This is a genomic window from Rania fehmarnensis (assembly GCF_056494185.1).
Genome location: NZ_CM151398.1, coordinates 1,326,446 through 1,384,116, shown reverse-complemented (window position 1 = coordinate 1,384,116; position 57,671 = coordinate 1,326,446). Strand labels below are relative to the sequence as shown.

Here is a 57,671-nt window from a genome sequence, read left to right as displayed (position 1 = left end):
ACGCCTGGGACTAGCTCCGGCCATGGGAGCCACTGGGGCGCAGCGACGAAGTACCAACAGTGGCAGCAGCATCTTGACGGCACCCGATGGCCTTACACTTGAAGGGGGTTTGTCGGGCAGTGGTGCTGGTAACCTCGGGTCGGGCAGTCCCATGGGTCGGCGCGGAGTTCCAGATGGCGCGGCCATGGGTGCGGGGAACTCGCAAGGCGCATTCGCGTTGCCCCGTGGCGAACTGGGTACTGGCTCCGGCCCGCCGGGCACGGGCCGCATCGAAGTCCCTGATACACTCTCTACCGGCGCCGGCCTGGCTGGCAATGCCAGTATCGGGCTTGGCCCGAGCAGCGATTCTGGCGGTCGACGTAGTAGCGATGGCGAGGGTGGTGGGCAAATTCGTTTGGACATCGATGCCGATCGTGGACTGGGCGGTATCTCGCTGGATGCGGGTACAGGCCCGATGGTCGCGCGCAACGTCCCCAATGCGCCGGCGATTGAACTGCCTTCAATCGATCTGGGAAGATTTTCTCGCGAATCGAGCGGCGGGCCGCTGGGTGGTGGCGTTACGGGCGCAGTGCCCGCACCTGCCTTTCAACAACGCATCGATCGCCTGAAAGAAGATGGCGAGGGCGATGACGGACCAATCGGTCCTCAAACCGAAGCAGCCATCGAGCGCGGCTTGGAGTTCTTGGCTAAACATCAACGTCCCGACGGTTCGTGGAAGTTGCAGGACTTGGATAAAGATGTCCTGATTCACAGCGACACAGCCGCCACTGGCTTATGTCTGTTGGCTTTCCAAGGCGCAGGTTATACGCACAAGCAATACAAGTACTCAACGATCAACGACAAGGCACTCAAGTTCTTGATCGAGCGGCAAAAGAAGAATGGCGATTTGTACATACCGCAAGATCCGGCTTCCGATCAGAATGCCTGGCTATATAGCCACGGTATCGCAGCCCTGGCGCTATGCGAAGCCTATGGTATGACGCAAGACCCTGAGCTAAAGGCGCCAGCGCAACAAGCCGTTAACTTCATGGTTGATAGTCAAGAACCACTCCGCGGCGGTTGGCGTTATCGACCCGGTATCGGATCCGATACGAGCGTCACCGGTTGGTTTATGATGGCGCTCAAGAGTGCGCAGCTAGCTGGCCTGGAAGTGCCCCGCGTCACATTCGATCGCATGGGCAAATATGTAGAAGCCAGCAAAGCTTCGGCCACAGAACCTCACCTGTTTCGTTACAACCCATTTGCACCAGACACCGTCGAGCAACGTCACGGCCTCAAGCCTACGCATGTGATGACCAGTGTCGGTTTGCTAATGCGACTATATCTGGGTTGGCAGCGTGACTTGCCCGAGATGCAAGCCGGCACCGATTACCTGCTGGGCACCTTGCCAGAAGCAGGCACACCACAAGCCACCAAACGCGATACCTACTACTGGTACTACGCGACTCAAGTTCTGTTTCACATGGGTGGCGACCGTTGGAAAAAGTGGAACGATAAACTGCGCCCACTGCTATTGGACTCGCAAGTGCTCGAAGGCGACCTGGCAGGCAGTTGGGATCCCTACTTGCCCAGTTCCGATCTGTGGGCGCGATACGGTGGCCGCCTGTACGTGACTACGCTGAACCTCCTATCGCTGGAAGTTCACTATCGCCATCTACCGCTGTATGAAGCCACTGCCAAATAGGCTTCTCTTCTAAAATTTTATAAACGCAGAGACGCGGAGAATCGCAGAGAAGACCAAGTTGTGCGATTGCATGGCGTCAAGAGTTCGGGTCTCAAAACGAAAAGAGCCTGCTTGGAGTGACTCTTCCCAAGCAGGCTCTCTCCCGGCCGTGAAAGTGAGCCTAGGCTGATTTCAGCCCTAAGTGCTGCCATACTGCGGCAGCTGTGCTACTAAGATCACGGATCGTCCCTGAGAAAAGAAACCTCCATTCTCCGGGATAGCACAAAGTTGTTGGCTTTGTACCGGTATGTAAATGCATGGAGCGTGCCAAAGTCTAGGATTTTTCAGTTCAAGCGAAATCGACCCTCTTCACCCTCCGAATACCCGCAAAAAAGCGAAGTTGGGCAAGCTGGGTTTACCTTGACTGACGCTCGCCGGGGATCTTTGTACGGAAGTTTTTTCCGCGCGCGGTAAAAATTACAAAGCTACTCTTCGCCCGGCCCTAAATTTTCCAAATCGTAGTCCTTCAACTTCTTGTGCAAGGTATTGCGATTGATGCCCAGTCGAGCCGCGGCTTTGGTTTGGATGAAATTGCAGCCGGTTAGCACCTGCGCGATGAGTTCTTTTTCCACGCGATCGACGACCAACTGGTGCAGATTGGTAGCCTCGTCGCTGGCCCCCTTTACTCCACGCTGGACGACAATCTTGGCCAAAGCGTCAAAGTCTAGCTGACTGGTATCGACCGCGGCGGGGCTATCGGGTTTGCCCAGCATTTTCTCGGTCTTGGCCCCGGTGACGGCTGGTGGCAATAACTCCAGTGACAGTTCGTCTCCTTCGGCCATGACGACAGCTCGTTCGACGTAGTTCTGCAGTTCGCGAACGTTGCCCGGCCATTCATAACTTTGCATGGCATCGAGGGCTTGTTTTTGAATGTGCACGACATAGCGATCGTTGGCTTCGCTGTAGTGATTCAAAAAGAAAGCTACCAGTTCGGGAATATCTTCGCGACGTTTGCGGAGCGGCGGAATCTGTACGGGCACGACATTCAATCGCCAATACAAATCTTCGCGAAACTTTTCAGCGGCGACTTCGTCGGCCAAATCGCGGTTGCTGGCTGCAATTACGCGCGTATCCACGGTGATGGTCGTCACATCACCGACGCGTTCGAACTCACGTTCCTGCAACACTCGCAGCAGTTTTACTTGCAGGATGAGCGACGTACTATTGATCTCGTCCAGAAAGATCGTGCCAGTATGAGCTGCTTCGAAGCGGCCGGCGCGATTGGCCACGGCTCCCGTGTAGGCCCCGCGGACATGCCCAAACAGCTCACTCTCCAACAAGCTCTCGCTCAAGGCGCCGCAGTTGACCTTCACAAACGGACCATTGGCTCGCAGGCTCAGTCGATGGATCGCGTTGGCGATTAGTTCTTTGCCAGTACCAGTTTCGCCTAAGAGCAGAACAGAAGCGTTGGTGCGGGCCACGCGGCGAGTGATGCGATAGACCTCCTCCATGGCGGCACTGGAGCCGATGATGCCCGCGATGGGCGGGCCAGTATCAGATGAAATCGGTGCTTGGAATCCATACCGTCCGGTCATTTATTTTTTAACCGTTCCTAACTGCCCTTGCCAATCTTCGATTCAATCGCGTCGAGCACTTTACCCAGTGCAGTTACGGCCACCGGATCGGTCGGTCCTTGCGAATTGTACGTTTCATACACTTGCTTGATCGAACTGCCACTGAGCAGCAAGCCATAGTTCATGATTGAGCGTTCAAACGCTTCAGCTGCTTGATGCCGCGTGCCCTGTTCAAGCCCGCTGTCGGAGACCAGGACCAAGAGCTGCTGTTGACTGGCGGCTGTGCCCAGTCCACCTAACAAGGTCACGTAGGTCTCGGTGGGCAGACTGCTCGAGACGTCTGCCAACTGCTTCTCCCAGCGGGCCAGCGGATAAAAACTGTACTGTTGACGATCACCGGCAATGGTATTGAGCATGCCTGTGGCTGACTCAGCCAAGGCAGCGCGTTGATCTTGGGTTAGCGGACGAGTATCCAAGCGACGTTCCATCTCTGCGATTACGCGCGTCATATGGTCCGGCGATTCGGATAACACCGACAGGATGACACCCGGCATACGCGACAATTCGTTGCGCTCGAGTGTATCGACGTCTTCGGTCAAGACCGCCATGGGCAACGAACCACCTCGCTGACTGTGACGCAAGCGATCGACGCAGGTCAAGATACTATTTCGAGGCAGGCGATCGACGACCATGATCAGTTCGATAGGGTACGGTTGATCCAGGATCTGCAAAGCATCCGCCGTGGTACCAGCCGTGACGGCACTCGCACCTAGCTTGGCCAACTGTTGTTCTGCAAACGAACGTAGATCGCTCGAGAGTCCTACGACCAGGACCATTGGCCCGCGGCCCAGGCGACTCATTTCAATGGCAATCTCCAGAGCCGTGGCCGATCCGTTGTACGGTGATTGGATATTGGCCTTGGCCAAGGCATCAACGGCGATATAACGCATCACTGGCCGCGAATCTCGCAAGCAACTAGCAATCACGTCGAACACCGGATCGCCCACGACCGCTTGTTTCAAGTCACGACCAAGTTTTTCGGCCGCCAGAATCGAAGCCCCGTGCATTTGCCAGTGCTGGCTCTGCTCGAGGACATGTTTCCAGAACGCTGTATCTTGCGTGGCCTGCTGTCCGGCACTCAGCGTGGACAGAGGCAAGGCCGTGTTGGCCTGGTATGCGTGTTGGGCCAGCACGGTGGCACATTCAACCCAATCAGCACTTGTCGCTCCGACCAGCGCTGCCCGCAGTTTAGCCAAATGAGCCAAGCCTTCGAGCGCATGGTCGGGCACCGGTGCCTCAATGGCACTAACGCTTAAGCCATCGGCAGCCGCGCGCCACAACCATTTGGGCAACCGCGCAGGACGCGAGCGCAAGAGTTGATATTCATCGAGTTGCCGCTTGAAGCGACCAGCGACGTACTGGCGAACAGCATCGACTTCCGGAAGTTTACCGTGTTTCTTGAGCACCGCGTCGCTGATGGCATGTCGCGCTTGCCGCGCTACTAGATCGCTGTGGAGCGCGGTCCCCAGCTCGGCCCCGAACTGCGTGGCCGTCGATTGAGCAACCGCCAGCAGGACGCGACTTCGCGAAGCAGCGTCAGGCGAACTACACGCGGCTCGCAGAGCCTCCAGTCCATCTTCGTCAAACTTCAACAGTGCTTCGACCAGGTAAGCACCTGGAACGCGACTCTTACCTGACAGCAAGTGTAGCGCTAGACGCTCGACCGCAGCCCGACCGGCCCGCACCAAGCGCACGTGGGCCAGCTTGCGTTGCGGCTCGCTATCGTTGGCCAGACGATCAATCCAACTATCGATCCAGCGTGGATCGCGCGCCAGTTTGGCTGGTATGGCGGAGATCTCGCGCACGAATTCGCGTTGTGGTTCCGAAAGTTCGTCGGTCGCATCGCGCAGCTTGTACCACAGTGCGGCTCCACCAGCTAGCGATAGTTCGGCCATTTGCTCGGTAGTCCAACGACCTCGCTTGATCAAATCAAGATAGCGATTGACTTCATCCCAACGCGCCACCCGCGTCATCCATTCCAAGCGCTCGGCATATTCAGCGGGACTCTTGGGTGGATTGGATCGCAGCATGCGAACCAGTGGGTCAGGATCTTCTGCCGGCGCACTGCCACCGTTGGCTGCGGGCGTGGCGGGTTCATCGAAATCCGTATCCGTGGCTGGTGATGGGTCATCGCCACCGGTGCCAAAGGGATCGCCAACACCGGCATTGCTGTCGGCAGCGTTGAACGGATCGCCCTCCGCGTCTTGGGCCATCACCTGGCAGTAACCAGTGAGCGCCAGGCTCAGCGTGAGCATCAGAGTCTTAGCCAGTTTGATCATGTAGGACTCACTGTTGTCTATCCAAGCCACAGGCCAGCTGGGGGAATAATCCGTTTATTGTAATTGGACTGTCCAGCGGGCAACCTGGTCGGCGACCTGTTCTGGGTTACTCGAGCCATAGCTCTGGTACGACTTTACCGCTTGTTCCACTCCCAACAGGCTGGTCAGCGACCCGTCCAGATCCGGATGGACCGTTTTTAGTTGCTCCGGCGTCAGCTCGGCCAAGGTTATTTCCTGCTGGTTGGCTAAAGCCACCAAACTGCCTACCAGGTGGTGAGCCGTTCGTTGGGGAAAACCGCGTTTGATGAGGTGCTCCATCAGGGTGGTGGCGTCCAAATGGCCGCGCTGCAGCCGTGAAGCGATCGAAGTTCGATTTAGCTGAGCCCCCTCGACAATCGGTACCGCCAGGTCCACCGTGGCCTGCACCGTATCAAAAGCATCGAACAGTGCCGGCTTGTCTTCTTGTAGATCGCGGTTGTAGGCCAGTGGCAATCCCTTGACCAATACAAACAGTGTCTGCAAATCGCCGATCACTCGCGCTGCCTTGCCGCGCGTCAACTCCAGCGTATCGGGGTTGATCTTCTGCGGCATGATGGATGAACCGGTGCAGAACTGCTGGGGCAACTTGATGAACGCAAACTCCACGGTCGACCACAGTATCCACTCCTCAGCCCAACCGCTTAAGTGCGTGGCAATCAGCGACAGCACAAATGCCGCTTCGAGGGCAAAGTCGCGATCGCTACTGATGTCGATGCTGTTGGCAGCGACCTCTTCAAAGCCTAACTCCTGGGCCGTCCAGTGACGATCGATCGGTATGCTCGTACCGGCACAGGCGGCAGCTCCCAAACTGCTAATATTGACGCGCCGGCGGCAATCGGCCAGCCGCGCGCGATCGCGTGCAAATTTTTCGATGTACGCCAACCAGTAATGCGGGGCCAGCACCGGTTGAGCACGTTGCATATGCGTATAAGCTGGCAGAATCACATCCATATCGGCTGCACAGCGCGACAAGAATGCGCGTTGCAAGGCCAACAGCGACTGGTCCAAGCGATCCAGCGCATCGCGTGTCCACAAACGCAAGTCGGTCGAGACTTGATCATTGCGACTGCGGCCGGTGTGCAGTTTGCGCCCCACATCGCCCAAGCGATCGATCAACGCTTGTTCAATGTGCATGTGAATATCTTCAAGTTCCGGGCGGAGCGGCAACTGGCCGTTGTCGAGCAGCACCTCAATTTCGCTTAAGCCACTTTCGATCTGCTGGAGTTCGTCGGAGGTCAACACACCTTGACGGGTCAACATGCGAGCGTGCGCGATCGAACCACGAATGTCTTGTCGGTACAGCCGATGGTCGAAGCTGATGCTCTCGCTAAAGGCTTCTAATCGTTTATCCGTGGCGGCTTGAAACACGCCGCTGCGCGACGGCGACTGCGTCATGAAGATCTTTTCGATTCGTTGGGTTATCAATCCCAGCGCTTCCCAGCGCCGGCCTGCATGAGCGGCTGATCGTAAACCGACAATCCATGGTCGTCAATTATCTATGCAAAGTATTGCCCAAAAAGGGCGCAAACCCTGAAACACGGGGGAATCGCTTGCCCATAATGTATGCAAGACATGTAGAGCGGCTGTCCCCAGCCGCTCAGAACCCTCTAACTAATTCGTCTACCGACCGAGTGACCCGAGAAAGGGAAGGGGCGAAGGCCCTGCTGAGCCAACATCGTCATTATGAATGGACATCGATCCAGGGAAAGCCTTCTCCCTCCCGGCCTGCGCGGTCGGTCGGTCGGTCGGTCGGTCGGTCGAGAATTTGGTTAGAGGGTTCTGAGCGGCTGGGGACAGCCGCTCTACACCGTCTCGCGCAGGTTACACTATGGAGACGCCTGCCCCGAAAACCCCTTCAAACCCATTGCACATCATGAAGCTCACTTGCACACTACTGGCTCTTGTGGCCATGCTGACCCACTTTCTGCCTGCACTGGCGCAGGAAACCACATACAACCTCAAGGCTGACATCGTTTACGGCCACAAAGATGGTATGGCGCTGACCTACGATGTCTTTGAACCGAAAGCTAATGCGAAAGGCGTCGGACTGATCTTCATGGTCAGCGGTGGCTGGGTATCGACTTGGGTACCGCCTGAAAATGCCGTGGCATTCTTCAATCCGTTTCTGCAAGCCGGATATACAGTCATCACTGTGCGACATGGCAGCAGTCCGCGCTACGTTATCCCCGAGATCGCGGTCGATGTCCGCTCGGCGTTGAAACACATTTACCAGCATGCCGATGAACTGAAGGTCGATCGCAATCGGTTAGGTGTTTTCGGATTTAGCGCCGGCGGTCATCTCTCGTTACTTTTAGGCACGCGTCCCGATGCCAGCAAAGACAACGGTGAACAAAAATCAGTTGCGCATGTCGCGGCGGTCGCAGCCATTTTTCCACCGACTGACTTGGCGCCGTATGTCGATCCCAAGAACCCGCTGCGCGAGCAGTTCCCGGCCTTGAAGTTTGACCCGGCTAAAGCTGCCGACTATTCACCGCTGGCTCAAGTCTCGGCCGATGATCCACCTACGTTGTTGGTGCATGGTGATAAAGATGAACTGGTTCCGATTTGGCATAGCGAAAAGATTGATGCGGCGTTTAGCGAAGTCAAAGTGCCGCATAAGTTAGTGGTGATCCCAGGCGCTGCCCATGGCTTCGACGCTGAAGGCAACAAGACCATGTTCACCAACATGGTCGCGTGGTTCGACGAATATTTGAAATGAGGCGGCGGGTAATGGACGCAAGCACCAAGATTGTTCCATCGGTTTGTCCTTTGGATTGCCCAGACACTTGCGCTCTGCAATTGACGATAACCGACGGTCGACTGGTCAAGCTGGAAGGACAGCGCGAGCATCCTATCACGCGCGGGTTTGCATGCGTGAAGATGGCTCAGTATCCCAAGCGGCAACACCATCCCGAGCGGTTGCATACGCCGCTGAAACGCAGCGGGCCCAAGGGTCAAGGCAAATTTGTCGAAACCAGTTGGGATGAAGCGCTCGATGATATTGCCAGTCGGCTAACGCGGATCATTGAGCAGTTTGGGCCGCGCTCGATTTTGCCCTATCACTATGCCGGCACAATGGGCTGGGTGGAACGCGATTACCCGATGTGCTTCTTTCGAGCCCTGGGGGCCTGCGAACTGGATCAAACCATTTGCGCCACTACGGGTGCGGCCGCCTGGGAAGCCAACTATGGACCGATGCGCGTTTCGACGCCACTAGAAGCGTTGCCTCAAGCGCGAACGATCATCCTGTGGGGCGTCAATGCCTTGCGGTCCAATAGTCATTCGGCACCTTGGCTGAACGAAGCTCGACGCCGCGGCGCCTGGATTCTGCATATCGATCCTTATCGCAACGAAACCAGCCGCCTGGCCGATGACCATTGGCAAATCAAAGTTGGTACCGACGCCGCCATGGCCCTGGCACTGGGCAACGAAATCATCCGCCTGGATGGCGAGGATCATGAGTACACGAGCACGTGCAGCAGCGGCGTGGACGAGTATCGACTGGCATGCGCTCAGTGGCCTATCGAGCGCGCCGCGGAAGTGTGTGGAATCGATGCCGAACAAATTCGCAGCCTGGCACGCCGCATCTGTCACGAGAGGCCCCTGCAGATTCGCGCCGGTTATGGCTTGACTCGCAATGAAGGTGGTGGCAATGCGATGCGCGCCATAACACTGCTGCCCGCACTCGTTGGAGCCTGGCGACAACCTGGCGGCGGCGCGGGACTGACGACCAGCGGCGCATTTGCATTAAACAAATCTCGCTACAACGGGGCCCATTTGCTACAGCCCAACGCGCGGCACGTAAATCAAAATCAACTGGGCCGCGCGCTTCATGACTCTGCCGATCCGATCCAAGCGCTGTTCGTCTTCAACAGCAACCCGATGGCCGTCTCGCCCGATACAGCCAGTGTGTCGCGCGGATTGAAACGCGAGGATCTGCTCACGGTCGTGCTCGATCATTTTCAAACCGACACCGCCGACTATGCCGATTACGTCTTGCCGGCCACCACGTTTCTGGAGCATGCCGACCTTTATTCAGCGTATGGCCACTACTATCTGCAATGGGCCGAACCGGTCATGCCAGCCTTTGGTGAGTGTCGACCCAATAGTTGGATCTTCCAACAGTTGGCACAGCGACTCGGGCTCAATGACGAAGTGTTCTCGTGGAGCGCAGAAGATATCGCGCGCGATCTGCTTAACAGCGATCATCCTTGGGCTAAGGGCATCAGTTTTGAACGACTCCGACAAGAGCGCTCGGTGCGGATGAACATACCGACGGATTTCCAGCCGTATGCCAATGGATCTCATCATGCCGATGGTAAAGTGCATTTCAGCCCCGCGCCGCAGCAGCTCGATTTCGCGGAACAGCCCGATGCTGAGTATCCATATCGTTTGATCTCTCCACCGGGTGCCTTTGTGCTCAACAGTAGCATGGGCAACATTGAACAGTTGCTGAAGGCAGCTGGAGGCGAACCTCATGTTCTCTTGCATCCTGCGGACGCTGCCCAGCACGGTATTCATCAAGGTGACTATGCGCGCCTGAGCAGTCGCCAAGGCTCTATTCGGCGCAAGGTCAATGTCACGAGCGATGCCCGCCAGGGTACGGTCATCGCTGTCGGCCTTTGGTGGCCCAAATTGGCCCCCGATGGCAAGGGACTGAACGAACTGACTAGTCAGAACCTGACCGATTTAGGCGAAGGCAGTTTGTTTGGCAACACGACGGTCTCGGTGGAAAAGAGTTGAAGTTTCAAACTTCCAACTGATCAGCGCGGTTGAATCTCATTCAACCACCGTCACGCGTTTCACGTTATCGTCCGGCACGCGATCGATCAGCAAGCAGAACGGATCGATGCCAACTGTATCCGGCAGGCTGGGAACAACAAACGTAAACTTCTGCTCTCCGTCTTTAACCTGCACGCGTTGGCGGGCGAGCGTCGCGCCGAACTTCTTGCCTGGCTCCGGGCGGCCGAACGCGCCGATCTCGATCAGTTCGTTCAATTCGACTGGGCTCTCTTTGCCGTCGTCCTGCGCGCGGAACTTCTGGCAGTTGACCGTTAACGTGACTTCGTACTGGCCGCTGCTCAACTTTTTAGCCGTCGTCTCGAGCGTACGGTTAGAGTAGAGCGTGATCGATTCAAACAAATCACTTAGCACATAATGCAGTTCCGGTGGCGTATGTTTCTTAAGCGTGTCGACTAGATCATAAGCGTTGGGATAGGGCGGGTCTTTGTATGCAAAGCGATCGACGATCTCCTTCAGGGCTGCATTGACTCGCTCTTCACCGATTAACTCCCGCAGGTAGTAGAGGGCCACGCTGCCTTTGCGATAATGCACATAACCTTGATCAGGCGTGACGGTCAGCAATGGTTGTTCCTTGACGATCTCACTGCCTCGGGAACGCAAATACAGATCCATTTCGTAACGCAAGAACTTGCGCATCATATCGCGACCATACTCATGCTCCATCACCATCAGAGCCGAATACTGGGCGAGCGTTTCCGACAACAACGTAGCGCCTTGCATGCGTGCACCGATGACCTGGTGCGCCCACCATTGATGGGCCATCTCGTGGGCCACGACATAGAACACCATGTCAATGTCTTCGGGGTCTTCCAGATTGGCGATAAAGCCTATGCTCTCCGAGTACGGCATCGTGCCTGGAAAAGCTTGTGCAAAGGTGGCCACGCGGGGAAACTCGATGATGCGAGCTTGTTTGTGTTGATAGGGGCCGAAGTTCTGGCTGCAGTACGCCAATGACTGCCGCATGCCCTTCATCATCTTGGGTACGTTCCAGTGATGTTCGGGTTCGTAGTAGACCTCCAAGTCGACATCGCCCAACTTGTCTCGCTCGACGGCATAACGGGCGGAGATAAACGAATAGAAGTTCAGTGAACGATGGTCCAAGCGATAACGATAGAAATGCCGTCCATCTTTGTCCCACTTTTCGACCAGTGAACCTGGAGCGACTGCGATTTGATCGCCGCTGGTGCTGATGACCGTCTCGACTTCGACCCAATCCGAGTTCCCGCTGACGTAGTGTTGCATGCAACGATCAGTACACTCGCGCGTTAACTCTGGGTAGGGCTCTACCATCGGCAGACCATATTTGCGACGCTTGTTAGGATCGCGGATGCCGGCGTCGCTCATATAACCAATTTGCGGCGCGATAACGTTATTGAAGAAGGTGCCGTTTTGTACGATCTGCATATTGGTAACACTGTTCTCGATGCCACGTGTATCAGCGGTGACGGTATATTCCATTTCGCGTTCTTGACCGGGTGCCATGGGTGGTACCAGCCGGTACTTTTGCGTCGCTAACTGACGATCGTCTTCGACCAAGGATGAATCCTGAATCGCAATGGTGTAGTTGAAATCCGGATCGAGGGTCACGTAAACATCTTCGATGGCCTCGTTGGATTTGTTGACAATCGTTTGCTTGCCAACCAGGCGGATATCGCGTTTTTCGGGATAGATGTCGATCTGGTAGTTGACCTTGGTAACGCGAGGTTGAGGCTGGCCAGCCAGGCTGGAGTATTTCTTCTCATAAGCCACTTGATCTTTCTCGCGTTGCTCAGTGCCCACGATCTTGTTGATGACCATCGTGTTGTAGGCCAGGTAGCTTCCGATACCAATCCAAATTCCAGCCACGCTCGCTAGCACACCCCACTGGGCGTTCGACATGCCCTGTGGCACCAATTTCAAGCGTTTCCAGATCGATTGATGTGGACCGCGCTGCCAAAGGCGCGTGGTTAACCAAGCCAGCAACACAGCGAATGCAATCCAATACGCGGCGAACCACAATACGCCCGATACATACGGTGCGAATCCATACATGTCCGAGTAAATGTAGGCTTGCAAACGTCCGTATTTAAACAACAACGAATCAACCTGCAAAAATTGCCAGGCAAAGTTATTGAACACCAGCAAGATGATAAACAGAAAGTACCCTAGATATTTATTGGGCGCGAGCGTATGAGCCAACAGGGACAGCACGACCAAAAATGTCATGCGCAACAGGTCGAGCACCAAGATCTCGGTGACGTACAGCGACAGCTGAAAGCGAGTGTAGCCAGATGCCCATTGCGACGCGATTGAAACAGCGATACCCAAAGTCATGATGACGGCTACTACCAGCACGATCGATAGTAGCTTGGACAGATAACTGGTCCAGTTGCGAGTTGGTAAGGCCCCGAAGATTTCATGTAAGCGATGATCTCTCTGACGCCATACCAGCACACCACTAAAGAAAGTGATAATAGCGATCAGGAAAATGTACAGTGAACCACGGATATCATCGATCTGCTGGTAGGTTACTGGAAAAGTCGAAAGACCATACAACTTGCCCAAGTGAAACCAGACGCTAGGAATCATGTTGATTAAAGCCGCGATCAAGACCACCACAAACGTGGTGCTGCGCATGACGGCGCGCAAGTCTTCGGATAGTTGACTGCGGAATTGCGCCAGCGACGTGGCCCAACCTGGCTTCTGACCGCTGACCGTTACCGGGTCAATGCTCAGCTGCGGAATCGACTCCGCCGCCGCTGCTCGCAACCGAGTACGACGTGTACGTTCTGAGAAATCGAATCGCCAGGCAGCCACTGCGTAGCACACCACCGCCAGGGCTAACCATAACAGTCGATTCAATATCAGATACCCAGTTAGCGGCATGGTGAGCGTATTTTTCTCCTCGACCGTCCAGTACTTGGTCGCGATCGAGTACGCATTACCGCCCAGCGGGTCGAGCAGAGAGGCAATCCACTCGTTCTCCAACGATCCCAACAAGCTGGATGAAATCGCAAAGCCGACCAACATCAATAGAGTGCCGAGAAAACTGTAGAGCGTGCTGCGAGTTAGAACAGCCAACGCAAAAATCGCTGCGCCAAAAAAAAGCGTATTGGGAATCGAGAATACTAGAATCGCTTGCAGATGCGCCCACCAATTTTCAGGTCCCCAACGTTCGGGAACTACCCAAGGTGATATACCGCCCAAGAGAATCCCCAGCGATACACCTAGCGATGGCACCAGGGCCACCATCGAGGCACCCAGATAACGCCCCGCCAGGTAATGGCTCTTGCGGATCGGTTTGCTGAACAGGAGCGCGCTGCTGTTGGTGGTAAAGTCGCGTGAGGCAGCTGAGTCCACAAAAGCAGTGGTCATCAGCACAGTCAGCAAGCCAACTGCGGCGTAGAAATTCTGTACAACGAAGGGGGCATTGCGATGCGTATTGCCTAATGCCTCACCAACCTGTACGTTGTCGGACACACTGGCCGCAAAAAACAGCAACGTCATGATGGCCAAGAACACATAGACCATCATGCCGCGAAACCAGTATCGCAGTTCGAAACGCAAGAATTCAAAGAACATTGATTATCATCCGTTTACACAACACGTTGATTCGTGCGTCTTGTTCGTAGCATCAAAAAGGTTGTTGTAGCGGCACGCGTCAAGCGTGTCGAAAGCCTTGACGGCTTCCACTACAGAAATGATCGAAAGCCTTGACGGCTTCCGCTACAGAGGTGCCTTTTACCGCACCTCTCCTCGTTCATAGCTGAGAGAAGAATACGTCTTCCAGATCGGGCTCTGCGGGCGTGAAGCCTTCGCCGGGATGTTCTGAACTGTAAACGTGAACCAACGGGCGACCAGCAATCAGCTTGGTTGAAATCACTTTCAGACGCGACTGCGTATCGGCCAACTCCTGCTTGCTGAGCGATTTGGCCCAGACCTTACCGGCCAGCTGTTCTTCCGCTTGGGCCGGAGAACAATGCAGCAAGAGGCGACCGTGGTCGATGATGGCCATTTGCGTGCACAGCTCTTTGACGTCTTGCACGATGTGGGTCGAAAGAATAACGATGATGTTCTCGCCGACTTCGCTCAGCAAATAGTAGAAGCGGTTGCGTTCGCCTGGATCGAGCCCGGCAGTGGGTTCGTCGACGATCAACAAGCGTGGATTGCCGAGCAACGCCTGAGCGATGCCAAAGCGTTGACGCATCCCGCCCGAATAGCTGGCCACGGCCTTCTTGCGATGTTCGTACAAGTTAACGCGCACCAGCATGGCCTCGACAACCTCGCGTCGCTGCTTTCGATCAACCAGACCTTTGAGCACAGCCAGGTGGTCCAGGAGTTCCAGCGCCGAAACGCGGGGATAGACGCCAAACTCTTGCGGCAGATAACCAAGCAACCTTCGCACCTGGTCTTTTTGCTTGAGGACATCCAGGTCACCCAAATGCACCGATCCAGAATCGGCCTCCTGTAAGGTGGCCACCGTGCGCATCAAAGTCGACTTACCGGCACCATTGCGCCCCAGCAGCCCAAACATGCCCGGTTTGATCGACAGCGACACGCCATCGAGAGCCTTGACGCCGTTGCCATACTGTTTGGAAAGATTATCGATGACGAGCTGCATGTTTGAAGTTTGAAGTTTGAAGTTTGAAGTCTGAAGTCTGAAGCCTGAAGTCTGAAGTCTGAAGTCTGAAGTCTGGCGCATAGTAACGTTGCCGCCTGGCACTTGATGTTTCGCTTCGATATCGGGGATCTTGGCTAGGATTTTGGCAGGGGCTTCCAAATTGTAGCCATGATTGAGCGATCTCCGGCCAAGGTTTGGTGAAAGTAGTAAATGGTTACCAAGCGTCCGTCGGAGCGCTCAACGGTGCGCGGGTAGCCCACATCGCGGCCTCCTCCGTCGTCGCGGAGGTGAATCTCTGTTTGCCAAGATTGCCCACCATCGTTGCTCAAGCGGGCCCGCATGCCAAAGGGTGGAGCGCGATAGCCGTAGGTCAAACACACGCGACCATCTCGCATGCGAATCATACTGGCTGGATTGCCCTCGCCAGTGTCGGGCACGGGCGTTGAACGCAGCTTCCAGGTTGCACCATTGTCGGCAGAGTGATAACACTCAATCCAGCTCCGCTTGCCTTGGCGACAACGGATGGCGGAGAGTAGTTCCTGGGAGTCAAGTCGAATGGTCGAAGGCATGATCGAGTAGCCGGTTGGTTCGGGACCAATCCAAGAAACGAACTGGAACGACTTGGCACCATCGCTAGTGCGCATACAGAAGGGACGGCCCTCGCGCTGATTGGACTTGCCGGCGGTCATAAACAGCAGCATCTCATCGCGACTGTTGACAATGTAGTCAGTGCGCGCCGAAATACCGGGTGTGCCGACATCGGGCAAGCGATAGGGGCCCAACCAGTTGTGTCCTCGGTCCAGTGAGTAGTAGAAACGCGAAGGTCCGATGTGATTGTCGGTCATGCGCAGAGTCATCGCAAAATCGGGATGCGTGAAATCAATACCACCCGGCGGATCCAACCATGGCTTTTCCTGTTGCCCTGGCGGCGTAATGCCATGCAGCGACTGACCGACTGGTATAAGTGCGCCTTTCTCCGCTGGATCTTCGATCTTCCACGTTTGCCCACCATCGAGACTGCGAGCCAGCAGGTGCCGTTCGGGCTTTTCGCGATCAATGTTATGGCGGTCGGCACCCAAGTCTTTCATGCTGCCCGCGCTGAAGCCTACCAAGATCTCGTCACCCCATGACCAGATGCCATGGTTGGCTGGCCAGCCACCAAACTTGCCAGGCTCAGCATAAACCTGCACATGCTCGACGCTGGCAGGCTCCGAAGCCAAGAGACTTGTCCGATTGAACAAGACCGCAATCACCAGGACTAACCATCTCATGTTGATTCCTTTACAGTCATTGTAGCTAACGCTCAATTCGACTTTCCCCGGGCGAAGAGATCGTCCAGCTTTTAAGTTGTTGCAGTGAAACAATTTGTGTGGTGCATTCTGCGGCAAACACTTCCACTTCGGTAACGAGCCCCCTCCCAGAGCCTAGCTTAACGCTGTCTCCGACCTCCCCCAAGCAAAGCTTGACAGAGGTGACATCACTTCGCCTGCACTTCGAGCTATGATAGGTCGATCAAACTTATTGCATTGTATAAGGACTTTGTCTATGCGATTGCGTGGTGCCGAATTGTGCCTGATGTTGTTGAGCTGGTCTACTGTTATAGCTCAAGAGCCGACTGAGAAAACATTGCCGAGGTTTGAAGACGGGCAAGCCCAAGTGGTCGAAGGCTTTGCTGAGTCAAATGAGTGGATACGACATGATTTGTGGGTTGAAACCGAGTTTGATTCCGACGGCAATGGTCGCTCCGACCGTATGTATGTAGCAGTAACACGCCCCAAACAGACCGACACTGAAAATTTAAAAGTGCCGGTCATCTATGAATCCAGTCCGTATTACTCTCGAGCCGGTGATCTACAGGGCCCGTTCTTTTGGGACCCGAAACATGAACTTGGTTCGACGCCGCCGAAACACGAACACTTGAGCACTTCGCTACGCGAATTCGAGCGGCCAGTTTTGTCTCGATCGCATGAACGCAATTGGGTACCGCGCGGCTTTGCCGTGGTTCATTCTGCCTCGCCGGGTACAGGTCTGTCCGAAGGTTGCCCTACGGTCGGAGGTGACAATGAATCGTTGGCGCCCAAAGCCGTCATCGACTGGCTGTGTGGACGAGCCAAAGGTTTCACCAGCGTCGATGGGACCGAAGAAGTGAAGTGCACGTGGTGCACAGGTAAAGTCGGTATGACAGGCACTTCGTACAACGGCACTTTACCACTAGCGGCAGCCACCACCGGAGTCGAAGGCCTGGAAGCGATCATACCGATCGCGCCCAACACTTCGTATTACCACTACTATCGCTCCAACGGCCTGGTGCGTCATCCGTTTGGTTACATGGGCGAAGACATCGATGTGTTGTACGATTTTATCCACAGCGGTAACGAAGAGTTCCGCGACCATTGCGATTGTAAGGTGCGCGACGAAGAGATGGGCAAGAATCAAGATCGCGTGACGGGAGACTACAACGACTTTTGGGCTGGACGCGATTACTTGAACGATATGGGACCGATGCGGGCAGCGCTGCTGATGGCTCATGGTTGGAACGACTGGAATGTCGTCCCCGAACATAGCGTGCGCATTTACCTGGCTGCCAAGGCCAAAGGGTTACCTGTCCAATTCTACTGCCATCAAAATGGACACGGTGGTGAACCACCACTGGAGATGATGAATCGCTGGTTCACTCGCTTTTTGTACGGTATCGAGAATGGTGTCGAGAAAGAACCGCGCGCGAGAATTGTACGCGAAGATGACGATCCACAAACACCCACCAGCTATCCAGATTATCCGCATCCCGATGCCCAATCGGTTATATTTCAACTCAGCCCAGGCGGTCGCCAGCAAGGCACACTCGCCCCACTTGTCGCTGGCAGCGGCAGCAGCGATGTTAAAGAAATGTTGGTCGATGATGCCCAGTATCGCGGACCAGTGTTAGCCCAAGCCCAGCAGTCTGAGAATCGTTTGTTGTATGTGACTGCGGAACTGAAAGAACCGATCCACATCTCAGGCTTTGCCAGGATCAAGATTCGGCTCGCCTCCAACAAACCAGCCGCCAATTTGACCGTGTGGTTGATCAATCTACCCTGGAGTACCGATCCGGCGCGCAAGTCGACGGACAACTTAATCACGCGGGCTTGGGCGGATCCACAGAACTACAAGTCGCTGACTGAGAGCGAGCCACTGGTGCCAGGCAAGTTCTACGATATGGAGTTTGCTTTGCAACCTGATGATCAAATCATTCCAGCCGGCAAGAAGATTGGCCTGATGATTTTCTCGAGCGATCCCGACTTTACGTTGCAACCGGAAGCAGGCACCGAACTAACGATCGACCTGAGCCAGACCAGTCTCGAACTACCCATCGTGGGTGGCGCGGACAGTTGGTCAAAGGCTCAAAGTTCTGTCGCTCAATAAACTAATGGATTTTGTAGCTCAGGGGTAAATTCGCCATAACACAAGGAGTGCTCTAATCCCGAATTGGACGTGTCCAAGCGCTTATTGCACTTCCAGCACAATTTCTTCGCCGTCTTTAACGTTGGCTTTCAGCGCACCGGCTACCGCGTATCTGGCATCCAGACGCGGTGGCTTGGTGGCTTGCTTGCCCTGTTCGACACGTTCTTCTTCCAGATCCGCCAGAACCACGCGATGCGGGCCAGGCACTGCCCCGGGTTTATTGTCGGTGGTCATCAGCTCGAAAGTGCCATCTTCTTTAGAGATGGCTGTCGAACTAGGAAATGCTCCGTCAGTTCCTTCCTTGACATCGGGCAGAAATTGAATCGAAATATTTCCAGCTGGCTTGCCGTTGATCTTGATCGTACCTTTGGCCGGTACTAAGACCGGCGCCGCCGGACCACAACCACTCAGCAGCGTTAGCCCACACAGAGTGCATAGGCAGATACTAGCTTGAACGTATCGAGCGATGGAACTATTGATCATTGCTAATTACTTCACCATCATTGCGTCGGCAGTAGAGTGACAGGATGGTCTGGGCAGTGGATTCGCTGAAGAACCGCACCGAACCATCACACAGCGAGACGTTGGCACCACCTGGATGCAAACTGCTCAAGGAGTTCAAACGCATATCCTGAAAGACGAACCACGCCGAGTTGGAACCTGGAGCGCCCGGGGTTCCATGAGCCCAGGGAATTCGATAGTTGATTGGCGCAAAAGCACCAAACATCAAATTACCCAGACCAGCATCACCCCCAGCTGGATACCAACGACTCCAACCGACCATCGTGCTACCGCTGTTCCAACCGGCTGTGGTGAAGGTATCGAAGTTTTTGTCTAAGTGAGCACGTTCGCCGAACATGAACGTATTGCTCAAGCCATCGGTAATATCGCCGAAACGAACTGCGACACCCAGTGGTGCGCTCGAGGTTTTGCGGGCTGCAGAACCGGTGGCCATAAAGACACCGTCGTTGGTGGAACTGGTGGCAAAGATCGGTCGTGAACCACCGTTGGCTTTGTAGCTAGTTCCGCCGTAGTACTGAGTTGCGGTTCCAGTCGAAGGGAAGGGGATTGGGCCAGGGAGTAATTGGTCACTGGGGCACAGCAGAGTTGGGATGCCAACATCCGCCAGGCCAGTGGTAGGCGACAGGCCACGATTGTTCAGTGGTACCTTGTCGTCGAACCTGGCATACAGGTTATTTTGCTCAAAGTAGGGCAACAAGTAATAGAAGACAGAGTGACCTTGAAATGCTCCACTGGGAGCTGGAATACGATCTTGCGTGAATCCAGGTGGCAGCTTCTTGCGAGCGCTCTCGAAGTTATGACCGGCCAGCGCCAGTTGCTTGATGTTGTTGCTGCAGCTCATGCGACGAGCTGCTTCGCGCGCGGCTTGAACCGCGGGCAATAATAAGCCGACTAGAATTCCAATGATGGCGATGACCACCAACAACTCGACCAGCGTAAACGCCGCACGCCGGTGCTGTCGCCGGCCCTTCCTGAACGTGGACTTGGTCATACAGTTACATCTCGACTTTAAAGAAGAATGAAAGCGAACGGAAACGTCCCGCAATCCCCCGCGCGCATCTAAGAAATCCATCCACAGGCGGAAAGATTGCGGGAAGCTTCGCATCCAAGCGCAAGCTGAAATATGCCAATAGATTACCGTTACTGGGTTTCTTGGCAATGGAATACCGACCGCCCCAGGTCGATTTCAGGGCGACTAATTTACTAGGTTGCCTTAAGCCACCAATGGTGCGCAGTCGCTAAAAATTAACATTGCTGTTCCACTGGAATGTGCGTCCAGGTGATCACCGCGTAATGAGAAAGAGCGATCCCTAACCTCCCTGGTAGCGGAAGCCGTCAAGGCTTTCGAGGTCCAACGTTTTGCGGCGTCCAAAAACACCGTTTCTGTTTAGGGTTCTCGGGGGTGAGGCAGGCTGGATGCAGACCAAGTGAATGCGGCGCCCCAGGACTGTCCCTTTGGGGCGGCACATTGGCTCAGTTGGAGTTTCTTGCGCTGAGCGAGGTGGGTGCGGCCGCTCAGCCAGTTACTGATAGTTACTTTAGGGCGGCCCTTAGAACTGGCTCGAAGATGGTGGCTTGTCGCATGAAACCCAGATCGTTGGCGTGCGATGCGTCGGTCGCTCCCTCGGTATCGTCCCCATACAGATTGTCACCCGGGATGTAGTAAAGATGTTTGACGCCAGCGGTTTGCAGCGAATCAAAAGCGGCCTTGAGGGCAGCATGGTTCTCCGTATGAAACTGGTGTTTCGCAGGCGTGATCCAATCGTTAGTGAAGCGGCGGTCTTCGACCAAGATGATCGGCGTCTCGGGCTTGGACTTGCGCAGTTGTTGGACCAGTGGTTCGCATTTAGCAGATACATCGGCCGGCTGCATATTGGGTAAACAGTCAATCACATAGGCGGCAGCATCGATCTGTACCAGGTAGTCACCCACCGCCTGATCCATGCGGCCGTTACCTGAGAAACCCAGATTGACCACGGGCTGGTCCAGCCAGCGCCCGAGAATGGCGGTGTGTACCATACCGGGTCGGCTGGCGCATGCGCCGTGCGTAATGCTCGTCCCGTAAAACACAATCGGCTTATCACGCGGAGGCAGTGGTTCAAATTGTTTGCCCGGTTCAATGCCGATATTCATGAACTGAACGCCATTGTAGAGCGGCAGATAGGCTGCATACTCGCGCATGCCAGGAGCCAAGCCTTTGATGATTTCGGCTTTGACCTCTTGAGCAGCCGGGCGGGTTACCTGAACCCATTTCCATTTGCCTTGATCATCGCGCGCGTACAGATCCACGCCGCTAACACCCGTGGCCGGCATGTGGGGCATGGCGAGGTTCGCCTTGTGAAGCGCGTAGTGCACATGAATCGACGGTGAATCGGTTTTGAATCGCACCATCATGCCTGCACTGTCGCGGCTGAGGTTCCAAACCGCATCGGTCACTTTACCCTTAGCGGAAACGGGCAGGCGATCAAACCAGCGTTGCCGCCGCTGATCAGGCAAGATACGACCTTCAACACCCCAGCTGGTAACACCGAACCACTGCACATTGTCGGCAGCTTGTTTATTGACCGCCAAGGCTGGATCCAGCTTGGTGATGTCGGGCGACTTCTGCGCCCAGAGTTGCGTCGTTTGGATGCTCAGCCAGAAGAACACGCAGCAAAGTTGTCGTTGGATCATGTTAGTGTCTTGTCAAGATAAACTAGGGGGTTGATTAAACAGTTGACATAGCGCCGGATGCGTTGATCACTTCAAGACTTCATCCACAAATTGCAGTAACGCCTGGGTGTTCGGGTCGTCGCTCTTGCCTAGGTTATCATTCAACTTTACATGATTGGTATCGGTAGCACCCACTAGCTTAAATGGAACTTCGGAGGCTTTCATCACTGAGGCCAAGCGTTTGGCTTGGGCCGTGGTGTCGGGATGCTCCGCTACATACAGAATCAAGAATGGTGGGATACCTTTATTTTTCGCCACGTGTGTCACTGGTGAAAAGTTCTTGTGCTTCTCTGGCAAGTGACCAAACTTTTGACGATGGCCCATATTGGATTGCTCCTCCCCATGAGCCCGGCGCCGGGTTTCGGCCGTTTCGATGATCGCAGGAATGTCAAAGGTATCGCCGTCGACTGGAACACAACCTTTGAGACTGCTGAAGTCGACGCCTTCGGCCTTTAGCAAGCGCTCATCAATGCACACCAGGGCAGCCAACTGCGCACCGGCCGAATGACCGCCAACGAGAATGCGTTTCGGATCGCCGCCATACTCGGCGATATGCTGGTGAACCCAAGCCAGCGACTTGGCCACGTCGGCCACGATCGACTCCATCGCTACCTGAGGCAGCAAGCGATAGTTGGTCGATACGAAAATAATGTTCTTGTCGACAAACAGTTGAGGCTTCAAGTCGACAGCCGTCTTGTCGCCACCCTGCCAACCGCCGCCATGGACCCAGAACATAACTGGCAGATCCTTGCCGCCTTTGGGGACATAAATGTCGAGCACCTGTCGCTCGTGCGGATTCTCTGCGTAGGGAATATTGCTTGTCAGCACATATTCTCTTGCCGATAGTCCAGAACTGGACAGTTGAAAACAAAGAGCGCATAAGATCCCGACACACAACATACGGAGCAACATAGCCAGAACTCCTGGAGGAAAGGGGAGGCCGCTATTATAACCCCGCTCACCCGTCGAGCGGATGTGGTGGGGGACAGACACCGTAGCGTAGAGCAGCTGTCCTCAGCTGCTCGAAACCCTCTAACCAAAGTATCGTCCGACCGAGCGACCGATGTTTCAGCCGAGCGACTTGCCGGGTGCTGAGCGGCTGAGGACAGCCGCTCTACGTGGCGCTAAGCAAAGAGTTGTTGGATCACCTTTCCGTCGCGTACCAGGGTAATGGGGCGGCCGGTTTCGGTGTCGAATTCTTGCTGGGGATCGATACCGAGATTGTGATAGAAAGATGCTGCGACATCGTCAGGCGTAATCGGCTCGCCTGCCGGCCCCGCAGCCGTCGCGTCGCTGGCTCCAATTACCTGGCCGCCGCGGAACTTGCCGCCCGCGGCCAGCATGAACATGCAACGTGGATAGTGATCGCGGCCGCCTTCGGCCGATCGATCGTTGATCTTTGGCGTACGCCCAAACTCACCTGTGGTCAGCACAGCCGTGCTCGACAATAAACCCTTCTGCTCCAGCCCACCATACAAGGCTGACAGACCTGCATCCAACTCGGGCAATAGTTTGCTGCTCAAACGTGTAAAGTTATCGGTATGCGTATCCCAACCACCCAGCGAAAGCGACACAAAGCGTACACCGGCTTCGATCAAACGAATGGCCAATAGACAACTCTGGGCAAACGGTTGAGCCGCGAACTGCTGGGCAAAAGCCGGTGATTCAAGACTAATGTCAAAGGCAGCCCGCGCCTTGGGGCTGGTGATCATCGCAAATGCCTTTTGTTGAAAACGATCCAGCCCCATGACCAGTTGGTTCTCTTGTTCGATAGAACGAAATGTTCGATCGAGATCCTTCAGCAGGGTCTGTCTGCGCTGGATCTGGTCGACGGTCATACCGGCCCCCAGCGAGATACCGCGCACGCTGAAGGGCTGACCAGCGGTGGGCGTGGCACCGGTATTCAGCGGCGCATATTGAATGCCCAAAAAGCCGGCTCGCTGATTGCCGCGTGGGATAGCGACGAATGGCGGAATATCAGGATCCGTAGACAATTCCTTACTGACTACGGCTCCGTAGCCTGGATACTCAAGCGATGCCAAAGGGCGACTGCCGGTGTTGATGTATTCACTGCCCAAGCGATGCGCGGCCAAGGTGTGGCTCACACCTCGCAATATGGTGTATTTGTCTGCACAGGCCGCCAGCTTAGGCAAGTGTTCGCAGATTTGTATTCCGGTGATGTTGGTATCGATTGGTTTGAACTTGCCTCGAATCTCGCTAGGCGCATCGGGTTTGAGGTCAAACGTATCCAAGTGCGAAGGCCCGCCGGCCAGATCGATAAAGATGCCCGCTTGAACATCGCGCTTGGTGGACAACTTGCCCGCATCTTCAGCTCGCAGAAAATCGGCCAGCGTAAAGCTGCCCGCGGCCAGCGCACCTACGCGCAGGAAGTCGCGGCGGACAGTACCTTCGCAGTTGCGGAAGATCGACATGGTTGCCTCAAGGTCGCGTGTGCGTTGTTAGTGATTGAGAATGAATTCTTTGGTGTTAACGATACCCCAGATCAGACTTTCGACGGCCGAAGCTGGATCAGCCTGACTGCACAAGAAGTCGACGGAGATATTCATTTCATCGGCGTTGGGATGACGGCACAGTGCACGCAGATAGGCTCGTTGCGTTATCTGTCGGGCTTGCTCGGCAGTCATGGCACCGCTGCTGGTAACCACCTGAGGTGTATCGCTCGCGGGCGTAGCGGACTGGTCGACTTGATCACCAACGCTTGTGGCCCGCTTTTGGGCAACAGCGAGTTGAGTCTCAAGTGCTTTCTTACGTTTGGTCAGCGTCTCGATCTGCTCTGGTTGATCAGCAGCGATGGCTTCCTCCAAGCGTTGCGAAACTCGCTTGAGCTGCTTTTCCAATTGCGTTTGAACTTGAGCGGCTCGCTCGACATTGACGATCATTGGCTCGCGTTTGTTTCCATCTTTGCCAGTGACCTCGGCGGCAGGCTGGTATGCCCAACCATATTCTTTCGCAATCGATGCCACCCAGCTCTGTTTAGGATCGGTCAGCCAGGTTTGCACCGCAGCATCATTCAGCAGGAAAACTGTCTGCAACAAACTTGGCTCATTCGATCGATCGCAATCGCAATTGGACTCGCGCACACTGCGGCCAAAGACACTCAGCGCGTAATTGGTGTCACCACCACGGACTTGAGCACTAGCGCCGCCAACTGCCAAGGCCCGCGAACGTGAAGTCTTGACGACTTCCGCTGCACGCTGATCATTGGCCAGCGCCATCAGCACTGCATCATGAGCCGCTTCGGCTGGCAAGCGTCGCAACAAACTATGGCTGAAGTTGCGTTTGTCGAGATGATTGGTCGCGTTAGATATCCAACTACGCTGATAAGCCTGGCTGTTGAGAATCTCCCGATGCAACCACTTCAGGTCAAAGTCATGTTCGATAAAACCACTAGACAAGTAGTCCAGCAGAGGTGCATTGCAGGGAGCATTAGCCAGGTTCAAATCGTCCGATGGATTGACGATGCCCACCGCGAAGTAGTGAGCCCAGATCCGATTGACCAGCGCTTTGGCAAAGTATGGATTGTCAGCCGAGCGCAACCACTCCATCAACTTGCCGCGTATGTCTGCTTGATCCAGCGTAACCCAATCGGCACCCAGCAGCCGGGCTTGAGGCGCTGGCGTAGAAACAGCCTTCTTCTTTTCCTTGGCTTTCTTGTCTTTATCTTTTGCAGCTGTGCCGGCTTTCGAGTTGACCAGCAACTCTGGAAAGGGCACCGTCTGGCCAGCCGCCAGCTTCTGAGCCAACTCTTTGCGCAGCTGGTTGCCTTTCAAGCTCTTGTCGACACCTAACTGGCTGACCATCTGCGCAGCTTGCTTCTTTGCATCGCCTGCCATGGAATTCTGATTACCTTGTATGCCACCAAATAAGCGCTCGAAGTTTTCGAAATCGGATTTGGTCCATTGATCGAACGGGTGTTTATGGCACTGGGCACATTGAATGCGAACGCCCAGGAAGGTGTAGGCAAAGCCAATGGCTTTCTCCTCTGGCGTGCGAAAGTTCTGTCGCACCCAGTAGTGAACCAGTCCGGGTCGCTCCGCAAATTTTTCACCCGTGGTGTCCTGGCATATTTGCGACATGGCCGAACAATAGTCGGCATACGATTCATCCGGCAAACGACTCTTGGCGGTGACAATGCCCTCGACTAGATCGTCGTAGGGCATGTTCTGCTGGACCCGCTGATGAATCCACTGATACCACTGAGTGGAAGGTAAATCACCACGCTGGACGGGTAAGAAGTTGCGCAATTGGTCATCGTTATTGCCCGTCATGTCACAGAAGAAAGTAGCCCACTGGGCTGCGTAACCTGGGCGCTCAAGCAGTTCATCGATCTTACGTGCACGCTTATCGGAACTGGTATCGGCCATAAAGGCCAGCACTTCATCGGCCGTGGGCAACGTACCGGTCACATCCAGCGAAACCCGCCGCAAAAACTCTTCATCCGTCGACAACTCTGAGGGCACAATCCCCAGGCGACGCAGTTTGTCATTGATCAGTTCATCGACTCGCGTCGTGCTAACAATGTTAGGATAAGTTGATTCGTCGAGTTCAGAATACGGCCTTAAAACCTCGATGGGCACAACTCCGTTGTCATAGGAGACAACGACGTGAGAATCGCCTACATCGCCGGCGGTCACTAATCCCTGTTCGTCGATGGTCACGACCGCTGGATCGTTGGATTGAAAACGGCACAAGCAGGTAACATCTTCCGCCCGACCTGTTTTCCAATGCGCGATGACTTTCAATTGTTGCGTCGCGCCTTTGGTTCTGAAAGCCAGACTGGTTGGCTGGACTTCTAAATGCTCGAGCTGTTCGACTTGTTTGTTTTCGAAAGGTGCTTTGGCTTCGATCCACTTCCGCAGAACCCAATACTCCCAGCTATTCAACTTAAAACGCTGACCACCTTCGTGCATATCGGCATCGACAGGCTTGGTGAGCACCAGGCTCTCCAGTGGCTTATCACGATCGATACGCCCATGTTCCAACAGGGCCTGGTGATCGGCTGCGAAGTCGAAACCAAACAGCGACAATCGAAAATCACCGCGGCCCTGGAAGGAACCATGACACGCGCGGCCATTGCATCCCAAGCGTCCCAGCAAGGGACTGACATGCCGCTGGAAACTGGGCAGCTCGTCGCCAGTATATTGCCCCGAAGCGTCGGGCGCAAAACGCGTCTGGATTGAAGGCAGTGGCTCATCGGCAGCACTCCAGTGGGAAGCGCACAATACCAGCAGGGCTATCGAGATGATGGAGGATTGTTTCATGGTCATCGCAAGTTATTTCTTAGACTTATTACCCGAACGTTCAATGCGGTTTTCCCAGGTCTTGAGACCTTTGGAAATGACGTTCTCGGACTGCTCCTGACGCCGGCCCAGTTGTTGCGATACCTGACTCAAGCGGGTTTCGATGCGAGTCTTCTCGAGCGTCAAACGCTTGATGGATAATTCATTTTCGCGAGTGACAAGCTGTTTCAACTTTTCGCGATCTTCATCCCCCAGTTTTTGATTCTTGGCAGATGCGGCGGCGGCCAGCAATCGCAACTCAGCTGCGTTCTTCCAAAGTGCCAGTTCAACTTCGTACAAATCAGGATCTTTTTCTTGCAGATTCAATAATCGATCACGCATCTTGCGACTTTCACGCAACGCTTGCCGATAGTCGGCCGGCTGTTTGCTTTTCAGAAAGCTCATCAACTTGGCGAGCTCAGGCTGATGTTGCTGCACAAACGCCAGCACATCCTCATCAGCCGCATTGGCCTGAACTGTTGCAGGTGCGTCTTGCGGCAGATCCGACCACGGGTGCGGTGTGGGATCATTGGCTAAAGCTGGCACCGCGCTGCAGAGCGCAGCCAATTGCCATACAACTAGTAGCAGCACCAACCGATTCGGCACAATCAGATGTGTCACAAGTGAACAGCCTACTAGACCATGGGATGTCTGGCGATCGTTTATCAACTGGCCGCTCCCTGGGCATAAAATTCGCGAGCCGCATCCATCAACCAATCCTCTTCTTGGACAACTGGATCCGAAATTAACGGCAGGTTGACAGAGTTCTCGGATGGATCGACTTCCGTAACCAGACTCTCACCGCTATCGGTTTCACTCAGGGCTAGCCACTCGCGTGCAATGGCCTTTTGAGTTGTTGCCAATGGATCGGAAACTTGATTGGAATCTGGCGATTCGGTGTCCCAACGTGATATTGCATAGACTGACAGGCCACTAGCCAGCAGTAGCGTGGCAGCCAGACTGGCTAAAGTTCGCCAATGCCAAGCGTCACTGTGATCGATGGCCAGACTGGCCGCAGCCGATGCCTGCGGATTGATCGAGAGGCTGGCAGTTTGAAGCTGCTCGATGTGCGCCATGGCTGTGGCTACAGCCATAGCTAGTGACACATTATCCAGCATTCGTTGTTCGAATGCCTGGCGATCCAAAGTCGGATCATCCAGCACATAGCGATATGCGTCCCACTCTAGTTGTTGACTCATGTTAAACGGTTCCGCAACTTCTCAACTGCCAGCCGCATGCGCGAGAGCACGGTACCCAAGGGCAATTGCAGTTGGTCTGCGATTTGTTGAAAAGTTTTCTCTTCAACTAACCGCATCCGTACTATCAACTGCTGCTCGCTGGGCAACTGGCTGAGCGCCATCCGCACGCGATTAAGTTCCTCTATTTGCTCCAACTGCTTATCGGCAGTCGGGCCAGTTTCGTATTCGTTTGGGTGCTCGCGAACCGCCCAGCGCTGTTGGATTTGTGCTTGCCGTCCGCGACTGCGGCGTACGCTCAGGGCGCTCAACTGCACGGTGCGCACCAGCCAACCTGCCCGCTGCGGGATAGGAATCTCATGGATGCGAGTCGCCAAGAGCAAAAAAGCGTCTTGGACTGCATCTTCGGCCAACAGCGGATCGCGAAGCATGGCGCGGGCCAGGCGAATCAGCATCGGAGCCAGTTCTTTATGAAGAGCGGCAACTGGTTCGTCGTCTGAATAGCTCTGCTCAGCCGACTCAGCCACCTTGTTCAACCCTTCCGACACCGATTACTGTTCCCGGGAGATATGTCCGCCGGGAAAGAGTTTATTCACAGCCATAACCATTTCTGCGAAAAAGAATTCTAAGCTCTTGGAAGTAGCCGCGTGCTTAGAACTGCCTTAAGAGAATCGCATCTCTGTCAATTCTATCGCCAGGCATTCAGCGCAGTGGCAGGGCTGGGGCAGGGACCAAGGATTGGCCAATAGCCGACGCACAATATCGTCCTCTGCCGGAGCTTGGTCAACCGCCAATTGCTCGATAGGACACTCTTCGTGGCCGCTAGCAGCCGCCGCGGGTGGAGCCACCGGACCGACCAATTCCCCCTCTGGAATCAAGGCGGCTGTAGTCAACGATGAGTTTGAGGGCGATGCTTCGACCGACCCAGGGCTGGAACTGTCAAACGGCAAGCAAGCTTCGCCTTCAGCCGTGAACCCACCGGCAATGATCGACATGGAACCAGCCGCTGCGACTTCGCCCTCGCCGCCAGCACCGTTGATGGCGTTAATCACCAGCAGTGCATCGATGGCTGTCAGAAACGCATCGTTGGAAACATCGACGTAGGGTGGAGTCGACAGACCGGCGGTGCTGAGATCCGATGGCGTGTTAACATTTAAGAGATTGATAATCAGCAGGGCATCGATGGCCGTGATCTGTCCATCTGCGTTAACATCCGCCGGCAATTGAGCATTGTGCCAGGCTGTGTTTTGAAAGTTGATCCCGTAGTCGACATGCTCTAAAGCAGTGGATGAGTATTGAACGGCCTGTGTTGCGCCACCGACTGTGGTAATCACGGAGTTAATGGTTGGCAGCACGACCTGGACATTGTACTGACCGATGGGCAAGTTGGAGAAACTGTAGCGACCGAAACTATCAGAAGTCGTTTGAGTTTTGGGGCCGTATTGAATATTGTCAATCTTGATCCCAGTTTCCATATGACCGTATACGATCATGTAGGAGATATCGAGCGCATCGCGACCAATCTCCAACTTTTGAACCTGGCCAGCTTGCAACGCTTGACTGGTCGCACGGGCCAGCAGATTGCCGTCGATGTCATAGGCCTCCAGTCGACCATAGCTAGTCGCACCCGATCCAATTACATCCACGGATACATAGCTGGTCGACGCATCAAAGTCGATTTGCAATCGGCGTCGCGGGTTCCAGGTCTCAGCAAATCCGCCGCGGCTCAAACTATACGGCCTGAACACTCGTGCGCCGGTAGTCGCATTGGCATCAGCCACCGAACCCAAGGTACCGTTGGAGTCGTTGCCAAAGGCCGAGATCGTTACGTTAGGATAGGCATTGGAAGCGACGGTGCCTGGAACTTGCGAATCCGGTTCGATCGCTCGGGCCAGTGTGATGGCTGAGCCGCTGGCATCGACCAAGCGCAGTGCCTGACCGCCCATGCCCACTTCGGTAACATCGAACAAACCGTTAGCATTTTCATCGTTGAAGATAAACCCATTGATGCCCACGACTGGAGTGACATCGGGCACGGCTCCGATTTCGCCTTCGAAGATATTGCTGGTGATGCCCGTCTGGTCATCGATGGCCCGGATTTGAATGGTGCCCGCTTGAACTCCGGCCAATGGTATCGAGAGATTCAAACTGGCCTGATAAACATCCGGTGACGCGACGACCAGCCAGTCTCCATCGTTGATTTTGGCTTCGATACGACTGATGCGATTGAGCGTAATATCGTTGCCCAGGCCCGAGGTGTTCTTGTTGGGTAGCGTTTGCACCTGGGCGCTACCGACGAATCTATAGCTGCCTGTGGTCACATCGACTCGGCCAACACCATCCAGGGCCAGTGGCACATCGAGCACATCAAAGATACCATCGCCATCGGAATCTTGCCAACCCAACTGACCCAAGGTACTGGTCGGACTAATGATCTGCGAATAAGCATCCGTCAGAGAAGTTCCAGCAGACATGATGCTTGGAGCTTGAACGAAGTTGGGATTGGGATTGCCGTCGAATGCATTGGTGTTCTGCGTATTGTAGTAGCCACGCTGGGCGTAGTATGACGCGCTGCCAGCATACTCATCACGCGCCCAAAACATGTGGCCTGTTTCGTGAGCAAAGGTGGAGGCTGGACGCGTAGAGGGTATGACGAAGAACAAGCCTCCAGCAAATGCAAAGGCGCGAGAGAACGAACCACCCGGCGCAAAGGTACCTTCGGTCTCGATTTCTGAGTTGGCTACGAAGATGGTAAACGACCAGTTGGCCTGGGCCTTCAAACGCTGCGCTTGATTAAAGGCTCGCATGTTCTCTTCCAGACTGCTGAACTGGTCGTAACCATTTCGCATCAGGAATTCTTGGGACCAGAGCGCATAGTCGTCCGAGCGGCGATTGATGGGCTCGTAGGCTGTCGGCGAAGGTGTTTCGACATAGGTCGTATCGATCACAAACTCGAGATCGTGAACGCTGGTCTGGGTAGCCAGCAAATCGCCCCACCACTCAAACGCTTCGTTGATCTTGGCCAGCACCGCATCTTTGTGGGGCTGGTTCCAGTTTTCCGTGCTAGCATCAACCTGGCCAGTGCTTTCCAGAAAAACTGGTGTGACAGCCACTCGTCCGAGCAGAAACTCACCCGTATCATTGGGCGTCGCGCCGAAGGGCATGGCAGCTTGCACCCAGCGACTCTCCAGCAACTCAGGTTGCGATAGTTTTCTCTCACTCCGCGAGAGGCAACGAGACCCTCGGCCCACACCGGATTCACCCGTATTTTTGCTCTTAGCGGAAGTCAGCGGAGCAATAAATTTGAACATGGACTAGTCCCGGAGAAGCCGCCTGGCCACGAACGCCGAACCCTAGTTAGATGCTAGTCGGGCACAATGGTTCCCTGAAACCCGGGCTCGGCTGGGCTGGCACAGTTCGGAGCTTTCTCCCCTATGGTATACGGATTTTTACGATTATGCCGCTGCCGTGACATCCGCCGCGCCAATTCGTCCTAGTAGCGGACCACCTCCAGTGTTCGGGCCGCCGCCCGAAAGCCTTGACGGCTTCCGTTACGAGTCGGGAACCACCACCCCCCAGGAGACCCGGAATCGATGATGAGTAAGCACGCCACTAAGCGTCGACGCGCCAATGGGCGATTACGATTTGAGTCGCTCGAGTCGCGGGCCCTGATGGCTGCCGACCTGCTGCAACTGGATCAGTCAATCTATTCGCAAGATCACTTCTTGGTTCAATTCCGCGAAGGCACATCGGCCAGCTCGGCCATCGGGACCTCCGTGGCCGGTGCTACGATTACGAAGCAGATTTCGTCTGATGGCTGGTATCAGGCAACCCTGAAAAACGGAGCGAGTCTGACCGATTCCTTGGCCGCCTTCGAAGCGCTGAGCCATGTGGCAGTGGTCACTCCCGACTTCCGCGTCTCTGTTACCGCCACACCCAATGACACAAACTACGCCAGCCAATGGGCGTTAGAAAACAGCGCGGATGCTGACATCGATGCAGCTCAAGCTTGGGACTATGGCACGTCGACCTCGGTCGTCGTAGCCGTCATTGATACGGGCATCGATTACACGCATAGCGATCTGGCCGCCAACATTTGGTCGAACACCGATGAGGTGGCTGGCAACGGCATCGATGACGACAACAATGGTTACGTCGATGACACGCGCGGCTGGAATTTTGTGCGTGACAACAACAACCCCATGGACGACAACGGTCACGGCACACACGTGGCCGGCACAATTGGGGCTGTAGGCAACAATAGCCTGGGCATTTCCGGTATCGCATGGAGCGTCAAAGTCATGGCGCTCAAGTTCATGGATTCCACCGGCTCGGGTAACTTGAGCGATGCAGTCGCGGCCATCGATTACGCCCGCGTCAACGGAGCCAAGATCATCAATGCCAGTTGGGGTGGCGGCGGATTTTCCAGCGCTCTTCAAGCAGCCATTCAACGCTTCCAAAACGCTGGCGGTATTTTCGTAGCCGCAGCGGGAAATGAAGCCGCCAACAATGCAACGAGAGCCAGTTACCCAGCCAACTATGCAGGTGTTATCTCGGTAGCCGCATCAACCAGTTCTGACACGCTAGCCAGCTTTTCCAATTACGGTACCAACGTCGATATCGCCGCGCCAGGTCAGAGCATCCTCAGTACAATTCCCGGCAATCGCTACGCCAGCTACAGCGGCACATCGATGGCTTCGCCCCACGTCGCCGGTGCGTTAGCCTTGCTATGGGGCCAGTCGACTACGCTGACTGCTGCACAACTAACCAGCCTGGTCTTGTCCAACACCGATGCGGTCCTTACCAATCGAACTACCTACGGTCGATTGAATGTGGGTAAAGCGGCTGCGGCGTTGGCAGGTACCAATAATGATGGCGGCGATACAACCTCGCCCTATGTCACCGGTTCGGTGTTTAACGCCACTAGTAGCGGCCTATCGAGCATCACGGTTACTTTCTCCGAAGCCCTGGCCACATCGACGGTCCTGCCGTCGGCCTTCGCACTCAGTGGCCCGGGCGGTTCCATTGCCATAACTTCGGTCACACAGATTAATGCGACGACTTGGAGACTGAACTTTGCCAATCAAACGGCCGCAGGTACGTATACGCTCGTCGTATTACCCACGCTCACAGATGTAGCCGGTAACCGTTTGAATCAAGATCGAGACGCGACAGCCGGTGAAGCGGTTCAAGACCGTTACACCGCGACCTATACTTTGGCTGCGACCACATCGCAGAATTACACGCGCAACGGGCCGATCGCCATCCGAGATGCAACTCGCACGAGCGTCAGTGCGACACTAATCACCATCGATGTCACTAATTCGTTTGCGATTAGCGACCTGAACGTGGTACTATCGCTAGATCATACCTATGTCAGCGACCTGCGCATTCGCTTGATCGCACCCGATGGCACCAGCGTGCTACTGGTCAATCGGCGCGGCGGTTCGAGCGACAATCTACAAGTCACCTTTGATGACGAAGCTTCGGCCTTGGTCTCTTCGGCTTCTACGCTCAATGGCACATTCCGCCCCGAGCGAGCCCTATCCGCCTTTGACGGCAAGAACGCGGCCGGGCGGTGGACGTTAGAAATTGTCGATTTGGCGAGAGTCGATTCGGGAACCTTCAATAGCGTGCAGTTGCAATTTGCAGGAACCACATCGGCGTCGAGCACCGGATCTGGTACCACCGGCAATACCAGCAGCGCTTCGTTTTCGTTAGCCAGTTGGGCAGCGGCGGCCATCCAAGAATGGCTGCGCCGCCTAAATCGCTAATCTCTGTTTAAAGATGGGAGAATAAAAAATAGCGTGTCCCGGCTACTCGTCGGTGACGCAACCTTCCGAGGCGCTCTTCACATTCTTGATGTACTTGAACAAGGTCCCGCGTGTCGCTTTGAGGGCAGGGGCTTTGAAGGCGGCGCTGCGCCTCGCTAGTTCTTCATCGGTGACTGCTACATCGAGCCGATTCTTTTCGGCATCGATTGTTATCTGTTCGCCGTCGCGGACCAAGGCCAGCGGACCACCGATTTGAGCTTCGGGAGTGATGTGCCCAACAATAAATCCGTGTGAACCGCCGGAGAAGCGACCATCGGTCAGCAGAGCTACGTCGCTGCCCAATCCCGCGCCCATGATCGCTGAGGTGGGCGTCAACATTTCAGGCATACCTGGACCGCCTTGCGGACCTTCGTAACGAATGACGATGACATCGCCCTTTTGGATCTTCTTTTGTTCCAGGGCGGCCAACATGTCCTCTTCGCTATCGAAACAGCGTGCCGGGCCGGCGAACACCAGGCCTTCTTTGCCCGTGATCTTGGCCACGGCACCGTCGGGCGCAAGATTGCCACGCAAGATTTGAATATGACCGGTGGGCTTGATCGGCTGCTCCACGGGCTGAACAATCTTTTGGCCAGCCTTGAGGCCTGGCAAATCCTTGACGTTCTCAGCCAAAGTCTGGCCGGTAACAGTCAAGCAACTGCCATCCATGTAGCCCTTCTCCAGCAAGTATTTCATGACCGCAGGTGTGCCCCCGACGGAATGTAAATCTTCTTGCACGAACTTGCCGCTGGGTTTGAGGTCGGCAATGAAAGGCACTCGATTGCTAACAGCCTGAAAATCATCGATCGTCAGGGGCACACCTACGCTGCGCGCCATGGCGATCAAGTGCAGCACTGCGTTGGTCGAACCACCCAGCGCTATGACAACGACCATGGCGTTTTCGAAAGCCGTCCTGGTCATGATGTCGCGTGGCTTGATGTCTTTTTCAAGTAAGTTCAAGATGGCCTGACCGGCGCGTCGGCATTCATCCAACTTGGCTGGATCTTCTGCGGGAATGGAACCGCTGTAGGGCAGCGACATTCCGAGAGCTTCGATGGCTGAGGCCATCGTGTTAGCGGTGTACATGCCTCCGCAGGCGCCGGCTCCTGGGCACGAACGGCGCACGATCTCAGCCCGCTCCTCGTCGCTGATTTGGCCCGAAAGATATTGGCCATAACATTGGAATGCCGACACGATATCCAAGGAATGACCGTTCCATTTACCGGGACGAATGGTGCCACCGTAAACCATGATGGCTGGACGATTGAGTCGTCCCATGGCAATTAAACACCCCGGCATGTTCTTGTCACAACCGGGCAGAGCCACTAGTGCGTCGTACCATTGGCCGCCCATTACCGTTTCGATCGAATCGGCAATCAGATCTCGCGACTGCAAGGAGTAGCTCATGCCCTCGGTGCCCATCGAAATACCATCGCTAACGCCGATCGTATTAAATCGCATGCCCACCAGCCCCGCCGCTTGCACGCCTTCTTTGACGGCGGCCGAGAGGTCATTCAGGTGCATATTGCAGGTATTGCCTTCATACCACACACTGGCGATCCCGACTTGCGCCTTGTTCATGTCTTCGGAGGTCATGCCCGTGCCATACAGCATGGCCTGCGAGGCCCCCTGGCTTTTGGGCTGGGTAATACGGCTAGAATATTTGTTCAGCATAGCAGTTGATAATCTATCGAGGGTTGTGTGGGTAAGTGCGGGAAGAGCATAATCGTAACTGGAAGTGGCATAGGCTTCCAGCCTGTGTGGCAACTGTGGCATAGGCTTCCAGCCTGTGTGGCAACTGTGGCATAGGCTTCCAGCCTGTGTGGCAACTGTGGCATAGGCTTCCAGCCTGTGTAGATTTACGTGGCATAGGCTTCCAGCCCGTGTACCTGCAAGTATTCATAAAAGACCCAACTGACGTTTGCGAGCAGATATTCAACACTTCGGGCGACCACCCTCTGAGACCAACAAGCGAGAACAACATGGTTCGACAATGGATCCTACTGCTGGGACTGGCCTTGACGACAAGCGTGGCGGGGGCTGAGCCACCAGCCGAGTTACCCAAGCTGGAAGAGGGTTTTACCTGGCTCTTTGATGGCAAGACCGTCGATGGTTGGGAGGGAAATATCAAGTGGTTTCGCGTCGAAAATCAAGCGATCATCGCTGGATCGCTGAAAGACAAGATTCCCAACAACGAGTTTCTATGCACCGCGCAAACGTATGACAACTTTGAATTGCGACTGCAAGTGAAGCTGGAAGGCGAGGGCAACAACGCAGGCATTCAGATCCGCTCAACACGCGTTCCGAACCACTATGAAGTTAGTGGTTACCAGTGCGATGTGGGAGCCGCTTTTGGACGTAGTGTCTGGGGCGCACTGTACGATGAATCCCGCCGCAACAAAATGCTGGCTGAGGGTCCGACAGAGGATGTGGGCAAGTGGACCAAAGTTAACCAGTGGAACGACTTGACGGTTCGCTGCCAGGGCCCACGCATTCAGATTCAGTTGAATGGTCACCCAACGGTCGATTATGTGGAAGCGGATAATAAGATCCCCCAAACGGGCATCATCGGTTTACAAATTCATTCCGGTCCGCCCACCGAAGCCTCTTACCGCGCTATCCGCATCAAGAAGCTATAACCAACTAGTAAGATCCCGACCTCACTATTCAAATTTCAACGATAACACGTCTTCATGCACGATCCACGCAAATTTGTGTACTTCGATTTAGGTAACGTTCTCGTTCACTTTGATCATGACATTGCTGTCCGCAACGTAGCAGGTCTGACCGGCCACGAGGCAGTAGTCGTGCGCGAAGCGATTTTCGCGAGCGGACTGCAGGATGAACTCGAAACCGGTCACATTACTCCCAGCGAGTTCTCACAACGCGTCACCAGCAAACTGGCTTGCCAGTTGAGCGAAGGGGAGTTCTTGGATGCCATCAGCGCGATCTTCACACCCAACGATGCCATCATCGTGGTGCTGGAACAACTCAAGCGCGCTGGCGTACCGATGGCGGTCTTGTCCAATACTTGTCAGCCCCACTGGCTATGGCTGCTCAAGCAGAACTGGCCGGTCCTGGCTGGTTGGTTTGACTTTTATGTCCTCAGTTACGAAGCTCGCAGTATGAAACCGGATGCCGGCATTTACAAAGTGAGCGAACAGCGGGCCGGTCGAACCCCAGAATTGCTGTTCTTCACGGACGATCGAGCGGACAATATCGCGGCGGCCGCGACTCGCGGTTGGGCGACTCACCAGTTTCGAACCGTGGAACCATTGGTGGCGGAATTGGGGCCCTGGTTGGGGCTTGAGTTGCAAGTGGAACCAGATGGACGCGGATCTCGGGTATGACTTCGCCGCTCCACAAGCGACTTGCGCCAGCGAGCGTACCTGGTATTTACTTGTGGACCGACTGTGCGTATCTGCGAGGCTATCGCTTGCAGGTGCACTACACGCAGCAGCCTTATCGCCTGTTGGATCGGCGCGGTCGCCGCTTGGTGGTCGGCTCGCGCGAGACATGCCAGCGCAGACTCGATGAACTGCGTGAGGTGGAGAAGCTAGAACTGCCGACCGGTCCAGTCATTCTCCTGCTGCATGGTATGGCGAGAAATGCCTGGACCATGCTGCCGCTGGCTCGATATCTGCATGACCAGTGGCCGGAAGCCGAAGTAATCAATTTTCAGTACGCCAGTACTTGTGCACCCGTGATAACCCACGCCAAATGGTTGGTCGAGTTTTTGAGTTATGCTGCAGATGCGAGTGAAGTGCACTTTATTGGTCACAGTCTGGGCAACATTGTCGCGCGCCGTGCCTTCAAACTGGCGGAAGAGGGGCTAGCCCAGTTGCCCAAAATTGGCCGCATGGTCATGCTCGGACCACCCAATCAAGGTTCGCAGATCGCCCTGAAACTGAAAGGCCTGGTGCCACTTGCCTGGTTTAACGGCCAGCCTTTTATGCAGGTGGGAAGAGATTGGAAAGTTTTCGCCAGTGAACTTGCCGTCCCGCCGTGTCCGTTTGGGATCATTGCAGGCAGCGTACCATGGTTGGATTCGATTCATCCACTGGTTCGCGGCCCTAGCGATGTGATTGTGAGCGTCGAGGAGACACGATTGGCGGGAGCGGCGGATTTCATGACGGTGCCGGTGGGCCATACCTGGTTGATGGCCAGTCGTCGCGTTCAGCAAGCTACGTTAAACTTTCTTCGCACAGGTCATTTTACTTCGGTCAACCACGCTTAAGGAACGACATGTCTTCCGCGCCGACCGTTCGAACTTCCAATACGACTGAGAACGAAAAACGCGCAGTCGCGGTCATCGACATCGGCGCTACCAGTATTCGCATGGCGATTGCCGAGATCGATGCAGCCGGGAGTATCCGCATTTTGGAAACGCTCTCCCAGGCCGTTTCGCTGGGCAAAGACACATTCACGCAGCGGCGCGTGCGCAAGCAATCCATCGAAGACTGCGTACGTGTCCTGAAGAGCTATCGCAAACTGCTAGCCGAGTTTGGGATCACGCGTCCAGAGCAAATGCGAGTGGTGGCGACCAGCGCGGTGCGTGAAGCCATGAACCGGTTGGCGTTCCTGGATCGCATCTTCATTGCCACGGGCATGGTAGTCGAACCGCTGGATGAAGCCGAAGTGAACCGCATCACCTACATGGGCATTCAACCTCTGTTGAAAGTCGATCCTAAACTTTCGAGCGATCGAACCGTCATCGTCGAGGTCGGCGGCGGCAGTACCGAGGTCTTGGTCGTTCGGGCCGGCAACGTCTTGTTTTCGAACACTTATCGGTTAGGTTCTTTGCGCCTCCTGGAAACGCTCGAGAAGTTCGATGCGCCACTGGCCAAACAGCGTGCCATCATGGAGAGCCAGATTCAACGCGTCGTCGAGCAGATTTGCGAGCATGTGCCGAGCGATACTCCGCTACAGGTCATTGGCATCGGCGGCGATGTGCGGTTCGCAGCCAACCATTTGCTCACCGATTGGACGAGCGGTTCGCTGGGTCAAATCAGCGTCAGCGCCCTGAACGACTTCGCGCGCCAGATGTTGCGCATGAGCGATGATGAAATTGTGCAGCGTTATGGAGTCAGTTTCCAAGATGCCGAGACGATCGGACCAGCACTGCTGAGTTATGTGCTGCTGGCGCGTGGCTTTCGAGCGGAAACACTGCGAATCGCCGATACGAACCTGCGCGATGGATTGCTGCAAGACTTGGCGCTGCGCGATATGTGGACGGCTGACTTTCGCAACCAAATTGTGCGCTCGGCCATTAGCTTGGGCAGAAAGTTTGACTTTGATGCCAAGCATGCGCGGCACATCGCCGACCTGGCGCGCAAGTTGTTTGCTGAATTGCAGGCCGAGCATCAACTCGAATCACGCATGGAGTTGTTGCTGTATCTAGCTGCGCTCCTGCATGAGATCGGACTGTACATTAACGTACGCAGCAATCACAAGCATGCGATGTATTTGATTCGCAACAGCGAGCTTTTTGGGCTTAGCCGCCGCGATGTGCTGTTAGTTGCACTGGTCGCTCGTTACCATCGCCGCAGCAGCCCTCAGCCCGATCATGAAGGCTATGCCAACCTCGATCGTCAAGACCGTGTGGCGGTATCGAAGTTAGCAGCTATCTTGCGACTGGCGATCGCTTTGGATGAATCGCGCAGCCAACGCATTAGCAGCATCAAGTGCCGAATTGAAAACAATCGCCTGATCATCATCGCCACGGGTGTGGACGATGTTTCGCTAGAGCAATTGGCACTGCGTCAGACCGGCAACCTGTTTGAAGAAATCTTCGGTTACCCCGTGCAAATTCGCTCACTCCGCCGCAGTCTGTAAGACTCTGCGGCGGCCGAGTTCGGGTCTCCACCAAGTGCAGAGAAGCAGAGACAGCTTGCTTCTGTCTCTGCGAACTCAGAGCTTTACATTGCCCAACCTTCTTGTGCGAAGATGTTATCGATTGCATCCAGGAAGCGATTGGCACTGCGCACCGGTGGTGCAGCCAGGCTGATTTGCGTGAACTGCAGTTGGCTGAGGCCACCCAAGACGCGGACAACTGTGTTGCCTGCATTGTCGTACATGGTCAGGAACTTGCCCTTGGTCAGGTTTGCAACCCAAACATCGTGGGCACTGTCGACCACGGTCAGCGTGCCTTCGGTGCCCGCAGAATTCAGGGCGACTTCGGCGAATTGAATTCCATCAAAGCCGTTCAGATGCGAGAACCACTTCTGTGCGCCATCGGAACCTAAGACCGCGTACAAACCGTTGCTGGCCAAGGTCGAGCCAGATGCATAGTAGCGCGAAGCCAGACGCTCCATCACCGATGCATAACCTTCGGCCACACCCAATACACTGAAGTCGTAACCGGTAACGTCCAGGCCACCCACTCCACCGATAGTGAAGGTGAAGGCGTTATTGTTGATGAGGCCATCGCTATCGCCCAAGCTGCCCGCTGTATCTTTACCATCGATCAACAACGTAGGATTAACGAAGCTGACGGTGTAAGTGCCAGGAGCCAGGTCACCGAAGTTGTAGCTGCCATCAGCCAGGGTTGTGTAAGATTCGGAAACCGCTGTGCCCTGCGAGCTACCTGTCAGATTAACAATCACACCACCCAGCGTCCGCTCAGCTGCTTGCTTAACGCCATCATTGGTTTCGTCGACAAAGACCATACCCGAAATTGAGCTAGCTTGGAAGTCTTCCACGTTGACCGTAACGGTACCCGTGGCCGACTTGAAGTCATTGGCTCCGGCGGTTTGACCGTTATCAGTTACGGTGTACTGGAAGGTGGCCGCACCCGAGAAATCTGTAGCAGGCGTGAATACGACTTGACCATTGACGAGCGCAACGGTCCCGTTAACAGCATTGCTTACAGCTGTAATGCTAAGGGTTTGACCACTTTCGTTAGTGGGACCTGGTCGATCGTTGGTGAGCAGGGTAGTAGCCGGAATCGTTACGGCGACGTTCTTGGAGGCTCCAACTGTGTCAGTCACAACAACCGGCGCATCGTTGACGGCAACCACGGTCATCGTAACAGTGGCCGTAGCTTCCAGAGTCGGTGTGCCGTTATCACGAATCGTATAGGTGAAGGTATCCGTACCCACGAAATCTGCGGCCGGCGTGTAGCTGATCGATGCTCCGCCGTTGTTGAGAACCACGGTGCCGCCTTGAGCACTGGTGCCAACAGCGACAATCGTTAGCGTCTGGCTGGCTTCATCGGTCGCGGTAGCTGGACCAGGCCTATCGTTGGCTAGCAGCGTAGTCGCGGTAATGGTTGCGGTAACGTCTTCATTAGTGGTAGCCGCATCACCGACTGCAATTGGCGCATCGTTGACTGCGGCGACGGTAACCGTTACGGTCGCAGTGCCACTCTGTGCTGGCGTGCCAGTATCGGTTGCAGTGTAAGTGAAAACAAACTGACCGTTGAAATCTGTCGACGGCGTATAGATCACGTTGCCGCCGCTCAGAGCTACGGTTCCGCCAGTGCTCGAGACAGCTTGGACCGCAGTAATGCTCAGTGTTTGCGAGGCGGTTTCTCCTACGCCTGGCGAATCGTTGGAAAGCAATGAGGTCGCAGTTATAGTCGCAGCCGTGCCTTCGGTAGCATTGGCAGTATCATTGGCTAGCACTGGTGGATCGTTGACATCAGTAACCGTGACGATGACCGTACCGGTTGAATTCTCTCCACCGGAAGGCGTTTCGTTCATCAAATAGGTAAACGTATCAGTACCAGAGAAGTTGCCGTTCGGTACATAGCGGAGCGTATCGTCGGTCAGATCAGCCGGTGTGCCATTGTCATTGAGAGTTACCGTGCCGTTGGCTGGTTGGGTAAAGCTGATCAGCGTTGCAGTGGCGCCAGTATTGGTGCGATCGTTATCCAACACATCGATTGTAATTGGAGTAGTGGAGTCTTCGGTTGTGGTTGGACGGTCTATAGTTGCCCGTGGCAAACTGGTGGCCTGTACGTCAATGGTTACAGTTGCCGTATCGGTTAACCCGCCGCTATCACGAATCGTATAGGTAAATGTATCGGTGCCGATGAAACCAGTCGCCGGTGTGTAACTGATCGTTTGTCCGGCAATAGCCACGGTACCGGTGGGCGTGCCACCGATTGCCGTAATGGACAAGGTGTCATTCACATCGTTAGCACCTGCGGTGTCGTTGGCCAGGATATTAAGCGTATTGCCTGTGCTACCTTCATCAACGGTCAGCGAGTCATCCACTGCATTCGGTGGATCATTGGTGACGGTCACAGTGACGGTAACCGTCTGAGTCTTGAAGTCGTTGGCCCCGTTGGTTTGACCGTTGTCGGTAACGACGATGGTGAAGGTGTCCGTGCCTGAGAAGCCTGCGGCTGGGGTATAGACAACCGAGCCCGAGTTGAGGGCTACCGTACCACCACTGGTGCTGGGCGAGTTAACCGAAGCGACGCTGAGAACTTGAGCGCTCTCACCCGGACCGGCCGAACCGCCGACAGTCACTTGAGCAGGCGTCAGGGTTAGGGCCTTGCCGAGATTCGTGGCAGCCGTTTGGGCCGGCACGGTAATTGGATCGTTGACCGCAGTTACGGTCATGGTCACGGTAGCCGTTGCGGTGTTACCGAGGTTGTTGGTAACGGTGTAGGTGAACGTTTCGGTACCAAAGAAGTTGGCGGCGGGTCGGTAATTGATCTGACGGCCAGCTTGAGAAATCGTAGCGGTACCGCCGCTGGGAAGCGTGCCAATCGAAGTAATTGTAAAGCTAGTGCCGGCCTGCAGCGTATCATTGCTGGTGACGTTGAAATCCGCGGCCGTGGCATCTTCAGCTACCGAGAACGCATCGTTAACGGCAACGATGCCCGACGCGATGGTCAAAGTAAACGGCGAACCGTACAGGATCAAGTTGGTGGGGACAGTATCTTTCGGGAAGACCAGCGTCTCGTGAGCTGGGAAATCTTCAGCGGCGTTTGGCGTGAAGGTCACGGTACCTGCAGCCGTGGTACGCAGAGTGGCTACGAAGAACAAGCGCTCTTCTTCAGGATTGCTCGGTGCACCCAAACCGCCCGTGGCACCAACTTCATCAAATTGGTTGTTGCCTAACGTTGCGTTACGACCGGTTGTAAATTCATCGGAGAAGCGGAAGGCTGCAGCCACAGCGCCTGGATTGGCCGGATCAGCTGGGAACTTATCCGTCAGCGAAACATCGAGTGTTTGGCCGGTCTGCACTACTACGCCTGAGGAATCGACAGTGACCAGGCTTACATCCTGACCAGCGAGGTCATTAACGAAGATGATGTCAAAGGTACGGCGAGAGATGTTGGCCGTTTGGTCAGAAGCAGCGGCTACGGCATCCACCTTTACGAGCACGTTGCCTGCACCGATGTTGGGCAGAGCCTCAAGTGCGGACTGCATCGCGGCGGCGAAAACAGGAGCCGATCTGAAAGTAGTGCCGTTGAATAGGTTCACCGCAGCAGTCGTCTGTCCGCCATAGGTGAACTTGAAGTTGCTAGACGATCCAGCCGCGCCACCTTGCAGCTTGTCGAAGAAGAACTTGAACGACTGAACTTCACCGACATTCAGTTCGAACTTGCTCGCGTCGGAATAATCAATGTCCAAAAAGGCAGTAAACACACCTTGAGCAGCGAATCGCAAGTCCTGCACATAGGTGCGCAGCTGCACTAGCTGATCCACTGAAGCCGTGTTGTTCGGAAGAACGTTGCCTTCCAGGTCCGTTAATTCGTAACGGAAACCAACGATCTCGCCTTCGCCTTCACCATTGAGGCTGTTGATGACTCGCAAGGCATCCAGAGGCGAAAGATTATTATCACCTGAGACGTCGATGCGGGGACCGTCGGCCTTGCCCACACCCGGCCCAACCAGCTCACCACCTTGACCGGCGTTGAGCGCATTGATGACCAACAAGGCATCCAGGGCCGTAACGGTGTAATCGAGGTTGGTGTCTTCAGGGATCAAATCATTATGGTACGGCAGGTACGTATCACCTGCCATCAAGTTGCGTGTCTCCAGCATCTCGCCACGCAGAGCACGATTGAGCCCCGAACGTCGAAAGCTTGTACGAAACAGGGTCTTTAACATCTGACCAGATCGCTCAGATCGATTCTTCATCGCTACGCCCACTGACGAGGAAAAGCTCAAAACAAGAGGAACCCACGCTCCTGACACCACTCTGCAACTAGGCACTATCCGCCTGGTCACCATCCGAAGGCAGCTTCAAAGCTGACGCTCCAGAGACTCTCAAGCTGACGGCTAACAGCCCGGAGCATCGGTGTCTCAGTCGAACAGACTAGTTGGAATGAGCAGAATTTTCAATTGAGGCAAGATAGGCAATGCGCGAATCGGCGTAAAAAAGGCCCCACTCCCTAGTACCGACAGTCACCAGCCGCCCTACCATCCCTAGACGTGGCGTTAGATTCCCAGGCGAACGGAAAGTTCCTCACAACCGGTAAGCATTTTAAGAAACTCACCTTTCGGGTGGTTTCGGGCCTTACTTTCTGTCCCCGCTGGGTACACGCTAATGCTGGCAAAACTGGTTAAGAACTTGAGAACGCGGAAGTCTGCGCGGGGGACACACCCCGGGCTGATTTGCTCCCAGCGTGCGAAAGGGGACAGAGCACCGGCTCACTGGCGGCCGGGGGTCGTTTCGGGCCTTACTTTCTGTCCCCGCTGGGTACACGCTAATGCTGGCAAAACTGGTTAAGAACTTGAGAACGCGGAAGTCTGCGCGGGGGACACACCCCGGGCTGATTTGCTAGCACTATACGCCTGGCTACGTACGGGTGCTCTGTCCCCAGCGTGCGAATGGGGACAGAGCACCGGCTCACTGGCGGCCGGGGGTCTGTCCCCGCGCGGTACGCTAATGCTGGCAATACTGGCCAAGAGCTTGAGAACGCGGAAAGGCTGCGCGGGGACACACCCCGGGCTGATTTGCTAGCACCGTACGCGTGCTCTGTCCACAGCGGGCGACTGGGGGACAGAGCACCGGCGCACTTCCGCTGGCAGGCGGAGCGCGATTGGGGGTCTGTCCCCGCACGGGACGCTTATGCTAGCAAAGCTACACATCCCTAACGTTTGCGGCTGACTTGCTCTTGCGTCAGCCAGTCGAGATCAACCCAGTAGTCGTCGCTGGACTCTCCTTCACCACCGGAATTGCTGTTGATGTAATTAATCACTAGCAATGCATCCAAGGCGGTGCAGAATCCGTCGCCATTGACATCGACAAAAGGCGGCGCTTGAAAATTGGCGGCCGCCAAATCGCGCGAACCATTCTGGTTGATCTCGTTGATGATCAACAGCACATCCAAGGGAGTCACACCGTCAACTGCATTGACGTTGTACTGGTTCTGGGGGTTCTGCCAGGCGTTGCCAGCAAACTCAAATCCAAAATCAATATCACCGGTCGTAGCGCCGCTGGTGACCGATGCAGCAATTTGGTTGCCGCCGCTGGTCACTGGTTGATAGAGCGAAGCCGGCGTAACTTTTACCAAGTAATTACCAGCAGGAACAAGTGGCAAAGAATATTGCCCGCGAGCATTGGTGTTGACCGTCGTTTCGGGGCCATAGCGCAAATTATCCAAGCGAACCGTGGTGTTGGCATGGCCACCAATCAGCACATAAGCAATGCTACTGGAGATCGATTCAACACGCAGCTTGGCAATTTGACCATTTGTTAATTTTGGACTGGTAAAGCGATCGATCAGGTTGCCGCTGCTATCGTACGCTTCCAGCCGCGCATAGGATGTCGAGTTCGTTCCAATGGCATCGATTTCCACCAGGCTCGTTGGCGTAGCGAAATCAACTTTCATGCGGCGAGTCGAAGTACTCCACGTTGCCGACCAACTTTGCGTCGACCTCGACCAGGCTCGAAATGTCTTAGTGCCCGTGCTGGTGGCGGCGTCGGCGAATATGCCAGCACGACCATCGGTATCATTGCCAACTGTCGATATGTTGACACCGGTGACCGATGTGGATGTCAGTGCCCCGTCCGGTAGCGCATCCGGTTCGATCAAACGGCGCAGGCTGAGTGACTGACCAGCCGCTGACTGCAGTTCGACGGTCCAGCCAGCTTCGCCCGCTTCATCGACATCGCGCACTCCATCTTTATCTGCATCGATCCACACAAAGCCATTGACGCCCGCTGCATTCACGGCATCGCTACGCGAGAATCGGCCTTGAAAAACGTTGCTCGATACGCCGCTGCGAGTATCAATGGCTCGAATCTCGATCGGCTGGCTGCCACTGGAAACGGGGATGCTCAAGTCCAGTTCCATTTCATATAGATTGGGACTGGAAACAGTTGTCCACGCGCCGCTGCCTATTCGATACTGAATGGCGGTGATCTTATTGATGGTGATGTCATTGCGCAGACCTTCCGAATTCAAATTCGGAAGCGTGCCAACCTTGGCAGAACCCTTGAACTTATAGCTGCTGGAAATTGTGTCGTAATAGCCCGTGCCACTAAGTTCCAGCGGCACATCCAGCACATCAAATATGCCATCGCCGTCGGAGTCTTGCCAACCGATCATGGCGAGCGTGCTAGCGGCACTGATGTGATTATCGAAAGCGGTATCCAGCAGCGTGCCCGCAGCCATAATGCTAGGCTGTTGCACAAACCCTGAGGTCGGATTATCGACGGCGTTCAGATTCTGAGTGTTGTAATATCCACGGCGTTCCGCGTATGTTGCTCCGCCAGCATATTCATCCTTGGCCCAAAACATGTGGCCCATCTCGTGCGAGAAAGTTGATACCGGACGCGTCGAGGGCGAAATCAGGAATAACCCGCCGGCAAATGCAAACGCTCTCTGAAACGAACCGCCACTGGCAAACAGTCCATCGGCATCCGCACTGGAATTGATCACGAACATCGTAAATGACCAATCGGTGCTCAGCTTCTCGCGCTGCGCGTTATTAAAGTCGCGCATGTTGGCTTCGAGCGTACTTGAACTGTTGAAGCCGACCGTGTTCAAAAACTCTTCAGTCCACAAACTATAGTCGTTGGAAACACGGCTAATGGGTTCGTAGCGCGTGGCTACCGGATTGCTCGCATACGTGGCGTCGATCACGAATTCCAAGGTGTGCACCGACTGCTGGGCTGCCAGCAGATCAACCCACCAGTTTGTAGCAGCTTGGACATTAGCCAGCGACTGTTGAATCAGCGCCGGGGTCCAGTTCTCGGTACTAGCATCCTGCTGGCCATTGCTCTCCAGGAAAACGGGGGTGACCGCTACGCGACCCAGCATGAACTCGGCCGTATCATGCTCAAAGGCACCGTAGGGCAAGCTGGCAAAAACGCGCCGCGGCTCCATGACCTCCAGACGCAATGCACGAGCCAAGCCTGAGTGCCGGTGGTTGCCCCAGCCTCGCCCGCACTCACTTGCATTGGGCTTGGTAGGACGATAGAGAGCTAGGAGCCGCCTGGAGGCATTTAAGAGTTTGTTCAGCATCGGCAACATGAGCTCCCACCACAGGAAACAGCTGCTCCGCACCCGTGGGGAGCACTCCAGCTATTATCGGGCCTTTGGCCCTTGAACTCTAGGGCCGAAAGAACAGCGGGAAAGTACGGCCGGGCGGCCGCTTTTCCGCGAAAACCGCCACTTCGTAGCCGAAGTCGCCAGACTTTGGAAGCGTGCCGAAAACACACATCCAATTTCCAATCGAAGTCGGCTACAAGCTAGACCTATTCCACATGCCTGAGTTTTAACGCTTGAAGTAGCTCGCCAGCCGCTGACGCAACATCCAGTTGGCTTGCGTGCTGACAACTTCATCAGCCAGTTCGCTCGCAGTGGAGTGGAACGAGGCCAAGGCCGCGTCACGTACTCCGGTGCTGTTAGAACTAGTAGCAGCCATCATCACCCCTTGGCTGTCATCCTCCGAAAACTCGGCAAAGAAAGCATCTGGAGTGTCTTCTTCAGCCTGGCTCTTGGAATCGATGGCAGGCGCTGCGCCCGTGGCAGGTGATTCACCAGCGGCTTGCGGTGCACCCAACTGCTCGATGCCATTGATCCACGAAACCGTGCTAACTTCCGCCACACCCGAACCCAGCTCGGCCTCACCTTCGCCGCTGCCGGTAGGCGGCAACGTGTTCAGGTAATTGATCACCAGCAGAGCATCGATCGACGTTACGTTGGCATCGCCATTAACATCGACGTACGGTGCGGCAGCGGTATGCGGCAAGGTCAGAACCTTGGGCAAGCTGCTGTTGAGGTAGTTGATCACTTGCAGGGCATCGATTGGCGAAACCCTACCGTCACCATTAACATCCAAAGCTTCAGTCTGATTCTTGTATGGGTTACCAACGATGGTAATCGCATAATCTTCCACTTCACCGTCTGGTGCCAACCCGGTTGGACTAGCTACGGCGGTTGCATCGGTGCTCATTCGGAAACGAGCGTAAGTCGTTCCATTGAGCGCGGAACTGGCGACGATAAACGACAGGCCTTGCGAAGTACCAGTGACTGCCAACCTGTCTGCGATGCGTTCCGTTGCCGCGAACACGCCGTCTTGGTTGTAATCGATCCAGCCTGACAAGAAGACTGTTGTGCCAGTTGGCCTCGTGATTTGAACCGAGATACTCGACTGGAAGGCAGCGACGAGGCTCGAGAAGGTCACACCGTCATCGAATTCGTCCGCATTAGGAGTCTTGGCATCCGCGTCAGGTCGTACATCGGCACCCAAGCTCAGACCAGGAACCACGGTATGCCGTGGACCATTGTTATCCCGCTTGGAAGCGTAACTTGGATCTGGCGCATCCCCATAGTCGAGTCCTTCGCCCAAGAATATGGTCAAGGTTGTTTGACCGTTCAGCTGATTTGGCTTGAGCACATTACCAGCCATATCGGTAATGGCCTGGATCAGCGTGGCTTGATCACCACTGACACTCTCGGCACCGGCGATCACTACGCGATCACCAAAGGCTGTGGCTGAAACCCCCGGCAAGTTCGCCGAGTTAATTGCGGCCGCAATCTGATTGGCGATGGCTACCTGATCTACCGATGCAGCTGCCGAAATCTTGATGGCCCGCGAAGCCGCCTGGCCAGGAGTTCCGGCTTGCCTTAACTGCGTCCCAGTTACGTTCAACACCGTGTTGGCATCACCACCGAGCACAACTAAGCCGTTACCGACATAGGTTGGCAGCAAGCCCAAGCCCGCATTGCGGATGGCCGTTGCTAATGCCTGGCCGATTGAGGCGGCACTAGCGCCAGCAGTGAAGCGGACTGCAGTTCTACCAGCAGTTACGACACCGTTGGTATCTAGTTCAAAGGTAACTGGCGAGGTGGTGCGATTAATGGTGAAGGTTTCGCCATCGACCAACGTAACCGGACGACCTGCAATCAGCGGAATCTGAATTCCGAACGCTGGCGCGACGCCAGGCTTGCCCGAGATGGTGATGCCGCTGGTGCCAACATCAAAGCTCGAAATTTCCGAACCGTCGATCTGTAATCGTCCCGAACCTAGATCAACGACGGTGAACTGTAGAGCTGCCGCCACGATCGCCGCTTGAATTCGCTGCGCCACCTCGGTAGGCGAAGCATTTGCAGTCAGCGAAATCGCAATATTGGCTGCATTGGTGCTACCGTCTTTGTCCAACTCAAAGGTCAGGCGACGTACACCATCATCGATAGTTAGCACAGAGCCTTCGACAATGTCGGCCACCAAACCGTCAGCACTGGGGATATTCAGTAGGAAGCCAGTATCCAGTTCAAAGGTAGTGACCTGGTCATTGGCATCGGTAATGCTGAACGTCGCACCATCGTTGTAATCTCGTCCACGCAGGGTCGAGACCGCAAACTCGCGTGAATTGATAAAGCGGATCTGATAAACGCTGCTGGAGGAGAATACCCCGGCCAGCGGTGTCAGGCGAATCACATTGGAGGTCGCATCGTAGCCGAAGCGATAGTCGATGCCTTCCACCAGCGGTACACCGTCTTGATAGACCAGCACCGATCCACTTGTCACCGTCGAATCATCGATGTTCGAACCACGATTTGGATCGCTGGGTTCCAAACCGTCGTACATTTGGATGTCGAAGTAGCTAGCGGTGAAGTTGGTCAACTCGATGACCGATTCAGCTGGATTGGTATCCAAGCCCGCGATGTCATTGTCAACCGGCGCCAACATCACAACCGATGGACCCACAAAGTCGGCTCGATCCATCGCACCGCGATCTTTGAAGACGTTCTCACCCAAACCAGACGGTGAAGCTACGGCAGGATCGTCAACGCGAAGCAGACCATTCACATCATATTGTGGAGCCAGGATTGGCGAAGCACCGATACCGATCGCGTTCTTGACCGTTACTAACGAGGTTCGATCTTGCAGCGAGTCGATCGCGCTGTCGATAATTGGCGAACCGCTGGCGGGATACACATTGCCGTTGGTAACATTGCGGAACACTTCGGTTGCATTGTCTACAACAATCGAGAACTGACCCGCGGTCGCCGCTCCACTCAAGTTAGCAGCGTTGCGATGGAAGACCATGCCACCGACCACGGTCGAGGCACTGCTGGCATCGATGTTCAGCCCCACACCCAAGTTGGTTAGAACGTTGTTGATCAGCGTAGGCGAAGCATTGTTGGTAACGCTGATGCCGGTTTCGGTTGGTCCACCCAGATCATTTCGGCCTTGTGTGCCTACGATCGTATTGTTGATAATGCGTCCGTACGGCACAGGGGCAACCACGCTGTTGGCAGTCGTGGGTTCACCAGCAATCGAGATACCACCACCCAAGTTATCCACGAACGTGCTGTTCATGATAACTGGGCCTGGCACCAGGCGATCCGTGTTCAAGGACAACAGGTTGCGTGTCGTGCCACCGATTGGATTGCCTTGAGCATCTCGACCGGCAGAGCTGATTTGAACACCGAAGCCGCTGGACTGGGAGATCTTCGTCGACTGAACAACAATTTGACCTTGTTGACGTTCGACGTTGGAATCGCCTTTGCCCTTAGAAATCGTAGTTGTCGCAATGTTAGTAGGCACATTGACGTTGGCTTGACCAACGAGAACCACCGTGTTGTTGGTTGTGCCCGTGGCATCGCTATTGAGCAACACTGCGCGAAGATCCAAGACCGACTGTACAGCGGCCGAGTTGATCAAGTCGCGGAAACGAGCAGCGATGACGCCGGCAGTTTCACTGCGCAGAGCTCCTGTGGTAACGTCGATCGCGGCGTTGCTGAAGGTGAACGGCAGGTTGCCTGGCTGTGGCGTCAGATTGTCGTCGATGTCATCCATTTCAAACGTCAGCGTGCGAGTTCCATCACTGATCGTAAAGGTTGAACCAGCGGCGAAGCTGCTGGCACCGTTGAAGCGTAGCGAAACTCCTTCACCGAGGCGTTCTTGCAGTGACAAGGCCTCCTGCAGGAACAACGTGGTTGGGAAGCCGTCCAACAGAGGTTGAGCGTATTCGGTGCCACCACGAATTTCGACTTGGTACGGTCCTACCAGAACTTCCAGATTCGGCAGATCGGGCTCAGTGCGAGTCAATTGCGGATCGGAGATGAAGGTCGTATCTACCGGTGCGTTGCTGATCATTTCACCGCGGCCAGCCAGGCCAATGATGAAGTCGTCCAGGTAAACGCCATCGAAAGCGTTATTTTGAGCGCGTAGGGCACCCGGATTGGCGTTGTTGCGATTGCCAGCGAAATCTGTCGAGGCATTAAAGGCACTGAACTCGTCACCGACAAAGCTAGTCGTGGCACCAAATGGTCCAGAATTTAACTGAGTCAGCGAAGGAGCTGGGCGGCCCGTGAAAGGATCGAACGAATCGTATTGAACTAGACCGGTCAGATCCAGCGTGTCACCCTGAAGTGGGAAGGCCAGCACGCTGCCATTGGCATAGGTCCTACCCAAAGCCGTTTGCAGAGCCTGTCCAACTTGATTGGCCGTCATGCCCACATTGACATAAACAGGTACGCCGCTGGTGCCCTGAGCACCCTGGATAGTGATACGTGAATTGGCAGGAGTGCTGACATTCGCGGCACCTTCCAACTGCAGGCGCGATCCAGACTGCATTACATTTAGTTGACGCAGAATGTTCAGCGTCAATTGGTAGTTGCCTGAGCTAGCTGCGGCACCTGTGCCAAAGACAGCTGGCTTGTAGGCACTGTTGCCCGAACCGCTAACACCGAAGTAGTATGTACCGTCTCGAGGTACGGTAAAGGTGATGCGACTGTCGGTTGATCCTGTACGGTTATCGTTGGCCGCCAGCTGATTGCCTTGACTATCAAAGACGCGCAAGAAGCTGTCTAGCGGGCTGCCGATGACCAGGGCAGCGACATCGGCTACCACCGTAGTGCCGCGTGCCAAATCAACGCGCACCAAATCGACATCGGCCGTCGGATCAGCCAAGGCCACATTGTCACCGATATTACCGGTGACCGTGATGATGGCCGAGTCGCCCGTGGTGGTACCAATCAGGGCCGTGTTGAGCGTATCGTTCTGCTCGGTCGCGGTCAGATTGATCAGCGCCTGCGGACGCGTGGCGGACTGAATGGCCGTCAGCAATGCCGCGGCAATCTGATTAGCACTCTGATTGACGTTATAAGTTACTGCCACATCGGGGCTGACTACTGGCACGCTGCCATCGGAGAAGACATAAGTAACGCCTTCGATGGTTACGCTATCGCCCGCCGTAATCGAGGAACCGGCCGGCAGTGACAGCGATGGTCCCATCTCGATTTCGAAGGTGTCGCCAGCAATGGTCACTGTCTGGCCGTCTTGCAAGCGGTCACCGCTGATCAGGCGCAGTTGTGGTCCCTTACCACCTTCCAAACCAAATCCAAAACCACCGGCCGAGGAGAACTCGACGCGAATCTTGACGTTGGCCTGGCCAGCAAAAGCCGCCAGCGGAACGCGTGCTTGTCGCCATTGACCGTTGTTATCAAACAATTCTTGAACATCGGTAGAAATGAACTCGCCGGCTGCATTGAAGTAGCCGCCCACGAATGTATCAAATTCATCGTCACCCGAATTTGGGCCGCGGGTTGAATTATTGGTCGCAGCCAATACCCATTGTCCATCTTCACCCGACACATACACTCGCAAGGCGTCGCGCATGTAGTCCGTCTGGCTCTGTCCCAGCGGCAAGGCGGCGTTGGCGTCTTCCGTTTCGAAACGATAGTTGAAGTACAACATGGGCAGATCGCCCGAGGACAGGCCACTCAAGTCAACTGTCTGACTTTCGATCGCGCCGGCGGCGCCACCTGGGAAGTTGTAGTTATTGCGGATTCCAGGATCAGTGACGCTCGAGTAGTTCACTCCGTTAGCGCCAGGTGATTCGAATCCAAAGTACAAGCTGTTACCACCTTGAACCGCGGTGCCTCGGCTGGCATCGGGAGTTACAGGCAAACCATGACCAGCTTCGCTGCCACGTTGCGACGAAACGTGCCACAAGTTGTAGTCCAGCGTCGAGAAGGTAAGGCCGGTAACACCGAACAGGCCAGTGTCGACGCTTGTCGCACCGCCAGCGAAGATCGGCAACAAACGGCCCGCCGTATCGAAGGCGAACATCACTCCGTTTTCATCGATGCCAAACAGCGTTTGAGCAAACGCGCCGTTCTGCAAGCGAGTTGGACCGGCCGTCAAGCCGGCAAAGCGAATACCGAGCAGTTCATGGGAACTGGTGAGATAGGTACCGACATTTCCAGTGGCTAACGATGTCGGCGAATTGACACGGTACAAACCGCCAGCGTCGCTGACTGCGAACATTACACCGTTGATGACCGCGATACCAGTTACTGTTCCACCAGGTGCTCCGGCGTTGAACAATGGTCCGTTGTCGGTCACCGTTGCGCCAGTGAGATTAACTTGCACACCGGAAATCGTGGCCGTCAGACCAGGAATACCCGAAGAGTTGATAGCAATCACCATGCGGGCTGCGATATCGGCCGCCGAGTCGGTTGCCAGGAACGGTACCTTGATGGCACCTGGGCTGACGTTGCCCGAGCTGCCCACATCGGTGAAGATCCCCGCATTTTGCATCTGCGTAAAATCGCCGACCAGTGCCCCTTGGAACATCAATCGATTGCCTTCAGCCGATACCGTAATCGCACTGGTAACACTTTGTGCAATCGCATCGACCACTTGCTTGTACGAGCTGGTTTCGCTGATCGCAATGGCGATCGCGCCCGGTGAAACGCCTGGAGTTCCTTCAGCGGTATCAAATTCGTAGGTTACCCCGTCCAGCTTGAACTGCAGTCCGTCGGTAATGCGCGGGCCGGTGGTGGGGTTGTAGTTGACCAGGACTTCTGGGCCCGAATCAAACTCGAAGATCGCAGTGAAGTTGGATGAATCCAGCAGAGTGAACGACTCGCCATCGCGAATGACTCGCGTCGTCACACCCGAAGTGGAGACAGTGGTCGCTTCGCGAGCAATCAACCCTGTAACCGCTGCGCCCAGAGTTCCCGTCTCGATATAACCACGCTCACGCACGGCAGTACCAGCACCAAAGGCACGGGCGATGTCTTCTTTATCAGCCGCGGGTGCACTGGTCGCTGCCCCCGACACTTCATTGAATTCGTAAATTACGTTTTCCAGATAGCTGACACCCGGACGCGTGGTGCCGACGTTATCGCGTGGAAATTGAATACCGCGACTTCCGACCAACAAACCACGTTCTTCACCACCAATGCTGGCGAAGGTGATGGCGTTGGGATAGATACCGTCGTTACTATCGGCGGCGTTGGTATCAACGACGTGGAATGTGGAAAGTCCCAGATCGCCATCATCGGTAACCGCGGCTGTACCTGGGTCGATCTGCAAGTAGTCCATCAAACCGTCTTGATCGACGTTAACGTTGGTGGGCTGCGGCGAAATATCGAAGGCTTGCAATTCACCGTTGAAGCGGAAAGCCAAATCCTGCACGTTGTTCTGGAAACGACCTACCGTATTGGCAACCTGGCCGGTCATTGGATTGACCATGTACAGGTTGGTCGCATTCGTGTTGACCACTTGGCTAACGTATAGGTTCACATCGCTCAAATTGAACTGAACGTTGGCATTGCCAGAGGAGAACAGAACTGGTGTGGCAGGCGGGACCGCAGTCGAACCACCCACCGAACCAATGTGATCTTCGGCGATCAACTGAATGCCATTGGTTGGCTGCAAGCGAATGGCAGCCGTGGCTCCGCTGACGGTGGCGTTGGTGTAAGCCTGCAACACTTGTGGAACCATGTTGCTATTGGTTACTGCCAAGAAGTATTGGCCCACTGGCAATTCAACAGAGCCGATGTATGGATCCAATGAACCCGAGGAACCACGCGACAGGTCAGTATCGCTGGAGGTGTTCAAGCCACCGGCCTGATCATCCACCATGTTGCTTCCCAGTCCACCCAGGATCAGGCGGCCCGTGCTGTCGAAGACATAGATCGAAGTATCCGGTCGACCGATGCCGTCGGCGTAGTCCACATCGAAGACGGTCGAGAAGTACTCGCGGAGTCCGGTTGGGCGAATAGCTGTGTAGTTAATGCTGAAGCTGTACCAATCGACATCCGAGAACGACGAGGTCAGGTTGCCAGCGATGCTGATGGCCTGCTTGTCGGTGGTCAACAGATTTCCCAGGGCTTGCGCAGTGCCCAATGTATCGTTGGGGTTATCGGATTCACTGGTTTCACCCAGCAGCGGCGAATGACGAGTGCCTTCGATCTCGATGCCATTAGTCGCATAGCGCATATCGGCAAACGTCACGCTCGAACCTGGAATCTCGTCTTCTTCGCGCAAGCGGAGTTGCAATTGATATGCACCTCGGGTCAGACCGGCGCTGAGGAAATCGGGATCGTGCAGACGCGAAACAGGATCAGGTGGCAACTGCAAATCGGGGTTGCCCGCTCGCAGATTGCTGCTGCGCACGCGGATGTGGTATTGAACCACCGAACCAGGCTCGCCTGGCAGGACTACGCGCATTCCAGCATCGCGAGGATTGGTGCTGTACAGATCTTTTGCTGCACCTAAGGCACTGGTCAGATACAACTCAGTCGTACTCTTACGCAACGAGTGTACCGACTGAGCAGCCAGATCACTGGAGGAGTAAAGCAAAGACGGATTGGCTTCTTCGTCCAGCGAATTGTCCGACAGAGCCAAGATTCGGCCATTGGAGTCAATCAGTTCAACGACTGTATCCAGCGAATTGAGCGTACGATCGATGTCCAGCCAGACTTCCGTTCCCGCCGAAGCTCGGAAGCTGTAGACATCCAGGTCGGAGCCTTCCGAGATAACGCCTTGGATTTGGAAGCCCAAGCGACGAGTTTCGTCACTGGTGTTCAAATTCGGTGCCAACTCGCCGAGGTATTCGCCTGTTTCTGGAGTGGCATTTGAACCTGGACTGACGGCTCGCGGCGATTCAATTTCAGTCGCTACTGCTACGTTGCGGTCGTTGCTATTGGCGCCGACCAACACGCTGCGCCAATCACCAGGTGCCGCATCATTGCCGCTGGCCTGCGCCACAATTGTGGTAATCAGTGCATTGGAGAAACTGGTCGTCGTTGTGCCACCGACTTGAATCTGTTCGATATCGCCCGCAATACCTTGAGCTGCGTGAATCAGATCGACATAGTCTTGGATCGTCGTACCGGAAAAGAATGGATAGTCCAAGGCGAAGCCATTAGGCGAAACCGTGTATCCACCTTGACCATCAGCAATGTATGCCTGATCTTTGAAGTCCAAAGCCAACGCTTGTCGGCTATTGGCATCAAAGAACTGGGATTCGACGATACCATCCAAAATTGCGCCTTTGCGTCGCAACTTGGTCAGCGTGGACGCAAAGCTCTTGGTGGGATCGACGATATCGCGATCTTCGTTGGTAACCAGAATCACGAACTTTTGGCCAGCCTGACGGAACGTATAGTTATCCAGTGCATACTCAATGGCCAAATAACCGTCTTCGATCGCGCCTGAAGCTGTTAGCGTGTTAATCCCAGTTGCATATTCAGTTGCATTTCCCCACTGCGACGAGCCAGTGCCGATCAACACTTGCTCTGGTGTGAAGTCGGTAAAGGCACCACCATAGGCAACCAGACCGTAACGGTTGGCACCCTGACTGGATGCACCAATCCCAGCGGCAATAAGCGCCGCATCCAAGTCCTGAATCAACTGTGCAGAAAACTGTTGTGCAAAGGTCATCGACCCGGAGTCATCCATGACCACGACCACGTCTGCAAATGGCGCAATGGTCGTAGTACCGCAAGATGAGTTCAGCGTATCCGTTTGTGGCAAACCACTTGGTGTAAATCCAACTCCTACCGTACAGTCGTTGATGGATGTCATCAAAACAGGATTGCCTGGCGTACCGATCAATTGCACTGCACCGCCAATGCGATCGACATTATCGATCAACTCACCGTTGGCAGTAATGCCGGCACCATCCAATTTCACAACCAAACTTTGAGTCGCGCTGCTTTGCAGACGCAAGCCGCCGAAGGTGTGGAAGTTTGGAATTTCAATATCATCGCGCACAGCATGCACGATATCGGTGTCATCCCAGACACCTTCAGTGGTCAATATACCTCCGCGAACAACCATCGCATTGACCGAATTTCGGTCCATGCGGTTGCCTACAACCAGTGGACCTTGATTGTCCAAGCGGTCATTCGTTCGGCCCAGTCCGCCAGTAGCGCGACCTGGATCGGTGACTATTGTGCTATTGAGCGCGCTGACGTTGATGCTGAACGCGGCCGCGTCGTTGTC

General features: G+C 55.1%; 29 protein-coding genes (2 of these 29 running past the window's edge). 9 read left to right on the top strand and 20 right to left on the bottom strand.

The window, feature by feature from the left end; all coding sequences use genetic code 11:
• Nucleotides 1-1,684, top strand: partial view of a hypothetical protein gene (locus tag SH573x_RS04325; protein WP_479353102.1) — the 3' portion only. It extends 1,037 nt beyond the left edge of the window; the window shows 1,684 of its 2,721 coding nt (coding positions 1,038-2,721); its start codon lies off the left edge, out of view; its stop codon occupies nucleotides 1,682-1,684.
• Between the two features lie 464 nt (nucleotides 1,685-2,148).
• On the opposite strand, the gene SH573x_RS04320 is transcribed toward SH573x_RS04325, so the two are convergent.
• From SH573x_RS04320 to argH, 3 genes are all read right to left on the bottom strand, one after another.
• Nucleotides 2,149-3,174, bottom strand: coding sequence for a sigma-54 interaction domain-containing protein (locus SH573x_RS04320; protein WP_479356648.1), 1,026 nt, complete (start codon nucleotides 3,172-3,174; stop codon nucleotides 2,149-2,151).
• A 101-nt stretch (nucleotides 3,175-3,275) separates the two neighbouring features.
• Complete coding sequence (locus SH573x_RS04315) at nucleotides 3,276-5,576, bottom strand: hypothetical protein (protein WP_479353101.1); 2,301 nt, start codon at nucleotides 5,574-5,576, stop codon at nucleotides 3,276-3,278.
• 54 nt (nucleotides 5,577-5,630) lie between these two features.
• Nucleotides 5,631-7,010, bottom strand: coding sequence for an argininosuccinate lyase (gene argH, locus SH573x_RS04310; protein WP_479353100.1), 1,380 nt, complete (start codon nucleotides 7,008-7,010; stop codon nucleotides 5,631-5,633).
• Between the two features lie 478 nt (nucleotides 7,011-7,488).
• On the opposite strand from argH, the gene SH573x_RS04305 reads away from it, so the two are divergent.
• Both SH573x_RS04305 and SH573x_RS04300 read left to right on the top strand, forming a co-directional pair.
• The gene (locus SH573x_RS04305) at nucleotides 7,489-8,334 is read left to right on the top strand and encodes a prolyl oligopeptidase family serine peptidase (protein ID WP_479353099.1); all 846 of its coding nucleotides are present in this window, start codon (nucleotides 7,489-7,491) and stop codon (nucleotides 8,332-8,334) included.
• Between the two features lie 11 nt (nucleotides 8,335-8,345).
• Nucleotides 8,346-10,358, top strand: a complete 2,013-nt coding sequence (locus SH573x_RS04300; protein WP_479353098.1) for a molybdopterin-containing oxidoreductase family protein — start codon at nucleotides 8,346-8,348, stop codon at nucleotides 10,356-10,358.
• Nucleotides 10,359-10,394: 36 nt separating this feature from the next.
• Here the strand turns inward: SH573x_RS04300 and SH573x_RS04295 are convergent, their stop codons facing one another.
• The 3 genes from SH573x_RS04295 to SH573x_RS04285 form a co-directional block, all read right to left on the bottom strand.
• Entirely contained in the window at nucleotides 10,395-13,979 is a 3,585-nt protein-coding gene (locus SH573x_RS04295; protein ID WP_479353097.1) for an ABC transporter permease/M1 family aminopeptidase, read from the bottom strand.
• A 178-nt stretch (nucleotides 13,980-14,157) separates the two neighbouring features.
• Nucleotides 14,158-15,018, bottom strand: a complete 861-nt coding sequence (locus tag SH573x_RS04290; RefSeq protein ID WP_479353096.1) for an ABC transporter ATP-binding protein — start codon at nucleotides 15,016-15,018, stop codon at nucleotides 14,158-14,160.
• A gap of 134 nt (nucleotides 15,019-15,152) precedes the next feature.
• On the bottom strand, nucleotides 15,153-16,289 hold the full coding sequence (locus tag SH573x_RS04285) for an exo-alpha-sialidase (protein WP_479353095.1): 1,137 nt from the start codon (nucleotides 16,287-16,289) through the stop codon (nucleotides 15,153-15,155).
• Nucleotides 16,290-16,563: 274 nt separating this feature from the next.
• Here SH573x_RS04285 and SH573x_RS04280 point away from each other — a divergent pair, with 274 nt between their 5' ends.
• Nucleotides 16,564-18,420 (top strand): Xaa-Pro dipeptidyl-peptidase, encoded by a 1,857-nt coding sequence (locus SH573x_RS04280; RefSeq protein ID WP_479353094.1) that lies wholly within the window; start codon nucleotides 16,564-16,566, stop codon nucleotides 18,418-18,420.
• 81 nt (nucleotides 18,421-18,501) lie between these two features.
• Here SH573x_RS04280 and SH573x_RS04275 read toward each other — a convergent pair whose 3' ends face one another.
• From SH573x_RS04275 to SH573x_RS04230, 10 genes are all read right to left on the bottom strand, one after another.
• Nucleotides 18,502-18,942, bottom strand: a complete 441-nt coding sequence (locus SH573x_RS04275; protein ID WP_479353093.1) for a hypothetical protein — start codon at nucleotides 18,940-18,942, stop codon at nucleotides 18,502-18,504.
• Nucleotides 18,932-19,972, bottom strand: coding sequence for a DUF1559 family PulG-like putative transporter (locus SH573x_RS04270; RefSeq protein WP_479353092.1), 1,041 nt, complete (start codon nucleotides 19,970-19,972; stop codon nucleotides 18,932-18,934). The genes SH573x_RS04275 and SH573x_RS04270 overlap by 11 nt, the downstream gene beginning before the upstream one ends.
• A gap of 542 nt (nucleotides 19,973-20,514) precedes the next feature.
• Complete coding sequence (locus SH573x_RS04265; protein ID WP_479353091.1) at nucleotides 20,515-21,654, bottom strand: SGNH/GDSL hydrolase family protein; 1,140 nt, start codon at nucleotides 21,652-21,654, stop codon at nucleotides 20,515-20,517.
• A 66-nt stretch (nucleotides 21,655-21,720) separates the two neighbouring features.
• Nucleotides 21,721-22,605: an alpha/beta hydrolase gene (locus SH573x_RS04260; RefSeq protein WP_479353090.1), complete on the bottom strand. Its 885-nt coding sequence runs from the start codon at nucleotides 22,603-22,605 to the stop codon at nucleotides 21,721-21,723.
• A gap of 212 nt (nucleotides 22,606-22,817) precedes the next feature.
• Complete coding sequence (locus SH573x_RS04255) at nucleotides 22,818-24,125, bottom strand: DUF1501 domain-containing protein (protein WP_479353089.1); 1,308 nt, start codon at nucleotides 24,123-24,125, stop codon at nucleotides 22,818-22,820.
• 27 nt (nucleotides 24,126-24,152) lie between these two features.
• Nucleotides 24,153-26,981 carry a DUF1549 domain-containing protein gene (locus SH573x_RS04250; protein WP_479353088.1) on the bottom strand — a complete coding sequence of 943 codons (2,829 nt, stop codon included), beginning with the start codon at nucleotides 26,979-26,981 and terminating at the stop codon, nucleotides 24,153-24,155.
• A 6-nt stretch (nucleotides 26,982-26,987) separates the two neighbouring features.
• On the bottom strand, nucleotides 26,988-27,614 hold the full coding sequence (locus SH573x_RS04245) for a hypothetical protein (RefSeq protein ID WP_479353087.1): 627 nt from the start codon (nucleotides 27,612-27,614) through the stop codon (nucleotides 26,988-26,990).
• A gap of 44 nt (nucleotides 27,615-27,658) precedes the next feature.
• Nucleotides 27,659-28,192 (bottom strand): hypothetical protein, encoded by a 534-nt coding sequence (locus tag SH573x_RS04240; protein WP_479353086.1) that lies wholly within the window; start codon nucleotides 28,190-28,192, stop codon nucleotides 27,659-27,661.
• Entirely contained in the window at nucleotides 28,189-28,737 is a 549-nt protein-coding gene (locus SH573x_RS04235) for an RNA polymerase sigma factor (protein ID WP_479353085.1), read from the bottom strand. Before SH573x_RS04235 ends, SH573x_RS04240 begins: the two co-directional genes overlap by 4 nt.
• A gap of 114 nt (nucleotides 28,738-28,851) precedes the next feature.
• Complete coding sequence (locus SH573x_RS04230; RefSeq protein WP_479353084.1) at nucleotides 28,852-31,500, bottom strand: dockerin type I domain-containing protein; 2,649 nt, start codon at nucleotides 31,498-31,500, stop codon at nucleotides 28,852-28,854.
• A gap of 282 nt (nucleotides 31,501-31,782) precedes the next feature.
• On the opposite strand from SH573x_RS04230, the gene SH573x_RS04225 reads away from it, so the two are divergent.
• Nucleotides 31,783-33,963, top strand: a complete 2,181-nt coding sequence (locus SH573x_RS04225) for a S8 family serine peptidase (RefSeq protein ID WP_479353083.1) — start codon at nucleotides 31,783-31,785, stop codon at nucleotides 33,961-33,963.
• A 42-nt stretch (nucleotides 33,964-34,005) separates the two neighbouring features.
• On the opposite strand, the gene ilvD is transcribed toward SH573x_RS04225, so the two are convergent.
• Complete coding sequence (ilvD, locus tag SH573x_RS04220; RefSeq protein ID WP_479356646.1) at nucleotides 34,006-35,676, bottom strand: dihydroxy-acid dehydratase; 1,671 nt, start codon at nucleotides 35,674-35,676, stop codon at nucleotides 34,006-34,008.
• A gap of 308 nt (nucleotides 35,677-35,984) precedes the next feature.
• Here ilvD and SH573x_RS04215 point away from each other — a divergent pair, with 308 nt between their 5' ends.
• The 4 genes from SH573x_RS04215 to SH573x_RS04200 are packed head-to-tail and all read left to right on the top strand — an operon-like array spanning nucleotide 35,985 to nucleotide 39,837.
• On the top strand, nucleotides 35,985-36,641 hold the full coding sequence (locus SH573x_RS04215) for a 3-keto-disaccharide hydrolase (RefSeq protein WP_479353082.1): 657 nt from the start codon (nucleotides 35,985-35,987) through the stop codon (nucleotides 36,639-36,641).
• Between the two features lie 54 nt (nucleotides 36,642-36,695).
• Nucleotides 36,696-37,352: an HAD family hydrolase gene (locus SH573x_RS04210; protein ID WP_479353081.1), complete on the top strand. Its 657-nt coding sequence runs from the start codon at nucleotides 36,696-36,698 to the stop codon at nucleotides 37,350-37,352.
• Entirely contained in the window at nucleotides 37,349-38,239 is an 891-nt protein-coding gene (locus SH573x_RS04205) for an esterase/lipase family protein (protein WP_479353080.1), read from the top strand. The genes SH573x_RS04210 and SH573x_RS04205 overlap by 4 nt, the downstream gene beginning before the upstream one ends.
• 8 nt (nucleotides 38,240-38,247) lie before the next feature.
• Complete coding sequence (locus SH573x_RS04200) at nucleotides 38,248-39,837, top strand: Ppx/GppA phosphatase family protein (RefSeq protein WP_479353079.1); 1,590 nt, start codon at nucleotides 38,248-38,250, stop codon at nucleotides 39,835-39,837.
• Between the two features lie 83 nt (nucleotides 39,838-39,920).
• On the opposite strand, the gene SH573x_RS04195 is transcribed toward SH573x_RS04200, so the two are convergent.
• The 3 genes from SH573x_RS04195 to SH573x_RS04185 form a co-directional block, all read right to left on the bottom strand.
• Nucleotides 39,921-44,102 carry an Ig-like domain-containing protein gene (locus SH573x_RS04195; RefSeq protein ID WP_479353078.1) on the bottom strand — a complete coding sequence of 1,394 codons (4,182 nt, stop codon included), beginning with the start codon at nucleotides 44,100-44,102 and terminating at the stop codon, nucleotides 39,921-39,923.
• 956 nt (nucleotides 44,103-45,058) lie between these two features.
• The gene (locus SH573x_RS04190) at nucleotides 45,059-47,299 is read right to left on the bottom strand and encodes a dockerin type I domain-containing protein (RefSeq protein WP_479353077.1); all 2,241 of its coding nucleotides are present in this window, start codon (nucleotides 47,297-47,299) and stop codon (nucleotides 45,059-45,061) included.
• Between the two features lie 391 nt (nucleotides 47,300-47,690).
• Nucleotides 47,691-57,671: the 3' portion of a dockerin type I domain-containing protein gene (locus tag SH573x_RS04185; protein WP_479353076.1), read on the bottom strand. It continues 4,773 nt past the right edge of the window; the window shows 9,981 of its 14,754 coding nt (coding positions 4,774-14,754); its start codon lies beyond the right edge, outside the window — the gene reads right to left on this strand; its stop codon occupies nucleotides 47,691-47,693.

Coding starts and splice junctions, on each gene's coding strand:
- SH573x_RS04320 (WP_479356648.1), bottom strand. CDS start 3,174: ATGGAGGAGGTCTATCGCATCACTCGCCGCGTGGCCCGCACCAACGCT.
- SH573x_RS04315 (WP_479353101.1), bottom strand. CDS start 5,576: ATGATCAAACTGGCTAAGACTCTGATGCTCACGCTGAGCCTGGCGCTC.
- argH (WP_479353100.1), bottom strand. CDS start 7,010: ATGACGCAGTCGCCGTCGCGCAGCGGCGTGTTTCAAGCCGCCACGGAT.
- SH573x_RS04305 (WP_479353099.1), top strand. CDS start 7,489: ATGAAGCTCACTTGCACACTACTGGCTCTTGTGGCCATGCTGACCCAC.
- SH573x_RS04300 (WP_479353098.1), top strand. CDS start 8,346: ATGGACGCAAGCACCAAGATTGTTCCATCGGTTTGTCCTTTGGATTGC.
- SH573x_RS04295 (WP_479353097.1), bottom strand. CDS start 13,979: ATGTTCTTTGAATTCTTGCGTTTCGAACTGCGATACTGGTTTCGCGGC.
- SH573x_RS04290 (WP_479353096.1), bottom strand. CDS start 15,018: ATGCAGCTCGTCATCGATAATCTTTCCAAACAGTATGGCAACGGCGTC.
- SH573x_RS04285 (WP_479353095.1), bottom strand. CDS start 16,289: ATGAGATGGTTAGTCCTGGTGATTGCGGTCTTGTTCAATCGGACAAGT.
- SH573x_RS04280 (WP_479353094.1), top strand. CDS start 16,564: ATGCGATTGCGTGGTGCCGAATTGTGCCTGATGTTGTTGAGCTGGTCT.
- SH573x_RS04275 (WP_479353093.1), bottom strand. CDS start 18,942: ATGATCAATAGTTCCATCGCTCGATACGTTCAAGCTAGTATCTGCCTA.
- SH573x_RS04270 (WP_479353092.1), bottom strand. CDS start 19,972: ATGACCAAGTCCACGTTCAGGAAGGGCCGGCGACAGCACCGGCGTGCG.
- SH573x_RS04265 (WP_479353091.1), bottom strand. CDS start 21,654: ATGATCCAACGACAACTTTGCTGCGTGTTCTTCTGGCTGAGCATCCAA.
- SH573x_RS04260 (WP_479353090.1), bottom strand. CDS start 22,605: ATGTTGCTCCGTATGTTGTGTGTCGGGATCTTATGCGCTCTTTGTTTT.
- SH573x_RS04255 (WP_479353089.1), bottom strand. CDS start 24,125: ATGTCGATCTTCCGCAACTGCGAAGGTACTGTCCGCCGCGACTTCCTG.
- SH573x_RS04250 (WP_479353088.1), bottom strand. CDS start 26,981: ATGACCATGAAACAATCCTCCATCATCTCGATAGCCCTGCTGGTATTG.
- SH573x_RS04240 (WP_479353086.1), bottom strand. CDS start 28,192: ATGAGTCAACAACTAGAGTGGGACGCATATCGCTATGTGCTGGATGAT.
- SH573x_RS04230 (WP_479353084.1), bottom strand. CDS start 31,500: ATGTTCAAATTTATTGCTCCGCTGACTTCCGCTAAGAGCAAAAATACG.
- SH573x_RS04225 (WP_479353083.1), top strand. CDS start 31,783: ATGATGAGTAAGCACGCCACTAAGCGTCGACGCGCCAATGGGCGATTA.
- ilvD (WP_479356646.1), bottom strand. CDS start 35,676: ATGCTGAACAAATATTCTAGCCGTATTACCCAGCCCAAAAGCCAGGGG.
- SH573x_RS04215 (WP_479353082.1), top strand. CDS start 35,985: ATGGTTCGACAATGGATCCTACTGCTGGGACTGGCCTTGACGACAAGC.
- SH573x_RS04210 (WP_479353081.1), top strand. CDS start 36,696: ATGCACGATCCACGCAAATTTGTGTACTTCGATTTAGGTAACGTTCTC.
- SH573x_RS04205 (WP_479353080.1), top strand. CDS start 37,349: ATGACTTCGCCGCTCCACAAGCGACTTGCGCCAGCGAGCGTACCTGGT.
- SH573x_RS04200 (WP_479353079.1), top strand. CDS start 38,248: ATGTCTTCCGCGCCGACCGTTCGAACTTCCAATACGACTGAGAACGAA.
- SH573x_RS04195 (WP_479353078.1), bottom strand. CDS start 44,102: ATGAAGAATCGATCTGAGCGATCTGGTCAGATGTTAAAGACCCTGTTT.
- SH573x_RS04190 (WP_479353077.1), bottom strand. CDS start 47,299: ATGGAGCCGCGGCGCGTTTTTGCCAGCTTGCCCTACGGTGCCTTTGAG.